The organism is Streptomyces sp. NPDC005574, from assembly GCF_040605435.1.
Classification (GTDB): domain Bacteria; phylum Actinomycetota; class Actinomycetes; order Streptomycetales; family Streptomycetaceae; genus Streptomyces.
Genome location: NZ_JBEXCW010000002.1, coordinates 56,192 through 112,252 on the forward strand (window position 1 = coordinate 56,192; position 56,061 = coordinate 112,252).

The following is a 56,061-nucleotide window of genomic DNA, read 5'->3' on the forward strand; positions in this document are numbered from 1 at the left end:
CAGGGACGGACAGCCGCTCATGCCCTGCCACCCCGCCCGCGCCCGAGAATTGCTGGACGGAGGAAGAGCCGTGGTCGCCCGGCAGGTGCCCTTCACGCTTCGGCTGAAGGGCCGCACACGCGCCGAGTCGGAGGTCGACGGCGTGCAGTTGCGCGTCGACCCCGGCTCCACGGGCACCGGCCTCGTCCTCACCGACGAGAGGAGGGAAACCGCTGGAGGCCGTGTCGTCACCGTCCGCCGGGGGCTCGTCTCGATCGAACTCCGACACCGGGGCGCGCAGATCCGGAACTCCATGATCCAGCGCGCCGGTTACCGCGGCAGACGCCGCTCGGCGAACCGCCGCTACCGCGCACCGCGCTCGAAGAACCGCACCCACCCGCAGCGATGGCTCCCGCCCTCCCTGCGTCACCGCGTCGACACCACCTTCTCGATCGCCCGCCGTCTGTCCCGCTGCGCACCCGTCACCGCGATCCACCTGGAGCGCGCCGGCTTCGACACCCACTCCCTGAGCGCGGGCAGGCCGCTGCGCGGTGCGGAGTACGCGCGGGGCCCCCTCGCCGGCACCACCGCACGCGCCTACCTGCGCGCCAAGTGGAACAGCGCCTGCGCCTACTGCGGCGCCACCGGCGTGCCCCTGAACAAGGAACATCTGATCCCCCGCAGCCGGGGAGGATCGAGTCGCGTCTCGAACCTCGCCCTCGCCTGCGTCCCGTGCAACAGGGCGAAGGGCACCTCGTCCGTCGAATCCTTCCTCGCCCGCCGACCCGGCCTGCTGGCCAGAATCCTCGAGCAGACCCGGGCACCGCTCCGTGACGCCGCCGCCATGAACGCGATCCAGCGGCTGCTCACGGAAGCGCTGGAGTCGCTCGGCATACCCGTGCACGCCTGGGCGGGCCACCTCACCAAGGCGAACCGCGACGCGATGGGCCTGCCCAAGACGCACACCCTGGACGCCCTGTCCGTCGGCCGCCTCGATCACGAGAACGGTGGCCTGATCGTCCGGTTCCCCGACCAGGTACTGCTCGTCACAGCCACCGGCCGCGGCTCCTACGCCCGCACCACTCCCGACCGGTACGGCTTCCCGCGTCTTCTGCGGCCCCGCCGGAAGCGGCACTTCGGCTACGCCACCGGGGATCTGGTACGCGCGGTCGTGCCCTTCGGCTCATGGGCCGGAACCTGGACGGGCCGGATCTCCGTCCGGGCGACGGGGCAGCACAGCCTCACCACGGCGGTGGGCCGGTTCAACGTCCGCCACCGGAACCTGCGCCTGGTGCAGCGAGGTGACGGATACGGCTACGCGGTCCGGGCGGAACCCGCGCCGCCGGAACTCCCGAAAATCACTTGAACGCCTCCAGCGCGCTGCCTAATGTGGCGTTCACATGAGAAGGGAGGTGATCGGGTACATGAGTGAAACCCGGACGCGTGAGGTGGCTGCGGGCTAGCGGTCCGCCATCCATCCACTGCGGTGCCGGACCAGCGTGCGCGCGTCGTACGCAGCCGGCCTAATCCAACGCAGTCACCCGACCCGCGAGCTCGCCGGTGAGTCCGGCCGGCGCCCCCGCCCCAGGCGGAGGATCCGAGCTCGCGGGTCGCCTGCGTTTCCCGGGTCAGCGGGAGATGTCCGCGTATCCCTCGATCTCCTGCGGGCCGCGTGACCCGGGGCCGACATAGCGGGCGGACGGCCGGACCAGGCGGCCCGTGCGCTTCTGCTCCAGGATGTGGGCCGACCAGCCTGCCGTGCGCGCGCAGCTGAACATCGACGTGAACATGTGCGCCGGCACCTCGGCGAAGTCCAGCATGATCGCGGCCCAGAACTCCACGTTGGTCGCCAGGACCCGGTCCGGGCGCCGGTTGTGGAGTTCCTCCAGTGCGGCCTTCTCCAGCGCCTCGGCGATCTCGAAGCGGGGCGCGCCCAGTTCGCGGGCCGTGCGGCGCAGGACGCGGGCGCGCGGGTCCTCGGCGCGGTAGACGCGGTGGCCGAAGCCCATGAGGCGCTCGCCGCGGTCCAGGGCCTGCTTGACGTACGCCTCGGCGTCGCCCGTGCGCTCGATCTCCTCGATCATGCCGAGGACGCGGGAGGGGGCGCCGCCGTGCAACGGCCCGGACATGGCGCCGACGGCGCCGGACAGGGCGGCCGCGACGTCCGCACCGGTGGAGGCGATCACCCGGGCGGTGAAGGTGGAGGCGTTCATGCCGTGTTCGGCGGCGGACGTCCAGTAGGCGTCGACGGCGGCCACGTGCTTGGGGTCGGGCTCGCCCCGCCAGCGGATCATGAAGCGTTCGACGACGGACTGGGCCTTGTCGATCTCGCTCTGGGGGACCATCGGCAGGCCCTGGCCGCGGGCGGACTGGGCGACGTAGGACAGGGCCATGACGGCGGCGCGGGCCAGGTCGTCGCGGGCCTGTTCGGCGTCGATGTCGAGGAGGGGTTTGAGTCCCCACACGGGCGCGAGCATGGCGAGCGCCGACTGGACGTCGACCCGGATGTCACCGGAGTGGACGGGGATCGGGAACGGCTCGGCGGGCGGCAGGCCGGGGTTGAAGGCCCCGTCGACGAGCAGCCCCCAGACGTTGCCGAAGGAGACGTGGCCGACCAGGTCCTCGATGTCGACGCCCCGGTATCGCAGGGCGCCGCCTTCCTTGTCCGGTTCGGCGATCTCCGTTTCGAACGCGACGACTCCTTCGAGTCCGGGTACGAAGTCGGACATCGGGCGGCTCCTCACGGTAGGTGCGGCAGTCGGTGCCACGGCTGCTCGGGGTGGGACCGATGGCGTGGGTGGACGCGGCGGACGGCGTGGGCGCTCGGTGGTTCCGCGGCCGTGCTGCGAACCCCTGATGTCCGAAGCCGCGCGGTCCTGAGCGGTCACCCGGGTGATGCCCGGTGCGCCCGGGGGTCACCCACCGGGATGGCACCAGCACCATATCTCCGGGTGCCACCTTTGGGGAGTGCCGCGGCACTGAGTGCCATCCGCGGACGGTGGGGTGCGCCGCGGCGGCGGTCGTGCGTACGGCAGGATGACCGGGTGACCGAACCGGACGCCGTCTCCCTCGATCCCGCCTCGATGCGCAAGCAGTACCGGGCCGAGGGCCTCGCCGAGGCCGATCTGGCCGCCTCTCCCGTGCAGCAGTTCGCGCGCTGGTTCCAGCAGGCCGCGACGGAGGGGCAGCTCTTCGAGCCCAACGCCATGATCGTCTCGACGGCGGACGCGGAGGGCAGGCCGACCTCGCGCACGGTGCTGCTGAAGCAGTTCGACGAGCGGGGCTTCGTGTTCTACACCAACTACGACTCCCGCAAGGCCCGCGACCTCGCCGAGAACCCGCACGTCTCGCTGCTGTTCCCGTGGCATCCGGTGGCCCGGCAGGTGATCGTCACGGGGGTGGCGCGCCGTACCGGGCGGGAGGAGACGGCGGCGTACTTCCGCTCCCGTCCGCACGGCTCGCAGCTGGGTGCCTGGGCCAGCGCGCAGTCCTCGGTGGTCGCCGGCCGCGCCGCTCTGGACGCCTCCTACGCGGAGCTGGCGGCGCGGTATCCGGAGGGCGAGCAGGTCCCGGTACCTCCGCACTGGGGCGGCTTCCGGGTGGCGCCGCGGGCGATGGAGTTCTGGCAGGGCCGCGAGAACCGGCTGCACGACCGGCTGCGGTACGTCGCGGAGGCGGACGGCGGCTGGCGCGTGGAGCGGCTCAGCCCCTGAGGGGCGGGCGGCTGTACCTGAGGGGCGGTCGTCCCTGAGGGCCGGATCAGGTCCCGAGGGTCCGATCAGTTCCCGAGGCGCGCTGGGTCCCCGACGGTGGGGGCCCGCTCAGGGCAGTACCTCGTCCAGGAGTGCGCCCCACTGGGCCACGACCCGCTCCCGGCGGCCCGCGTCGTCGGTGAGGAGGTTGGCGAGGCCGAGGCCGCGGGCCATGTCCAGGAGTCCCTGGACGGTCTCGCGCGTGCCGGGGCGGGTCTCGTCGGCGCCGAGGAGGTCGACGGCGATGCGGTGGGTCTCGCGGCCGACGCGCGCCTCCAGTTCGGTGACCCGGGAGCGGAGCTGTTCCTCGTAGGAGGCGGCGACCCACAGGTGCAGGGCGGCGCGGAAGAGCGGCCCGGTGTAGAGGTCGACGAGGGCGCCGACGACGGCGCGCCGGTCGTCGCCGGCGCCGTCGGGGAAGAGGGCGCGCAGGGCGGTGGAGCGTTCCTCGGCGACGTACTCGACGGCGGCGGTGAAGAGGTCCTCGCGGGTGGGGAAGTGGTGCTGGGCGGCGCCGCGGGAGACGCCGGCGCGTTCGGCGACGACGGAGACGGTGGAGCCCGCCCAGCCGTGCTCGGCGAGGCAGGCCACGGCGGCTTCGAGGAGTCTGCGGCGGGTGGCGCGGCTGCGGTCCTGCTTGGGGGCGCGGTCGCGTTCGGCTGTGCTCACACCACCCATGGGGGGTCCCGTCGTTCGAGGAAGGCCGTCATGCCCGCGCGGGCGTCGGCGGAGGCGAACAGCCTGGCGGAGAGGCCGGCCAGCGCTTCCGCGTCGCGGGCGAAGCTCTCCAGCACCTTAGCCGTGAGCAGTGCCTTCGTCTCGGCCAGGGCCTGGGGCGCGGACCGGCGCAGGCCGTCCAGGACGGGTTCGAGTACGGCGTCGACGTTGTCGCCGGCGAGGGTGAGCAGGCCGATGCGGGCGGCCTCGGCGGCGTCGAAGCGTTCGCCGGTGAGGTAGTAGCGGGCGAGGGCGCGGGGGTCGGTGCGGGGCAGGAGGGGCAGGGAGATCATGGCCGGGGCGACGCCGATGCGGACCTCGGTGAAGGCGAAGTCGGCCTCGGTGGAGGCGGCGGCGATGTCGCAGGCGCCGAGCAGGCCGAGGCCGCCCGCGCGGACGTGTCCGGTGACCCGGGCGACGACGGGTTTGGGCAGCTCGACGATCTGCCGGAGCAGGCCGGTCAGGGCGTCGGCGGGCGGCGGGTCGCGCAGGTCGGCGCCGGCGCAGAAGGTGTTGCCGGTGTGGGTGAGGACGATCGCGCGTACGGCGCTGTCCTTGGCTGCGTCGGTCAGCGCGTCGGCGAGTTCGCCGACGAGGGCGGCCGAGAGGGCGTTGCGGTTGGCCGGCGAGTCGAGGCTGAGGGTCGCGACGGCACGCGCGTGGGTGCGTCGAATCGACGTCATGAGTCCTCCCTGGGTTCCCTGAGCTGCCGGCGCAGGATCTTGCCGGAGGCGGCGCGTGGCACGCCGGCGACGAAGGTGACCTGCCGGACGCGTTTGTAGGGGGCGACGCGTTCGGCGACGTACATCATGACCTCTCCCTCGGAGAGGGCGGTGGCGGTGGGCTGGCGGACGACGTAGGCGTGCGGGACCTCGTTGCCCTGGTCGTTGTAGGTGCCGACGACGGCGGCGTCGGCTATGCCGGGGTGGGTGAGGAGGAGGGCCTCCAGTTCGGCGGGGGCGACCTGGAAGCCCTTGTACTTGATGAGTTCCTTGACGCGGTCCACGACGAACAGCCAGCCTCCGGCGTCGACGTGGCCGACGTCGCCGGTGTGCAGCCAGCCGTCGGGGTCGATCATCGCGGCGGTGGCGTCGGGCCGGCCGAGGTAGCCCTTCATGACCTGGGGGCCGCGGATGAGGATCTCGCCGGGTTCGCCGGTGCCGAGGTCCTTGGCGGGGTCGTCGAGGGAGACGATGCGCATCTCGGTGCCGGCGATGAGTTTGCCGACGGTGCCGGGGGGCGCGTCGTGCATGGCGTCGAGGGGGACGACGTGGGTGCCGGGCGAGAGTTCCGTCATCCCGTACGCCTGGCCGACCGGGGGCAGGCCGAGCCTTCGGGAACAGGCGGCGGCGAGTTCGGCGTCCAGGGGGGCGGCGGCGCTGACGACGTACTTCAGTGAGGACAGGTCGTACTGGGCGACCGCCGGGTGCTTGGCGAGGGCCAGGACGATCGGCGGGGCGACGTACAGGCCGGTGATGCGGTGGTTCTGGATGGCGGCGAGGAACGTCTCCAGTTCGAAGCGCGGCAGGACGACGACGGTGGCGCCCAGGCGCAGGGGTGCGTTCATCAGGGCGGTGAGGCCGTAGATGTGGGTCAGTGGTTCTAAAGGACACGCGAGCATCGGGCCCCCTCCGTGCGCTGATGTGCGACTTTCAGAGAGTGGCAGCGGGCACAGAAACAATCAAGCGTGCCTGCATGGTTCGTGCTCTAGCGGTCGGCCCACGGGTCGGGCTCCCACACGGGGTGGATCTCATATTCGCGACTGAGGGCCCATTTTGCGCCCTGGTCGCTCTTGGTGCTGGTGATTACGACACGTCGGATGAGCTGACGTAGAAACGCGTTCTTCTCGACGTTGCTGATGGTCTCCCACTCCGCAAGCAGGCCAACGACCAGTGGGCGGAAGTCGGCGCGGTCGGGCGTGGCCTCGTCGTCGGCAACGGCTTGCAGACCCTCGACCAACTCGCCTTTCCGGCTCAGCAGTTGGTCACGAACGCGCGCGAACGTGTCGGCTGGGTACTTGTCAGGATCGAGTACGTGATCGGTGGTGAGCCGGTCGAGCGCGGCATCGATCTTGGCGAGTTCGGCCTGTAGGCGGGCCCGCGTCTCGGCGGCCTGCCTCCGCGGGTCCGGCGGCGCGGTGCGCTGCGCGGGGACGGCCGGCGCGTTGTCAACGTCCTCGGCGACGTCGCGCGCGAGCCAGTCGCGGACTTCCTCCTCTACCTCGTCCCGGAGGACGTACAGGCCAGGCGGGCACGCGGACGTTCCCTTGTTCTTGTGGTTGAAGCACACGAACGTATGCCCTTGGATCCATCCGCCGCCCTTGGGGGCGCGGCCGGATCGGGCGACGGCGGAGCCGCGGCAGTGCCCGCACCGGCCGAGACCCGTAGTCGGGTATATGGCGTTGCGGGCGCGCGGGGGCGTCTTCTTCACGTCCTCGCGATGGTCCTGGTATTCCGCCCACTGGTCCGGCGTGATGAGTGCCGGTTGGGCGCCGGCTATGTAGATCATGCGGCCGGCCTTGCAGCCGGAAAAGTGGTCTCGGCCGAGGCCGCATGTGCACTCCGGATCATGAACGCGGAGCAGGCCGGCGCCGAACCCTGAGTCAAGGTAGCGCTGAACGGTGTTCACTCCCCATCGGTTCCCGCGTGTGGTTGGGGTGCCTAACTCGTCGTTGAGCCAGTGGGCGAGCGTGGCGAAGCCGTCGCGGGCGATCTTCCGTTCGTACAGCTCGGCGCCAATGGGTCCGAGGTCGGGGTGTCGTTCGTAGCGTTCCTCTTGCAGTCGGATGCCGCCGGGCGCCTGGGGGTCGGGCACGCGTCGCGGGTGCCAGATGTATCCGAAGCGCGGTCGGCCTGTGGCGGGAAGTTTGAGCTTGCGCCGGTGCTCGTGCGTCTCCTTCCACTGTTCGCCGGCGCGGTCCGACTCGAAAACGGCGAGGTCGAACAGGATGGCGCGGTTGAAGCGGCCCACAGCCGTACGTGCGTCTACCTCTTCAGTGGCCGAGGCGAGTTGGCCGCCGGCGTGTTCGAGTCGGGCGAGGTTGACGGCAATGCCGAGATCATTGCGCCCGAACCGGCTGAACTTCCAAACGGCGATGCCGACGGGTTCGCTGCGTTCAACCTGCTCGATGCCCTGCATGATCTTGCGCTTGAAGTTGCGGCCGGTGGCGTCGAGGTCGACCACCCAATCGACGATGCGGCGCCCCGTGCGCCTGGCCCATGCCGTGATGGCTGTCTCTTGCAGCTCGGGGCTGATCTTCTCTTCTTTCCACGTGCTCACGCGGATGTACCCGATCCAAGGCTCGCCGATGTTGGCCGGTGAGCCTTGGAACGTGAGCGGTACGTGCAGGTTCGTCACTGTGCCTTCCGTTCGCGTTGTGAGCCGCCCTCGGGCGGGCGCAGGTGGATAACGTTGTCTTTGGTGCTGGCCGCCCCCCGGGAGGGCGGCGTGTCCCCGTCGAATCGGCCGCTTGCGACGTCGGCGAGTGCTCTGCGGTAGCCGGTGTTTTCGGCGGTTGCGAGCTGGTCGTCACTGGCCTGGTGCGCGTGCAGGATCGTGCGGCGCACGGTTGCGAGGGCGCCGAGCGCCATTACGAGGGACCCGGCCCAGACGAGCCGTCGTTTGTTCAGGGCGAGACCGAGTGAGGCGCCGGTTATCCCGACGCTCAGGAGTAACGGGGCGACGGTGTCGGCGCGGTTTCTCATTCGGTCTCTCCCATCTGAGGGTCAGGTTCCGGCGGCGCGGTTGGCGCCTCCCGTCCTGGCCTGGTGTTGGTTTTGTAGTGCGTTGGTGCTGGCGATGAACACGGACCGTTCCGGTTCGACGCCCTCGGCGAATCCGAGGCCGTCGGCAGCTTGCTCGGCAGTTAGGTAGCGGCCGGTTGCCGCAGGCGGTGTAGGGCTTCGCACCGCCGCGAGTTCTTCCCAGGTGGTAATGCCGGCGCGCACGAGTACTTCCCCGTAGGGCACACCTAGGGCTTTCGCGATGGCCTTGAGTACTTCGGTGTCTGTGGCGCCCTTGCCGCCGAGGATGCGCCCGACCGTGGAGCGGCCGAGGCCGGCGTCTTCTGCGAAACGAGATTGACCCCCGCCACGTGGCGTGAGGACGTAGCCACGTTCTTCGAGACGGGCGTGTAGCCAGTCGCCGAATTCGCGTCTCGTCTGTTCTGGGTCGCGTTCAGAGTCTTGTTCCATGCGTGGAACATACCGCGCACGGGCGGTCCGTAGTTCCACAGCTCAATTTTCGGCCCATAGGCCGTCCAAAATATGCACATGGCATGTTCGCCCCCACATCGAACAGGTGAGCGAAACCTTACCCGAACCTTGCGTTCCGTGGCCAGAAATTGGCACCGCGTGATCGGAAGGCATCTTCCGACCTGCCCAGATGTGTATTTGGTGAGGGAAACGTAAGGATCTCCGTCACTTTCCGCCACCCATTTGATCTTGCGGCACCTGTCCACGCGTGTACTGTTCCACTCGTGGGCGGTACGTACCGCTCACGGGGAGGACAGTGACATGTACGACCGCTCAGCCCTGCACACCGCCGCTCAGACCCTCGGCGACCGCCGCCCCGTAGATCTACAGCACCGGTTGAAGGTTGCAAGAACCACGGCATGGCGTTTGTGGCACGGCCGTAACGCGCCGTCCGCCGCCCTCGCCGTCCGCGTCGAGGCGCACTACGGCGTGAACGCCGCCCAGCTCATCAAGACGACCGCGCCGGCCATCGGCGAGCAGGCCGCCATATGAACGCCGCCGTGATCCCCCGCGCGCAGGCCATCGCCAACGCACGCCGCGCCCTCGACCGTGCCCGCGCCCGCCGCGACGCCGACCGCGCCGCGGGCCGCCTCGCCCCCGAGGCCGAGCTGATCTTGCGGCGCCTCGAACGCCAGCAGGCCCCAGCCCCCGCGCACCGCGCCGCCGCCTGAAAAACGACGGGCCGCCCGGTTGCCCCCGGACGGCCCGCCCGACAGCACCAGAAAGGCACCATCGTGAACACCCCGCAGCGTACCCGCATGCCCCGCGCCATATCTGGCCTACAGGGCGCCCACCGCGCCCGCCGACAACTCACCCGCCGCGCCGTCATCGCGCGTCAGCTCGACCAGATCGCCCCCGGCACCGCCGCCGTACAGACACACGCCGGCGAGGACGGCCGCGCGAAGTGGGTTGTCCTCGCCGACGCCGACGGCCGCCCCGTGGGCGCCGACGCCGAGCAGCACCGCGCCGCGTATGGCCTGCTCCGCCGTCTGCTCCCTGATGTCGATTGGTCCGGCCCCCGCACGTACAGCGTGGCCACTGGCGCCGTCACCGAGACGGAGTCGGCCGCGTGATCACCCCTCAGCTCACGGTCGACGGGCAGGCCGTTCGCCTGCCTCTCGGCAGCCGCGTTGCTGCCCTGCTCGACGACCTCGCCCTGTCCTACGCAGCCGACCCGGACACCGTGGGCCGCCTGCTCACCGCGCACGCCGCGCGTGTGCTGCGCCTCGACTTCGCCGTGTGCTCCGAGTTCGTGTCCGACCACGTGCGCGCCATGCGCGCCGCCGAGGCCGACGGCACCCGCGAGGCCCTGCTCGACGAGTGCCCCAGTGCCGACCGCCTCGACGACGTGCTCACGCCCGACGACGCCATCACCCTCGGCACCCGCCTCACCAAGCACGCCGCCCACATCCGCCACCGCACGACCCGGAGCCCGCGCCCGTGACCGTCACCGCCCTGCCCCTGCCCCACGCCCCGGCCGCGCCGACGCCCACGGCACCGGTCCCGGCCCCGATCTACCAGCCGGCCCCCGCCGGAACTCCCGACGGCACCCCCCGCGTGTTCGCCGCCATCGCCGCCGTGATGCGCGACGTGATGCCCGTCGCGAAGGACAAGGAGAACCAGCAGCAGCGCTACAAGTTCCGCGGGGTCGACGACGCGATGAGCGCCATGGCCGGCCCGATGCGTGCGCACGGCCTGTTCATCCTGCCGAGCATCGCCGACCACCACGCCGAGCGGCGCGGCGAGAAGATGACGCACGTCAACATCACCATGCGGTACCACGTCTACGGGCCCGCGGGTGACTGCCTCACCGCCGAAGTACCCGGCGAGGCAAGCGACTTCGCCGACAAGGCCACCAACAAGGCCCAGTCCGCCGCGCTCAAGTACCTCTTGTTCACCCTGTTCATGATCCCCGTGGACGGCCGCAGCATCGACGACGGCGACCGTGATCACCCCGTCGAGCCGACCGCCGAGCACCGCGCCGAGCGCCAGCAGCAACGCGGACAGCGGCAACAGCGCGGGCAGCAGCCGCACCGATCGCAGCGCGCCGAACCCGGCCCGTGGGAGCAGTCCCCGGCCGAGCAGCAGGCCGGCCCGCGCACCAACTACCTCGCCCACGCCGAACGCGCTAACTCCCCCGCGCAGTTCGACAAGATCCGGGCCTCCGCCGTACGAGCCGGCGCCCCGGCCGACTACCTCGCCCAACTCGACACCATCGCCGCCCGCAAGCGCGGCACCGGCCAGGGACAACAGGCCCCGAAGCAGGGCGAGAAGCCGGCGCCACCGACCCCGGCCAAGAGCCCCGAGGCCGCCGAGAACGCGCTCAGGCTCGCCGCCTCGCGCGCGAACCTGCCCACGCTTGACGCCGATTTCGAGCGCGCCTACGGACTGCCCATCGAGCAGGCCACGGCCGCCCAACTCGACCAGTTCCGCGCCGTGATCGAGAACGGTGGGGGTGCCGCGTGACCGAGCAGCCTCAGACCAAGCCGACCGCACCGGACCCAGCCGCGATCCGCGACGCCGTCACCCGACAGGCCGTTCTCGGCGCCCTGCTCGACCAGGTCAAGGACGCGTACAAGGACGCCAAGACCGCCGCCGACGACCTGCTCGAACGGCAGTACAAGGCGGCCGGCACCACCAAGACGGACGCCACGTTGCCCGACGGAACGAAGATCGGTTCCGTCTCGCGGCAGGGAGGCGAGCGGGCCGCGCAGGTGATCGACGAGGACGCTTTCCGCGCGTGGGTGCGCGACCACTACCCCACCGAGCACACCGTCGAGTTCATGCCCGCCCAGGTGGTGACCAGCGTGCGCCCTGGCTTCTCCGGCAAGGTCCTCGCCGAGGCGACCGCGGCCGGCACCGCCCGGTACATCGACCCCGTCACGGCCGAAGTGCACGACGTGCCCGGCGTCGAGATACGACCGACCCGCGCAGCCTCGCACCGCCTCACCTACACCCGAGGCAGCAAGGAACAGCCGTCCGCCGGACGCGAATTGGTCGCCGCCGGGTGGCATTCCGGCGTCCTCACCGAGCATCTGCCCGCCCTCGCCCAAGCGCCGGCCGAGGGGGGCGAGCAGTGACCCGCGCAACCGCCGTCAGCCTCGACCGCATGCGCCGCCGCCTCGACGAGCCGCCGCCCGAGAACGTGCCTGGACAACTCGCCGTCGAGGTCGAGACGCCGGCCGTCAAGGACAAACCGCCGATCGTGTGCGACTACGGGCAACCCCCGATGCGGAGCCGTCCCCGTCCGCTTCTACGCGAACGGCTGGAAGTGCGACGAGCACCAGCCGGCCCACACCAGCCGCCGCACCGCCCACTGAACCGGCCGGCGGCGAGGACGAGCCCCCGCGCCCCTCGCCGCCGGCCGCACCACCCTGACAGGAGCGACCCCCGCCGTGACCCTCGACGCCATGGATTGGGTGTGGCAGCACTCCCGCACCCGCGGCAACCCGCGCATGGTCATGCTCGCGGTAGCCGACGCCGTCACCGGGCCCGAGGCGACCGCGCGTATCGGCACCGCGACCCTGGTGCGCCGCCTGAACGCCACCAAGGGCACCACCCTCGCCGCCGTCGCCTCGGCCATCGAGTCGGGCGAATTGGAGATCGAGCAGCCGGCCGCGGGCAGTCGCGCCGCCCTGTACCGCATCCCCGAGGCCGTCAACTACGACCGCCGTTGTGGTCGGGAATCCGGACCACAAGCCCAGCGGTCGGAAACTCGGACCACAAACCGTTTGCGGTCCGAGTCCCGGACCGCAACCGCGCCGGATAGCGGTCCGGAATCCGGTCCGCAAGGTGAAGCGGCCCAAGACGGTTTCTGGTCGGGATTCCAGACCGCTAGTGGTCCGGAATCCGTACCCCATCACTCACCCATAGAGGGAGTGAGTGAAGGAGTGAGGGAGCGCGGGCCCGCGCGCGTCGCTCCGATCCCGGAGTTCGCCCGCCCCCTGGTCGACGCGATTACCGCCGCCGGCGTCATCGTCCGGTGGGACCTGACCACCACCGAGTGGTTCACCCTCGACGCCCTGATGAAGCGGTCCGGCGCCGACATGCTCGCCTCGGCCGCCGTCCGGGCCGCCGCCCGCCGCGACGTCTCCCACGCCCGCTACTTCCTGCGCGCGTGGAACGGACTCCCGCCCGCCCCGGCCGCCGGCACTGCACCGGCCGCCCCCGCCGCGGGCCCCGGAGCCGACGTGATCCCGCTGAACCGTCCCCGCACCGCCGGCACCGGCCGCGCCGCACAGGCCGCTGACTGGTACGCCGACCTGCTCGCCGAGGAGAAGTAACCCGATGGATCGCCGCGAGGTCGCCGCCCTGCTCGCTTACGCCGACCGCCTCGACCCTGACCGGGCGCCCAAGACCCGCGAGGCCGCCGGCGAACGGCTCGACCAGTGGGCCGACTTGCTGTCGGACGTCGCCCCGACCGCGCCGCACCCCGAGGGCCGTCACTGGGACGCGTCCCAGGTTGTTCGCCGGCACATCGCCACCAGTCCGTACCCGATCCGCCCCTCGGACGTGTCCCGGCCGTGGCACACCTTCAAGGCCGACGTGATCGGCCGCCATCACGACCCCGTGCCGGCCGTCGACCCGGACAACTCCGTTGCGTACGTGCGAGCCCTGTATGCGGGCCGGCAGGCCGTCGCCGTCGGAGCCGTCACCCCCACGTCGTACCGCGAACTCACGTACGGCGCCGCCGCCGCGCTCACACCCGGGGAGCGTGACAGGGCCGAGGCCCGCCGCGCCGCCCTCGGCGCGTACATGCCGCGCAGCGTCGCCGACGCCCTCGCCGAGCACCGGCCCCGCCGAGCAGCGCGAGAACGGGCCGCCGCCGAGGACCGGCCCGACGCCCTCGACGTGGCGTGCCCGTACGAGCACTGCCTCGCCGACGCCGGCGACCCCTGCCGCAATGGCCGCCGCGTCCCCCGCGCCACCGCTCACCCGTCCCGCCTCGACCTCGCCACCGTCCGCCACACCGCCCAGGAGAGCGCCCGATGAGCCCGACCCCGAAGCAGGCCCGCCAGCACCGCCGCAAGGCCAAGGCGACCGACCGCACGCATAACGTCAACTCATTCCGCGTGGAGGGGAGTTGGAACGACCGGCCCAACAAGCCGGCCGCGACCAAGACGCCCGACAAGCGCAAGGCGTACCGCATCGCCCGCACGTGGGCCGCCGATGGGGCGTACGTGATCGTTCAGGAACACACGGGGTGGGACACGTGGCGCACCCTCGACGAGTTCGACGGCCCGACCCTGCTCGCTGAGCAGCGCAGGGCGCAGCGTGCCGCCGTCGAGGAGGCCCGCCGGCGTGCCGAGGAGTCCGAGCGGCGCCTCGCCAAGGCCGAGGCCCGCGACCTCGAACAGGCCGCCCTCGAACGGCTCATGATGTGCCCGCCCGTCTCTCGCGAGGCCACCGGCCGCGTCACCGCCCGCCACACCGCAGGAGCCCGCCCGTGACAACTCCCCACGCTGCAACCGCTGTTGTTCGCGCTGCGCTTGAAGACGCCACCGTGCGCGAGTTGCTAAACCGGCCCGGTATGACCGCGTGGCGCATCATCCGCGCCCTTGAGGCCGACGGGTGGGCGATCACCTCGGCCCCCGCCGAGAACGGCCCGGAAACGGCCGCACACAGCCCCCGCTAGCAGGTCACCCCCGGGGATTCTCGGAGTCCTGCGCATTCCCACACCTGCTATCGTCCAGCCTTGGGCGGTACTTACCACCCAAGAGCCACGCATCTACTCGGTGGAGGTACACGCATGGCGCCCATAGCCCGGACCGTGCCGCCCCCGGCCGAACGCTTCAACACGAAGACGAAGCGCGGCCCCTGGTCACTCCGCCGAGACTGCCCCGGCACCTGCCGACTGTGGGACGGAGCGATCAACGAGGACGGTTACGGGCACTTCTGGCTCGACGGCCGGACCGTCAAGGCACATCGCGCCGCCGTCGCCCTCGCCGACGGAGCGCCCGTTCCCGCACACCTCGACGTCGACCATCGGTGCCGGCGCCGCGCATGCGTGAACCGCGCCCACCTCGAACCGGTCACCCACCGCGAAAACGTGCTGCGCAGCTCAAACCACGTCGCCGCCCGCGCCGCCGTCACGCACTGCCCGGCCCGCCACGCCTACGACGACGCGAACACCATCCGCGCGAAGAACGGGACGAGGAAGTGCCGCGCGTGCAAGAACGCCGCCGCCCGCACCCGTCGCGCGGAGGCCAGCGAGCAGCAGGCCGCCCCCGTCATGCCCCTGCACGTCCACCGCACGCCCGAAAGGACCGCCGCGTAATGGCTGGAGAAACCGTCATCACCGTCATCGGAAATCTGGTCGACGACCCCGAGCTGGAGTTCACCCCGTCCGGCCACGCCGTGGCGAAGTTCCGCGTGGCCTCGACACCCCGCACGTTCGACCGGCAGACCAACGAATGGAAGGACGACGAAAGCCTGTTCCTGACGTGCTCCGTATGGCGACAGACCGCCGAAAACGTCGCCGCCTCCCTCGCCCGCGGAACCCGCGTCATCGTTCAGGGCCGGCTGAAACAGCGTTCGTACGAGGACCGCGAGGGCGTCAAACGCACCGTGTACGAACTCGACGTCGAGGAGGTCGGGCCGAGCCTGCGCAACGCCACCGCCGCCGTCACCAAGGCCAACGGCCGCCAGAGCAGCACCTCGAACAGCTACGGCCAGCAGGCCCAGGGCGACCCATGGGCGACGAACAACACCGCCGGACGCTACGGCAACGAGCCTCAGTTTTGACCGATCCCGCGCGCGCCCGCGACCGGTCGCCGGCCGCCCCGCGCGCGCACGAGCCCACCCGTTCCGCCTCGCCCCATGGAGCCCCGCCCGTGCCCAACCGCCCCACCTCCGCCGAGGTTGTCGACCTCGACCAGCACCGCGCCCCGCTCACGCCCGAGGCGCAGCACGGCCGTTGTGGTCGCGCCCTCGCCACCGGCGCACCGTGCCCCGATCACCCCGCGTCGTCCTCGGCCGCCTTGCTCGCCGCCTCGGCCGGCGCCACCAAAGCCTTCACCCGCGCCATCGCGACCATCGGACCGAACGGCCGCCGCGCCATCGAGGAGACACAGCAGTCCCTCGCTTTTAACGCGAGCAGCAGCTCACCCGCGCTGCACGCCCTCGCCGCCGCCCTGCTCGACCCACAGCAGCGCACCGCCGATGCCGCGTACGCCACCGCCCGAACCCTGCTCGCCGCGCACACCCGCGAGTGCGCCCGCCTCGCCCGCACCCGGCACGAGGAGACCCGCGAGCGATGGGGCGTGAACCGCGGCACCCGCGCCCTACTCACCGGCATGGACAGCATCCGCAAGACCCTCGACGCGCACGCCGCCGACCTCGACCCGGCCGAGGCGCAGCAGTGACCACACAGAGCCTCGCCGCCGATGTGCTGGTCGCTACGGCAACCGTGATCGTTGCTGGCGCTCCCTTCGGCTGGTGGGCCGGCCGCCGTGACCCCGCCCCCCTCGGTGGCCGGCACCGTGCCGGCCGTCGCGACCGTCGCCGCGCCCAGGATGACCGCGACCTGTTGCGCCTCGCCCGCCACCATGACCGCCGCAGACCGAGGGACCCGCACCCGTGACGACGTGCCGACGCTGCGGCCGGCCCCTACGCCGGGCCGCCGTCGACCGCCTCGGCCCCGTATGCCGCCGTCGCGACCGCGCCGCCGAGCACGCCCCCGCCGGCCGACGTGCCGCCCGCGGCGCCCGACAGCCCACCCTCGGCCAACTCGCCTTTCCCGAGCAGGAGTTCACCCCGTGACACAGCGCAAGCGCGCCCCCAAGGGCCGCAACCGCGACCGCACCGACCGGCGGGCCGTCCTCGACGTCCTACTCGGTCGCGCCGACCGCGGCGCCCTGTCCAGCGCCGAGGCCGCCCTGTTGCGCGAGCACGTCACCGAAGAGGTACGCCTCGCCGACGAGAACCGCCGCGCCATGGCCGGCACCACGCAGGCACTCGAACGCCACCGGGGCGCAGCCGACGCCGCCATACGGGAGTTGGAACAGCGGGCCGTCGACGCCGAGGAACAGCTCACGGCGTACCGAGCCGTCACGGAACAGCGCTCCCAGTGGCAGGCCCGCGCCCAGCAGGCCGAGGCCACCCTCGCCCGCGTGCGTGCCGCCGCCACCCTCGGCGCCGTCGCCGAACACGACGGACTGTCGCCCGAGCAGGTCGCCATACACACCGCGTTCGCCACGGCCGCTGACAGCACCGAGTCCCGCCTCGCCGAGCAAGCCCGCGCCTACGCAATCGAGTTGGCCACCGTCCGCCGCACAGCCGTGCAGCAGCTCGACGGCCTCGGCGCCGCCCTTACCGCCGTGCAGGCCCGCGCTATCCGGTACCGAACGGCATGGTTCGCCGCCCGTCGCGACCGCCGCGCCGACCGCGCCGCCATGGCCGCCGAGTTGCCCGACGTCATCGCCGGCCGGCAGGCCCGCGCCGCCGGCCTCACCACGACCGAAGCCACCGACCGCATCCGCCCGTACGGCGCCGCCGGCATCCCGGCCGCCCAGTTCGTCACCACCACGGAGCAGCCCCGATGAGCACCCCGACCCGTACCGCACCCGTCACCTCGCCGGCCGCCGGCCGCCGTGCCGCCGTCGACCTCGCCGCCGTTCGCGAGCAGTGGGGCGACCTGCTCGCCGCCATCGAGCAGCCCCCGGCCGCCGAGTGGCCGCCGCGTGAGTGCGCCGGTTTCCTCGACCAGCTCGCCGCCGCGCAGGCCGCCGACGACCCCATGCCGTCCGAACCGACCATCGGGCGCATGCCGTTGGTGCTGCGGGAGCACCCCGCCCCACTCAACCTCACCGCCCTCGACGCCGCCCTATCCGTCGAGCGCGACCTGTTCGACCTCGCCGACGCCGTGGCCGAGCAAGTACAGCGCCCCGCCGTCGACGAGGACGACCGCAGCAACCTCGCCCGATGGAACCTGCCCACCTCCCGCGACATAGGCCCGGCCGCCGTCGCCTCGGCCGGATCCCGCGCGTACGGGCTGCATTGGGCCGCCGTATGGCTGGAAGGCCGCGCTCTGGACGAGCCGCACGGCGACCTGTTCCGGCCCCTGCCCGCCCTGCTCGCCGATCACGTTGCCGCCGTGGCCGGCCGCGCGCGGCGGACCATCGAGCGGGCCCTGAACCGCGACAGCAGGTGGTCGACGCTCGATCACCTGTGCCCATGGTGCCGCGGCCCGCTCACCGGCGTCACACAGGCCGGCAACGTACCGGCCGTGTTGTGCGCACGTGGCGAGCGTTGCCCGGCGCCGGCCGTCCTGGACCACCGCCGCCGCGTGTGGCAGGGCGCCGAGTTGGCCGACCTGTGGGCTGCAATGTCAGCGGCCAAGGAGAGAGCGAGGAAGAGCGGGTCCGAGACGACGGGGGGTGCACCTCGGACCCACGGGGGTGATTACTGATCACCCATGGAAGTGATGGCCAACGAGCCTTTCAATCAACGCCCAGAGAGCACGTGCCCCCAGGGCGACAGCAAGCCGGCCCGTAACCTCGCGGATCTTCCCATTCTGCTCGGAAGGTTGCGACGTTTCCGTCACTTCACACCTCATCTCCGGGGCGTGCGTCCCTACACCTTGCGTGGAGGGCCGCCCCCCTCTTCCTGAGATGAGCCGCCTTGACTCTACCGCCGCAGGCACTCAGCGTCTGGCGAATCGCGAGGCAAACAGGCGTGACAACTTGCGATAGGTGGCGGGCAGTTGGGCACTGCTCTTCCACCCAAACCGCTTGTGTATTCGGTTCAGAACTCAGTACAGTGGGCCGCCGGACGTTACCCGACACGCCACCAGCCACGGGAGCAACCCCCATGCGCGTCGCCATCCCCGGCGCCCTCGCCGACCACCTCGCCCGCACCGACCTCACCATCGGCCCGGCCGCCGCCGACCCTGCCGCGCCTGCCGCACGCGCCACCCTCGACGCCGGACGCCGCGGACGTGGCCGCACACTCGTGATCACCCCGCGCTCGACCGCCGCACTCCAGTTCATCAGCGCGTTCGCCGAGGCCATCCTGACGAACCGCCACCTTCACACCCCGGCCGAGACCCGCGCCGCGCGCACGTGGCTCGACCGAGCAGGCCGCGCCACCTCGACGCTAGGCGCCGACCTCGCCGCCGCTCAGAATCAAGCCCGCCACGACGCAGCCCCAGTCACCGAGGCCGCCGCCAACACATGGCGCGGCGAGTGGATCGGCACACCCGCCCTGTTCCCCCTCGACCGCGAACAGGGCGCCCTGTTCGCGTGAACGATCCGGCCCGCCCTCATCCGAGGGCGGGCCCCGCCCAAACAGGAGCACCGCAGATGACCGAGCCGTTCCGCCCTGAGCAGATCGAAGAGAAGGCAACCGAGGTCTACATCACGGAGCTACTTGCCCTCGCGGACAAGATCAAGCTCGTACGCGAAGTCGTACGAAAGGATGCCGACTCCCTCGACCGCCGAATGCTCCGGGCCGGCTACGTGCGGAAACTTTGGAAGCAGACCGAGGAAACCCTACCGGCGCTCATCCGCGAGGCCCGCGCCGCCGACAAGAGCGTTGCCGACGTCGCTGCCACGCTCGGCGTAACCGAGTCCTATGTCTACCGGGTCTTGCGTCAAGGCGACGAACAGTAACCCCGCACACAGGTGCGGCCCGCACACGGTGACGTCACCACCGGACGGGCCGACTAACCACGATGGGAGCTAAACCCCACCATGACCACCGCAAAGCCTACTCAGCGACGTGCCCGGCCGATCGCCGGCACCCGACCCACCGTCCGCCTCGACGAGCAGTTTGCCCGAGACCTCGCCGTTCTCATGCAGACCGGCGACGATCTGACGACCGCCATGCGGACGGCCGTCGGCATCGTTGCCGACATGTACCGGACCGCGTGGCATCACCAGTCGGTACCCGTCGGCACCGCGCCGACGCTCAAGGCGTACAAGTTCGTCGAGGCGCCGTCCGTGCCCGGCCCGCCGTCCCTCCCATGGGTCACGCACGACGGCCCCGCGTGGACGCCCAGCAACAGGCAGATCAGCCCTGATGACGCCCGTCGGACGCAGCAGCCGACACGGCCACCGCACCGTCAGCAGAACGGCCGCCCGTCCGCCCGCCCGTAGCCGACACCCCACCCGCCCCGCCCGCCGACCGTCGGCAGGGCGGGGCGCGCCGTCCGACAGGAGCCGACACCTTGACCGACGACCGCACCGCCCGCGCCGACGAACTCGACCAGCTCGCCGACCACCTCGAATCCCTGCTCGCCTACGAGGATCCGTTCACCGCCGGCCGGGCCGGCCCGTTCCTCGCCAACAGCGACACCGAGCACCCCGGATACGAGGCCGTCGCCCGATACGCCCGCGAGCGCGCCGAGTTCCTGCGAAGCGCCTAGCCGGCGACCGGACGCGCACCGGTCCGCGCCCCCCACTCACCCGCCATCCCGCCCCTTGCGCCACTCCTCACGCACGCGCCGAAGGGAACGCATAGCCCGCACGGCTTTGTTGGACAGGTCAGGGATCTGATTAACCTCGCGCTTTCATGAAGCGGGCTGTCCGGCAGGCGGTCAGGAAAGCAGAAAGTGCCCCTGACCAGCAAGAATGAGGATTGTCGAGGTCCTTGTTCCTGCCACCGCCGGAGGCACTTCCCAGGTGAAGCACTCTATCGGGTCCTACCCCCGTGTCCGTGTCCAGGACGACGGCCGCCAGGTCGTCTCCCAGGCCGGGTCGGTCCTGCTCGTCGAAACGGTCCGCAAGACCGGTCTCGACCAGGCCATATCCCAGGCTCTCGCTCCGTGGCGCAAACCGCGGGCCGTCCACGATCCCGGAAAGGCCCTCCTGGATGTCGCCCTGGCGGTCGCACTGGGCGGGGACTGCCTCGCGGACGTCGCGATGCTGCGGTGTGAGCCGACCGTCTTCGGCCCGGTCGCCTCCGACCCGACCATCTCCCGCCTGATCGACACCCTCGCCGCCTCCGGCGAGAAAGCCCTGCAGGCCATCCGGTCCGCACGCTCCGAAGTCCGCCATCGTGCCTGGTCATTGGCCGGCGGGAACGCCCCGGACGCCGATGGTCAGGTCGTCATCGATCTCGACGGCGTCCTCGTGATCGCCCACTCCGACAAGGAGGAAGCGGCCGCGACCTGGAAGAAGACCTACGGGCATCACCCGCTGACGGCCTTCCTCGACCACGGACCGGGCGGAACCGGTGAGCCCCTCGCCGCCCTCCTCCGCCCGGGAAACGCGGGCTCCAACACCGCAGCCGACCACATCACCACCGCTCAACTCGCCCTGGCCCAACTGCCCAAGCACTACCGGCGAGGGCGGCAGACCCTCATCCGCACGGACTCCGCCGGCGGCACCCACGACTTCGTGTCCTGGCTCGCCAGGCGAGGACGATGGCTGTCCTACTCGGTCGGCATGACCGTCACCGAAGCGATCCACGAACACGTACTGAAGGCCCCCAGCTCAGCCTGGACCCCGGCCGTCGAGACCAATGGTGAGGCCCGAGACGGGGCCTGGGTCGCCGAGCTCACCGGCAAGCTCCTGGACGGCTGGCCCAAGGGCATGCGACTGATCGTCCGAAAGGAACGACCCCACCCTGGCGCCCAGTTGAGGATCACGGACGCGGACGGCATGCGGATCACGTGCTTCGCGACCAACACCCCTGACCGGCCGATCGCCGCTCTCGAGCTCCGTCACCGGCTGCGGGCCCGGGCCGAGGACCGGATCCGGGCCGCCCGAGCCACCGGCCTGCGCAACTTGCCCCTCCACACAACAGCACAGAACAAGGTCTGGCTCGAGATCGTCCAGATAGCCCTCGACCTGCTGGCCTGGATGCCCATGCTCGCCCTGACCGGCAAGGCCCGACTCTGGGAACCCCGCCGCCTGCGATTCCGACTGTTCTCCGCAGCCGCCCAACTCGTCACCACCGGCCGACGCCGGATTCTCCGCCTCACCCAGCACTGGCCCTGGACCCGCGAGATCACTGCCGCCCTCGAACGGCTCGCACTCCTGCCCAACCCCGGCTGACCAGCAACCTCCACCGTCCCAACGACAACATCACCCGCCCCTGGCAGTGGAACCCGGCGCCCACCCGACGCGACAGTTGGGCCGCTGACCTGCCCACCATCAGCCCCGGAAAGCGAAAGGGCCCACCGACTCCGTCGGCGGACCCTCGCGAAAGATCGAGGTTAAGGGCGTAGCGGACGCCCAACACCACACCGCCGAGCACGGCCATTCCAGTCGTGAAGTGACTCATCGTCTCCATCCGGAACGACTCACCCTCTCTATCGGGATGGTCGTTCCGGCGACTGGGCACACTCGGATCGACCATCTAGTTTGATGATCAAGCCGAGCAAAGCCCGTCACGCCGTAACTCGCGGTCTGAAGTTGTCGATCCCGAGGGACCTTCGGGGCAGCACAACGTGCGCGCCCGTTGGGAAACCTCGAATCCAGTGTGACGGCCGGTTATCGAGGGGCCCGCGCCTAGCTTCAAAGAGAGCACTGCCCCCCGCTACCCGATCAGTTGCGCCGTTATCGATCTGTGACCTATTGTTGGAGCCGTCTCCGGCGTGCCCGCACACGGGCCGCACGTATGCAGACCGAACGCCCCCGTCCCCCCGCGGGGGCGTTTCGCATTCTGTGCAACCTTCACGCATCCCTCACGCGTCACAGACTGCGCACCAGTCGCTACGTGGGGGGAATCCACCGTGAAGTACCGCACCGCCGCCGTCGCCGTTCTGCTCGCCGCCACCGCAGCGCTAACCGCATGCAGCAGCAGCGACGACAGCAGCGACAGCAAGGCCGCCGCCAAGGTCCCGTCGTACGCGATCACCAAGCAGGACACCAGCGGAAATCAGCGCACCGTCACTGTTGAGGTGAAGTCAACCGAGGGACTGCGCACCGTATTCGACGACGTGGCCGGCAAACTCACCGAGGACGCCGGTTACTTCGTAGAGATCAACTGTGCGACCGGCGGCACGGGCACGTCTGACAACCGACTCGCGAACGGCAAGAAGGCCGTCGGCAACATCGGCGCAGCCTCGACCGGCCTCGACGACGGTAAGACCGAGTACGAGGCCCAAACCGGCGCCACCTGTACCGCATAACGACCGGCACGCGAACGCCCCACCGTCCCGCCGCGGTGGGGCGTTCCGCATGTCCACAGGGGGTGAGCCGTGGGCCGCCCCATCGACGACGACGACCGCCGCCGCGTGCGCGAGCTGCACGCCGCGGGCAAGTCCCGCAACGACATCGCCCGCGAGATTCGCCGCTCGCCCTCGACCGTCAGCAAGATTGCCGCCGCGTTCGAGCCGCCCCTCACGTTCGACCGCGCCGCCGAGGTGGCCGCCGCGACCGCCGTGCGCACCGCAGACCTCGCCGACCGCCGCGCCGCCCTTGCCCTTGCGCTGCACAACGACGCCGAGAGGCTACGCGCGCAGCTCTGGCAACCGACCGTCTACGGCGAGTTCGCCGGCAAAGACGGGAAGTGGCAACAGGTCCACCTCGACCAACCGCGTTTTGCCGACCAGCGCCAGATCATCGGCGCCACCGCGACCGCCATTCAGCAGTCCCTACGCCTCGCCCCCGTCGAGGGCGGCGAGGGATCCGAGCAGGTGCGTTCGATGTTGGGCGCCCTCGGCGACGCACTGGCGCAGGCCGCCGGCGACCCCGACGCCACGGGGGCCGCGGACGGGGGGTGAGCTATGTTGCTCGCCCTCGACCGCCTGCCCCTGTCCCGCAAACAGCTCACGTCCATCGGACAGGCCACGGCCCGTATCAACCTCTGGCATGGGTCGGTCCGGTCCGGCAAGACGATCGCCTCGCTACTGGCGTTCGTCATCGCCATTGCCACGGCCGGCCCGTCGGGACTGATCATCGTCTGTGGGCGCAGCCTCCAGACGATCGAACGCAACGTCTTCGAACCCCTGCAAGATCGCGCCCTGTTCGGCCCCCTCGCCCGGCACGTCGTGCACACCCGAGGCGCCACCACGGCCGTCATCCTCGGCCGCACCGTCCACCTGATCGGCGCCGCCGACGCGCGCGCCGAGGGCCGGCTACGTGGCCTCACCGCGCAACTCGCCTACGTCGACGAGGCGACCCTGTTGCCCGAGGGTTTTTGGACGCAGCTACTCGCCCGCCTGTCCGTGCCCGGCGCCCGCCTGTTCGCCACGACGAACCCCGACTCACCGCGGCACTGGCTCAAGACCGGATACATCGACCGCGTCGGCGAACTGAACTTGCGCGCGTGGCACTTCCGCCTCGCCGACAACCCGTCGTTGTCGCCCGAGTACGTCGCCGACCTCACCGCCGAGTACGTCGGACTGTGGCGTCGACGGATGATCGATGGCGCGTGGGTGGTCGCCGAGGGCGCCGTCTACGACATGTGGGACGAGGCCCGGCACGTCGTCGCCGAGTTGCCCGCCATGCGCCGTTACTGGTGCGGCATCGACTACGGCACCACCAACCCGTTCGCCGCCATCCTGCTCGGCGAGGGCGTCGACGGCCGGCTGTACGTCACCAACGAGTGGCGCCACGACTCCCGTACTGCGCGCCGCAGCATGACCGATGCGCAGTACAGCGGCGCCGTCCGGTCATGGCTCGCCAACCTCGCCGTCACCCCCGAGTGGACGTTCATCGACCCGAGCGCCGCATCGTTCACCACGCAGATGTGGCAGGACGGGCACCCCGGCCTCGCCCGCGCCCGGAACGACGTGGTGGAAGGCATCCGCAACGTGGCCGCCCTGCTCGCCGCCGGCCGGCTCCTGGTGCACGAGTCCTGTACCGGCCTGCTCGCCGAGTTGCCCGGCTACTCGTGGGACCCCAAGGCCACCGAGCGCGGCGACGACGCCCCGATCAAGTCGGACGACCACAGCGCCGACGCACTGCGCTACGCCGTGCACTCCACCGCCCACGAGTGGCGCCACCTGCTCACCCTCGCCGCCTAGGAGGTCACCGATGCCGCTCCCCGCGGACAACACCCCATGGCCGCCGCCGCAGTGGGCCCGCCACTACCGCGAGATGGCCATAGACGATGCCTGGTACTCCGGTGACCGCAACCGCCTGTCCAACCTCTACCGCCACCACGCCACCCGCGAGCGAAAGTGGCGCCTGTGGGGACGCCGCCGCAACGGCGACACCCGCCCGGACCACCGCCTACACGTCCCCCTCGCCGGCGACATCGCCGCCACCTCCGCCGATCTCCTGTTCGCCGACATGCCGAAGATCACCGCCACCGATACCGCGACTCAGGGCCGCCTCGACGACCTCGCCGACCGCGGCCGGCTGCAATCCATGTGCCTCGGCGCCGCCGAGCAGGCCGCTGCCCTGTCTGGCGTTTACCTGCGGACCACGTGGGACCGCGATGTCGCCGACTACCCGATGATCACAGCCATGCAACCCGACCAGGCCGTACCCGAGTTCAGGTTCGGCATGCTCCGGTCGGTCCAGTTCTGGCGAGAGTTGCCCGGTCCCGCCGGCGACCGCGAGGTATGGCGTCACATCGAGGCGCACGAGCCGGGCTACGTCCGTCACACCCTGTACCAGGGCACCCGCGACAACCTCGGCCGCACCATGTCGCTCGCCGACCACCCCGACACCCGCACCCTGGTCGACAGCCTCGACAGCGAGGGCGACGGGCAGACCATCAGCACCGGCATACCCCAGCTCACCGCGAGCTACGTGCCGAACATGCTCCCCAACCGGCTGCACCGCACCGCGCCAATCGGGCGCAGCGACTACGCCGCCCCGATTCACGACCTACTCGACAGCCTCGACACCACATGGACGAGTTGGATGCGAGACATCCGCCTCGCCCGCGCGCGCCTCATAGTCCCGGACGGCTACCTACGCGACAACGGCCCCGGACAGGGCGCCACGTTCGACGAGGAAGCCGAGGTATGGGCCGGCCTCAAGATCCCGCCAACCGAGGGCGGGAACGGCATCACCCTCGCCCAGTTCGGGATCAGGGTGGACGAGCACCGGACGACCGCCGAGAGTTTGGTGAAGCAGGCAGCACAAGCCGCCGGCTACTCGCCCAGTTCGTTCGGCCTCAACGCCGACGGGCAACCCGCGACCGCCACCGAGGTTGACGCCCGCACGCAACGCAGCATGATCACCCGGACGAAGAAGGCCGGACATTGGCGGCACGCCCTCACCGAACAGCTACAGGTACAGCTCTTGCTCGACCGGACGATTTTCGGCAGCAGTGTCACGCCCGAACGCCCCACCGTCGAGTTCGGATCGGGCGTGGCCGAGTCGATGCAGTCCCTCGGGACAACCCTCGACCTGCTCGCCCGAGCCGGCGCCGTCAGTACCGCGACGAAGGTCAAGGTGTTACACCCGGAATGGGACGACACCGCCGTCATGGCCGAGGTTGCACTCATCCTCTCCGAGACTGGTGCTGCCGCACCCGACCCGGTCGGCAGCTTCCCCCTTTGAATATCATGCAGCTTGGCGCAGCGGATCCAGGAATTCATGCACGACGCCGCCATACCAATCGCGATTTTGATCCCAGAAGTCCCGGAACGCATCGCTACGACTCATCAGATCAGAAAAGTAAGCCCTCCAGTACGAGGTGAACTCATCTGGCATGTAATTTCGATGCCCGAGGAAACATTCAACGAAGTCAATGAGCATCTCCGCAGCAGCTTGGGTCTCTTGTTCTCTGTGGTCTACCTGCCCCGCGCCAGCCTTTCCGTCAGGTCGACCATAGAACTGGGCACGTAGGGAGGGGCGTTCAAGGAAGACCCGATCTATCTCGATCATCATTTGTGCCATGGTGATATGCACGGAAGCATTTACGGCATCAGAAGTTGCCTTTGCGGCTTCAACGCTTGCCGCTGCTTGCTTAGCGAACTCGGCAGTATGGCGATTCAGGAAGAAGAGTTGCGTACAGGCGGCGAGTAGGCCAGCCAACGCTATCCATGCGACCGCAGTCATGGGATCTCCCCGTGGCTCTCACTATGTTTTGGCCCTTACTCCAGTACGTCGCAGTTCTGCTATTTCTGCAACTGGGAGAACTCACAATGAGGGTTGAGGGGAGAGCCACGGTGCCGATCCACTCGGGCATAGTGGAAGACCTCGCCACGGGCACCCGTGACCTCTACGCGCAGGCCGAGGAACGCCTACTCGGGATCATCGCCCGGCAACTCACCGCCGGCCTCGACGCCCCGGGGTGGGCCGAGCGCAAGCTGTCTGCCGTGCAGGCCCTACGCACTGCCTCACAGGCCGTTGTCGACGAGGTGGGCAAGGCCGTCACCCTCGACGTGTTCGACGCCGTAGCCGAGGCGTACAACACCGGTCACCGGGCCGCCGTCGCCGAGTTGGGCGCCCTGTCCGATGACGCGCGCCGACTGGTCGACGACGTCACCCCGAACGCGCAGGCCGTCGACCGCCTCGCCGAGCAGACCGTCACCCTGTTGACCGACCGGCACGCGTCGATTCTGCGGACCGTCGAGGACGGCTACCGCGCCGTTGTCGCCGAGGTCACCGCAACGCCCTTGCTCGGTACCGGCACCCGCCGGCAGGCCACGCAGGACGCCATGCGTGCATGGGCCGACCGCGGCATCACGTCGTTCACGGACCGCGCCGGCCGCCGATGGCAGCTCACCTCTTACGCCGAGATGGCCGTACGGACGTCCGTCGGGCGAGCCGCGACCGAGGCGCACGCGCACACTCTCACCGACGCCGGAATCGATCTTGTCATCGTGTCCGACGCCCCGCGCGAGTGCCCACTGTGTCGACGGTGGGAGGGCAAGGTGTTGTCCCTGTCCGGGGATGCCGGCGCGCGCACGGTCGAGGTCGAGCACGCCATCGAGGACGGCCGCATGGTCACCGTGGACGTCGCCGGATCCCTCGACGAGGCCCGACAGGCAGGGTTGCAGCACCCCAACTGCCGTCATTCGACGTCCGCTTACACCCCCGGCATCACGCAACTCGACGAGCCGAACAGCGACCCCGACGGGTACGAGGCCGGACAACGACAGCGCGAGATCGAGCGGCACATCAGGAAGTACAAGAACCGCGCCGCCGCCGCGGTCGACCCCGAGGCCAAGCGCCAGGCGAACGCCAAGGTGAGGCAGTGGCAGGGCGCCATGCGTGGCCACCTCGACGCGCACCCCGACCTACGCCGGTTGCGCCACCGCGAGCAGCCCGGCGCCTCGAACATCCCCGAGCGGCGCACGCCGGCGACGCCCGAGCAGGTCGACGCCGCCCGCGTGTGGTCCGGCGACGAGCGCAGCGTGCGCGGGATGACTGACGACCAGCTCGCCGCCGCGGAACGGTCCGGCCTGCTCGACCAGCGCGCCCGCGAGCGGATCCGCGCCGAGGCCGACCGCCGCGACCTCGACGACCTGCTCGACCGCGCGGCCCCCGGCGGACGCCTCGCCGACGACCTCACCGGGTTGTCGGACACCGAGTTGGGCCGCCTGCTCAGACACGTCGACACATCCGAAGCGCTCCGCATCGCCGGCGAGATGGACCGCCGCGACCTCGCCGCCCATCTGCCGGACGTCCGCACCGACCTTGTGCACCTGTCGGACGACCAGTTGGCCGCGCGTGTGCGCGAGGCGATTGAGCACGGCATCGACGACGTGTCCAGCCTCGCCGCCGAGGCGCACCGCCGCGACCTGCTCGCCGCGTACTTCCCGAACGGCACCCTTGCCGCCGATCTCTCGGCCGTGGGGGACGACGCGTTGGCGTGGTGCATGCAGTACGCCAACGACGACGAGCTACTACGGATCGCCGCCGAGATGGACAGCCGCGACGCCGTGCCCCTGCCCGCGCCGGTCGCGACCGGCGACGCCGTGGCCGACCTGCTCGCCGACCGCGACGCCCTCGCCGAGTCCATGGGCAACGCCCCCGACCCCGAGGGGTGGGGCGCCCTCGCCGATGACGCAGCGTGGGCTGATGAGTTGGCAACCACCATCGCCGCCGACGCCGCCCGAGGCGTCACCGAGGAGACCGCGCGCATCGTCACCCGGGCCGAGGCCCGCGCCATGTACGACGAGTACGTGTATCAGCAAATGCTCGCCGCCGAGGACGCCACGAACGGCTATCTCCTCAACAAGAAGGCACAGGCCGCCGGACACAACCCCATCACCCTGTTCAGCGGGCCGGCCCGCATCGCGTACGCGCGCGCGTCGGACGAGCTGAAAGAGTGGTGGGCGGAACACGGCCGGCTCACACAGGCCGAGTTCATCGAGAAAGCCACCGGCAAGGCCCAACGGGGGGCCACCGACGCCCGTAAGAACGAGTCCGACCACCAGAACAAGAGGTGAGCCGTGGGGACCCGCGAGGACATCGTGCGCGCCCTGTTGGCCGGCGCCGAGGCCGGACGCAACGGCGACGAGCCGACCACGTGCCCGTACCCCGCAACCTCCCTGCTCCGTACGGCATGGATCAAGGGCTATGCCCGCTCCCGCCCGGTCGACGACCAGGGCGAGGACGACGCCGGCACGTAGCGCTCACCCGATCACAGCACCCCCAGGGGCCCGCCGCCGCGGGCCCCTTTTGCATGCCCGCACCCCCAGGAAGGGACCCCCCGATGCCCGAGCCGACCCCCTCGACCGCCCCCACCGCCCCGACTACCCCCGCGGCCCCGACCGGGCCCACCACGCCGGCCGCGCCCTCGGCCCCCACCGCGCCAACCCCGACCCCGGTCCCTGCCGCGCCGCAGGCCCCCGCCGCCCCGACTACCCCCGCGGCCCCGGCCGCGCCTGCAACACAGGACGTTGCGAGCCTGCCCCAGTGGGCCCAGGACATGATCAAGGGCGCCCAGCAGCCCGCCCCGGTCCCGCAGGTGCCCACCGCTCCGGCTGTGCCCGTCTCGCAGGCGCCGGCCGTTGAGGGCAACGTGACGAGCCTGCCGAGGTGGGCGCAGCAGGCCGTGACCGGTGGGCAGGACGCCGCCCGGCAGCTCGCTACGCAGTCCGCCGTGATCGCCGCGGCGCCGACCGCGGGCGCCGACGTGTCCCGCCTGCTCGACTCCCGGGCGTTCATGGACGCCATGGGCCAGGTGAACGCCGCCGACCCGAGCGCCGTCAGCGCCGCCATTACGGCCGCCGTGCAGGCGAACCCTCACCTCGGCCTCATCGTCGGTCCGGCCCGTGGTGGCGCCGCGTTCGACGCGAACCCGGCCGGCGACACCAAGCCCGCCACGCTCGACCAGGCCATCGCGGCGCGTCTCGCCGCCAACGGCTGATCACCACTCCCCAGCCCGATCGGGCCCGTAGACAGGAGCATCATCCATGCCCGCCGTTTCTCTGGCCGAGGCCAAGAACAACGCAACCGATGACCTCGACGTCCAGGTCATCGACGAGTTCCGCAAGTCGTCCGCGGTCCTCGATTCCCTCCAGTTCGACCAGGCCGTCAACCCGGCCGGCGGGGGCGCGACCCTCACCTACGGGTACCGGCGCCTGATCACCCAGCCCACCGCCGGTTTCCGTGCGCTCAACAGCGAGTACACCGACAGCAACGTCACCACCCAGAAGTACAGCGTTGACCTCGCTGTCCTGGGTGGCTCGTTCTCGGTCGACCGCGTGATCGCACAGATCGGCCCGGCCGCGTCGGGTTCCGTCGCGCTGAACATGGCGCAGAAGATCAAGGCGACCTCGACCCAGTTCCAGGATGCCGTGGTCAACGGTGACGTCGCGGTCGACGCGAACGGGTTCGACGGCCTCGACAAGGCGCTCACCGGCACCGACACCGAGTACCGCGCCGCCCAGGTCACCGACTGGTCGAACTTCGACACGAACCCGGCCACCGTGCACCAGGCACTCGACGCCCTCGACGAGTTCCTGTCACTCCTCGACGGCGCCCCGTCGATCGTCCTCGGCAACGCCAAGGCACTTGCCCGCGTGCGCGCCGCCGCCCGCCGCGCCGGCATGTACACCCGCAACCCCGTCGACGGCCTGCTCGGCGCCGACGGCCGGCCGATCGAGCGCGAGCAGTACGGCAACATCGTGTTCGCCGACCCGGGCGCCAAGGCCGGCACCAACAACCCGATCATCCCCGTGGAGAACCGGACTGTGGGCGGCACCGCCGCGACCAACCTCACGGACCTCTACGCCTACCGGGCCGGCCTCGACGGATTCCACGCCGTGGCCACCGCCGGCGGACAGATCGTGGCCAGCTACCTTCCCGACTTCACCACCGCCGGCGCCGTCAAGCGCGGCGAGGTCGAAATGGGGCCGGTCGCCGTCGCGCTCAAGGCGACCAAGGCCGCCGCCGTGTTCCGCAACATCAAGGTGGCCTGACCATGGCGACCATCACCGCGCCCGTAGAGGGCTACAGCGGGGCCGGCGTCGGTGGCCTCATGTTCGAGGACGGCTGCGCCGAGACCGACAACCCCGCCGTCATCTCCTACGCCAGACGCCACGGGTACACCGTCGAGGGCGACGAGGACGGGCCGCAGGACACCAAGCCTCCGGCCCGTTCCGCGTCCAAGGCCGAATGGGTCGCCTACGCCCTCACCCAGGGCGCCGAGCAGGCCGCCGCCGAGCGGCTCACAAAGGAGCAGCTCGCCGAGCAGTACGGGGGGTGAGCGATGGCCCGCGTCTACGCCACTCCCGAGCAACTGGCGGCATGGACCGGGCAACCGGCCCCGTCGGACGCCGGCCGTCTCCTCGCCCGCGCGTCCGAGGACGTCGACGACGCCCTACTCACCGCCCTCTACTGCACCGACACCGCCGGCATGCCGACCAACCCGAAGATCGTGCAGGCCCTCGCCGACGCGACCTGTGCGCAGGTCGAATACCAGTTGGCGACCGGCGATGACGGCACCGGAGCGGCTGGCCGTTGGGGCAGCGTCTCAATCGGCCCGGTATCGCTGTCCGATCGCCGCGACAGCACACCGACCGCGAACGAGGTCGACCTCGCCCCCCGCGCGTTCCGCGCCCTGAAACGGGCCGGACTACTGCCGGGGGTGATCCGGTGAACGTGCCCCGTTGGCTACTCCGCCACCGGATCATCATCGAGCCGTACCTCGGCACCAGCGCGTACGGACCGAAGTACGGCCCGCCCACCAAGGACGTGCCCGCCCTGGTCGCCGAAGCGATCAAGCGCGTACGCGACGCAACCGGCGCCGAAGTCGTCTCGACCGCGCAGATATACGCCGGCCCAGACCTCAACTGCCCCACCGGATCACGCGTCACCCTGCCCACCGGCCGCACCACCACCGTGATCAACGTCGCCCACCACACCGCGCCCGGCCTGCCCGTGCCCGCGTCCACGGAGGTGATGTGCGAGTGACCCAGCGCGCCCGGATCAGATGGAACGGGAACACCGCCCTTGCCGCGATGCGTCAAGGCGCCGTGCGCGGAGTGCGGTTGGGCGCGGAACACCTGTTGGAAGTCTCCCGACAGCGCGTGCCGATCGAAGAAGGCACGTTGGAACGCTCCGGCGTCGTCTCCGTCGACGACCAGTCCATCACGGCCGCCGTCTCCTACGACACCCCGTACGCCGTGCGTCAGCACGAGGAGCTGACCTACCGCCACGACCAGGGCCGTACGGCGAAGTACTTGGAAGGGCCGTTGCACGAGGAGAACGGCACGATTACGGAGATCATCGCCGCGCAGGTCCGGCGGGCACTTCGCTAGAGCGGCTCGGCCGCAATCATGCGCTTGATCAAGTCTATTCCCTTACGCGTCAACAACACGGCACCGTTAGGGCGCGGAGTAGGTTCAGCGCCCCGTTCAGTGGGTTGCTTGTGCACTTCAACAATGCCGTCATCCAGCAGGTTCGACACAAGCCACACCATGTCTCGATGGATCGCTATATCACCGAACCCGAACGTGCCGGCCGCCCCTACTGAGTCGCGCATGAGAGTGAGCAAGGACCCTCCATCAGGCATTTCCCGTTCCACCTCCCCTAAAATCCGGGCATAGATCTTCAGTATCTGACGCTCCACATCGGTGTAGCGGCCGTTCAATACCTCAAGGTTCTGTTTGTACTGGAGCATCGACCTACGGTCCATTTCGCCGCGATCAAACCGCGTATGACACGTAGGACACAGCGCAATCAGGTTGTCGAACGTGTGCTCCTTGACCTTTGACCACGGGGCGATGTGCGCCAGCTCCACAGGGGTCTGTCGACATGTGGGGATAGCGCATCTATGCCCCGCCTCAACAAGAACAGCCCTTTTCAAGGCTGTTGGAATTTCCGGTCGGTCCTGAGTCATACCGAGACCCTACGCAGCACCTAGGACAACGACCAGATGAGTTTCCTTACCGAAATCGTCGACGGCCTCGCGCACCTGCTCGATACCGCCGGCATCGCCACCTACCGGCCCGACGGTGTGTACGAGACGGGCGAGACAGCGATCACGGACACCGTGATGCCGGACAGTCCGAACCGCGCCGTCGTGCTCACCGCCTACGACACGGCCAACTCGCAGAACCTCACCGACACCACCGTGTTCGTGCAGGCCCGGACCCGCGCCGGACCCGATCCGCGCGAGGTGGCCGCCCTCGACGATGCCGTGTTCGAGGTGCTGCACAACTCCGGCCCGTTCCTGTTCGGCACGGCCCGCGTCGTGCTGATCACCCGTCAGTCCGCCGCGCCGCTCGGCGCCGACAGCCTCGGCAGGTTCGAGCGAACCAGTAACTACACCGTGCGCGCCCACCGGCCGCACCCCCGACTTGAGTAGGAGGACTGTCCCTTGTCCACCCCCGTACAGCCGGCCGAGACTGAGACCGCACTCGCGCGCCGCTACCGCCTCGAACTCGACACGAGTGCGACGGCTACGCCGTCATGGGTGATCGTGCCCGGCATCCAGGAGTTCGACCCGGCGGTCGACCCCACGCAGCAGGATTCCACCACCTACGAAGACGGCGGTTGGGCCGACAGCACCGTCACGCAACTCGCGTGGTCCGTCGAACTGACGATGCTGCACCGCTACCACCCGACCACGAAGGCGTTCAACGCGGCGCAGGAAAAGCTGAGGCTCGCGGCCGAGAGCTTCGGCAGCGGCGCGACCATCCACGTGCGGTGGTACGACCGCGAGGGCCGCGCCGACGCGTACGAGGGGCGTGCCCTGGTCACGTGGGACGCGGACGGCGGAGCAACCGACGACCTCGACTCCGTCGGGGTCACCCTCACCGGCAAGGGCGCGAAGACCGCGATCACCAACCCGCTCGCGGGGAGTGGTTCGTAATGGCCTTCAACGAACTGGGGAACCTGCTCGACGACTCCCTGCCCTTGCCCATCAAGGGCAAGGTGTACCGGGTTCCCGCGCCGTCCGCGGCGACCGGTCTCCGGGTGCAGGCCATCATGCAGGCCGCGGCCACGGCCGCCGACGGCGGACAGGCCGACCGCGAAGTACTCGCGGACGCGGCCGAGCGGGACATGTACGCCGACGTCCTCGGCGCCTCGCACGCCGAGATGGTCGCCGACGGGGTCGAGTGGCCGATGCTCAAGCACGCCGCCGTGACCGCCATGGTGTGGATCATCCAGAGCAAGGACCGCGCAGAGGCGTACTGGAACACGGGCGGCGACCCTTCTCAACTGGCCCCGAACCGGGAGCAGCGCCGCAGTACATCGGGTGCGGCGAACAAGACCCGGTCTCGGGGCTCTTCGAGTGGTACGAGGCACCGCCCGGCCAACCGGCGCGGAGGAAAGGGCAGCAGCGGCGCAGCCCACAAGTGACGTGGGCCCAACTCCTCGACGAGTGGCCGCTCGTCGAGGCCGACCTACACGAGTTCTACGGCGTCGACGTGGGCGCGCCCGGCCTGCTGGACGAGCGGTCGTGGCGATGGCTGCGCGTGCGCATCTTCGGCCTGCTCTCCGCCGACTCCCGCATACAGCGCCTGTTCAACACACCCCCGGAGCCGAAGAAGCCCCGGCGTAACTGAGTACCGCGCCCCGCGTGCGCGGCCCCCTTGAGAGGAGGCCCGCGCATGGCGCTCACTGTCGGCGAACTCGCCGCGACGATCACCGTCGACGACGGCGAGGCCGAGCACGGCCTCGACAGCTTCCAAAACCGCCTACAGGCCACCCTCGCCCGCATCACCCAGCGCGCCCGCGCCGGCGGCGAGGACGCCGGCAGCGCGCTTGGCGACGGCCTCGACGAAGCCGCCGGCGACGGCGCCGAGGACGCCGGCGACACCCTGACGGGCAAGCTCAAGGGGCTTGCCATGGGCGTGATCGGGGGCGCGCTCGGCGCCGCCCTCATGACCGGCCTGTCCGAGGCCATCGGCCAAGGGCAGATCACGGCCAAGCTCGGCGCGCAGCTCGGCGCGACACCGGCCGAGGCGAAGCGGTACGGCGAGGCCGCCGGCGAGTTGTACTCAAACGCGGTCACGGAGGATTTCCAGGGCGCCGCCGAAGCGATCAAGGCGACCATGGGCGCCGGCCTTCTCCCGCCGGACGCGACGAACGCGCAGATCGAATCGATCTCGACGAAGGTCGCCGACCTCTCCAACACCTTCGACCAGGACCTCGGCGGGGTCACGAACGCGGTCTCGCAGATGCTGCGGACCGGTCTCGTCTCCTCCGCCGACGAGGCGTTCGACGTCCTCACCAAGGGATTCCAGTCGTCCGCGAATAAAGCCGACGATCTTGTCGATACGTTCAACGAATACGGGACGCAATTTCGTAAAGCGGGATTGGACGGAGCCACGGCCGTTGGTCTGATGAACCAGGCCATTCAGGCAGGTGCCCGAGATTCCGATATCGCCGCGGACGCCATCAAGGAATTCAGTATCCGGGCCGTTGACGGCTCGACGACCACAGCGGCAGGTTTTCAGGCTCTCGGCCTGAATGCCGAAGACATGGCCGCCAAGTTCAGCGAGGGCGGAAAGTCGGCCTCGGCCGCACTCGACACTACGCTCGATCGTCTTCGTGCGATAAAGGACCCGATCAAGCAGTCGCAAGCGGCGACCGCACTTTTTGGAACTCAGGCCGAAGATCTCGGAAAAGCGCTTTATGCGATGGACCCGAGTACCGCCGCGAAGGGTCTCGGCGAGGTCAGCGGAGCAGCCGACAAGCTCGGCAACAACCTGCGCGACAATGCCGGGGCACAGCTGACCGCTTTCAAGAATTCGATGCAACAGAACCTTGTCGAATTCCTCGGCGAAAACGTCGTCCCGGTCCTTACCACGTTCTTCGGATTCGTCGGCAAGCACCGAGCCGAGTTCACCGTCGCCGCCGTAGTCATCGGTGCAGCGTTCGCCGCGATCGGTGTCGCGGCGACGATCGCCGGCGCGGAGATGGCCGCCGCCTGGATCGCGGGTCTCGGCCCAGTCGGTTGGGTGGGAATGGCTATCGCCGCCCTGGTCGTGCTCGTCATCACGTACTGGGACGAGATCAAGGGGTGGACGCTCGCCGTCTGGGACTGGATCGTCGAGAAACTGATCTGGGCGAAAGACATGATGGTTCAGGCATTCCTGAACTTCACCCTGATCGGTCTACTCATAAGCCACTGGTCCTCGATCCGGGATGCCACCGTGTCATGGTGGAACGGAATCGTGGGTTGGCTCAAGGGAATCCCCGGACGCCTGTACAACCTGTTCCTTAACTGGACACTGCTCGGCCTGATCGTCAAAAACTGGACCGCTATCAAAAACGCGACCGTCGGCAAGGCAACCGAAATGGTCGACTGGATTAGCGGACTCCCCGGGCGCCTCTCCTCCGCGATCGGCAACAACCTGTCCGGGCTGCTCGTCGGCAAGGGCAAGAACATCGTTCAGGGCCTGTGGAACGGCATCGTATCCATGGGCAGTTGGCTCAAAAATAAAATCACGGGTTGGGCCAAGGAAGTCATTCCGGGGCCGGTCGCGAAAGCGTTGGGAATCGCGTCGCCGTCCAAGGTCATGGCGCGTGAGGTCGGTCGGTGGATTCCCGCCGGCGTCGTCGACGGCATCGAATCCGGCTCCGGCGCGGTCGACCGGGCCATGTCCAATCTCGTGTCCGTACCCACAGCCGGACAGGCCACCGCGGCAAACGTCGCCGCACAGACCACAAGCGCCACAAGCGGCGGGGGCACACAGCCGGTTGTCACGTTCACCTCGGACGGCTCCCGGGTCGGGGACTTCCTGCTCTCGGTCTTCCGGGACGCCGTCAACGTCCGCGGCGGCAACGTCCAATTCGCCGTCACTGGAAGGAGTGCGTAACCGTGGCCTTCCCCGACCAGCCGCTCGGCCTCAAGGGCGAGTTGCGCATGGGTTCCGCGTGGCAGGACATCACCGGCGACCTGTACACGCGCGATCCGATCACCCACACCCGCGGGCGCCCCTACAAGTCGAACGCCGCCGACCCCGCGGCGTGCGCGGCCACCATCCGCAACCTCGACGGCACGTACACCCCCCGCAACCCCGAGGGCCGCTACTACGGGCTGTTCAACCGCAACACCCCCTTCCGCTACACGCTGCCCGGCGGCCCCGTCCGCCTGGAAATGCCCGGCACCGCCGACCGCGCCACCACACCCGACACGGCGGCCCTCGACATCACCGGGGACCTTGATATCCGGTGGGAGGGAGAGACGAACTGGTTCTCCTCCGCCACTCAGTTCCTGATCGGCAAGTGGGGCGCGGCCGGCAACCGCTCGTACTACCTGCTCGTGCGAGCAGGGGTGTTGTACCTGAACACCACCAGCGGCGGAACGACTGTCGACGGGGGCGGGTTCGCAACACTGCCCGCAGCTCTGCCGCGCCATGCCGCGGTACGCGGCACGCTCGACGTCGACAACGGGGCCGGCGGGTTCACGCTGCGCCTGTACTGGGCGCCGACCCTCGCCGGCCCGTGGACGCAGTTCAGCGGCGACCTGACCAGTTCGGCCCCGGTCACCATCTTCAGCGGCACGGCGCCGCTCTCGATCGCGCCGGAACAGACCGACGTCACCCCGCCCCGCCGCGCGGTCACCGGCACGGTCTACAAGGCGGAGGTTCGCAGCGGCATCGACGGCACAGTCGTTGCCGCGCCAGACTTCACCGCGCAGCCGATCGGCACCACCTCGTTCACGGACTCGGCCGGCCGCGCGTGGACGCTCGCCGCGGACTCTGCGATCACGGACCGCATCGTGCGGTTCGAGGGCGAGGTGCCCGAGTGGCCGCCGAAGTGGTCCACCTCGGAAAAGGACGCGTGGACGCCGATCACGGCCGCGGGCATCCTGCGCCGCCTCGGGCAGGGCGCAAAGCCCCTCGCGTCCGCACTGCGCCGCCGCATCCCCTCCTACAAACCGCTCGCGTACTGGCCGATGGAGGAAGGCGCGAGTTCGGCTCAGGCGTCCTCGCCGATCGCCGGCGTTGGCCCGCTGCGCCTGTCCAATGTGACGTGGGCGCAGGCCAACACCCTTGCCTCGTCAGACCCGTTGCCGGTCCTCGCTTCCAGCGCCGGACAGTTGTCGGCGATGATGGGCCGCGTTCCGGCGCCCTCGACGTCCCTCACGTCGTGGTCGGTGCAGTGGATGTACCGGCTCGACACGCTGCCCACCACCCGGTGGACGTTCATGCGGGTACTGAGCACCGGCACCGTGCGCGAGTGGTTGATCCAGTTTGGTTCGACAACCAACGGGCTCAGTAGCCGGATCATCGCCAAGGACGACGACGGCAACACCCTGTCCACGCAGGACATTGCCACCGGGGCCGACATCTTCAACCGGTGGCAGCGCGTCAACTTCACCGTTGCCCAGCAGGGCGGCAACGTGAAGTTCGGCATCGTGTGGACCGACGTCGGCGGCGACCCCGGCGGCATCTACTTCACGACGCCCGGCACCATCGGCCGGCCGACCGCCGTCGCCTCCCCCGCGGACGGCTACGCCTCGGCCCTGAACGGCCTCGCCCTCGGTCACCTTTCGGTCTGGCCCACCGACTCAACAGCCGCGTACGTCAACGCGGTTGACGCGTGGTCCGGCGAGAGCGCCGGCGCCCGCATGCGCCGCCTGGCCCAAGAGGAAGACGTCTTGCTCACCATCGTCGGTGACCCGGACGACACGGTGCCCGTGGGGGCGCAGAGTCCGGCCCCGCTGCTCGACCTGCTGCGCGAGTGCGCCGAGGCAGACGGCGGGATCTTCGGCGAGACCATGGCCGGACGCGAACTGAAGTACCGCACCCGCGCCGCCCTCTTCAACCAACAGCCGGCCCTCGTCCTCGACTACGCCGCCGGCCACCTCGCGCCGCCGTTCGAGCCGATCGAGGACGACACGGTACGCAACGAATGGGTTGTGCAGCGCAAGGGCGGCTCTACCGGTACCGCGGTCCTCGACGACGGCCCGCTGTCCGTCCAGGACCCGCCGGACGGTATCGGCCTGGTCGACGATTCCAAGACGCTGAACCTGGCTTCGGACGAGCAGACCGACCCGGTAGCGAACTGGCTTCTCCACCTGTCCACCTGGGACGAGAACCGGTACCCGTCGGTCACGCTGCTGTTGCACAAGTTCCCCGAACTCATCCCGGCCGTCCTCGCCCTCAGTGAGGGCGACAAGATCCGCATCGTCAACCTGCCCAAAAGGTTCACCGGCTCGGGCGTCGTCGAGCTGCTGGTCGACGGCTGGACGGAAACCGTCCTCCCCCGCACATGGACGATTACGTTCAACTGCTCGCCCGCCGGCCCCTGGTCGGTGGGCGTGGTCGACGAGATCCCGCTCAGGTGGTGCGACACCAGCGGCGCCCAGCTCGCCACCGCGGCGACGGACACCGCGACCACGGTGAACGTGCTCACCACTACCGGCCAGACCTGGACGAGCAACGCCTACGACTACCCATGGGACGTGCGGGTCAGCGGCGAGGTGATGACCGTCGCCGCACCGGGCCAACTGCTGAACGGCAACCCGTTCTTCGAGACGGACGCAAGCGGCTGGAGCGGGCAGGCCGCCACCGTCGCCCGCGCGACCGCGGTCCTGCACCCGCAGGCCGCCGGCTCCCTGCTGATCACCCCCGACGGGGTCGGCACGTCCGGCGGCGCGGTCGCTGCCCGCAGCAATGTGGGCGCGATCGTGCCGGGCGCGACGTACGTCGCCTCGATGTGGGCGTACTCCCCCAAGGGGTGGAGCGACGTCCGGCCGGTCATCGACTGGTACGACGCCACGAACACGTTCCTCAGCACGGGACTTGGCAGCGCGGTCGCCGTGCCCGCCGGGCAATGGACGTTCCTACAGCAGTCGCTCACGGCTCCCGCCAACGCCTCGCGCGCGAGCGTCCGCGCCCGCCACGGAGCAACCCCGACCGCCGGCGACGTCTGGTACGTGTGGGGCGTCCGCCTCACCCAGCCCAAGGCATCGTTTCTGCTGGACAGCTTCGGCCGTACGGTCAACGGGAGTTGGGGCGCGTCCGATTCCGGCCCGTCCTGGTCCACGGTCGGAGGCGGGCCGGCGTCGGACTACTCGGTTGGTTCCGGCTACGGGGTGCACACTCTGTCGACGACCGAGACGTCACGGCGCACGTCCGTGGTCGCGGTGCATGCCGACTTTGACGTCTACGCCGACATCACGACGTCGGCACTGGCTACGGGCGACAGCCTGTACGGCGCGGTCACAGCCCGGATGCTGGACTCCTCGAACATGTACATGGTTCGAGTCCAGTTCAGCGCAACCAACACGGTCGTCCTGTCCCTGCGCAAACTCATCGCTGACGTGAGCGCGGAACTCGGCGCCTACACCGTGCCGATCACGCACGTTGCCGGGCAGTTCGTCAGGGTGCGGTTCCAGGGCCGCGGAACGACGCTCCGCGTTAAAGGATGGCTCGCGTCGAGCGCGGAGCCGAGCGACTGGCGTATCGAGGCCACCGACGCGGCACTCATCTCAGCGAGCCAGATCGGTACCCGCTCGATCCGCACCGCCAGCAACACCAACGCGGCCACCGTACAGATCCGGTACGACAACGTCGACGTCATCAACCCGCAGGTCTTCACCGTCATCCGCAGCCGAAACAACATCGTCAAGACACAGGCCGCGGGCGCCGACGTGCGGCTCGCGTACCCCGCCATCGTCGCCCTGTAAGGAGGCATCCCCTCGTGACCCTGTGGCAGCCCGGAATGCGGATCACCGACGACCGGCTCAACGACGGCCCGCCCACTCTCACCACTGCAACGGGACTTGTGCCCGCGACCGGGTTCACGGTCAGCGACTTCCGCGGCTACCGCACCGGCCACAATGTCGAGTTGAACATGTACCTGTTCCGGTCCGGGGCGACGATCATCGTCTCGGGCGCCGGCAATCTCGCCGACACAGCGTGCTGCACCATCCCCACCGGGTGGCGTCCCACCAGCGGCACTATCAACGGGAACTGGGACGACGGCACCGCCGAGGGCGGGTTCGTCGTCGGCACCGACGGCATCTGCACCCTGCGCACCACCAACGGTGAGCCGATCGTCGGCGAAGCAACCACCGCCGGCAGCGGCCGAAATCTGCGCCTACACATCACGTTCATTCAGGACTAGCCCCGCCGCGCAACTCACACACCACGTACGCCCGCGCACCGCGCCGGGCGTTTTTTCATGTCGGGAGACAGCCACCATGACGAGCACTTCATACGGCATCGACGTGTCCGCCTACCAGGGCACGCAGGATTGGGCCGCCCACAAGCGGGCCGGTATCTCCTTCGCGTTCGCCAAGGCGAGCGAGGGGCAGAAGACGCACGACGCCAAGTTCGCAACCCATATCAAGGGCATTAAGGCCGCCGGCCTCACCCCGGGCGCGTATCACTTCGCGTGGCCGAACCAGTCCGCCGCGGTCGAGGCCGCCAACTACATCAGCGCCGTCAAGGCGTACGCCGGTCCCGGATTCCTGCACTTCCTCGACCTCGAACGCTACTCTGACGGCCGCAACTACACCGGGAAGTCCGCCGCCCAGATCAAGACGTTCGCCACCGCGTGGATAGCCGCCGTGCAGAAGGCTTTCCCCGGGCAGCGCGTCGGCATCTACACCAGCGCCTCGGACATCGCCGCCGGCCGCGTTCCGACCGCTGTCCCGCTCTGGTACCCCGCTTACCCGGGCGCGAGCGTCGACACCTACACCGAGGCCAACAAGCACGCCCGGCCCGCGCCGTCCGGCCGTACCGTGACGTTCTGGCAGTTCACTTCCACCCCGCTCGACCGGTCCGTCTGCTACATGTCCCCGAGCGCGCTCAAGACGTGGGCCCAGGGCGACGCCGGTGACGGCAAGACGTACACCCCGCCCCCGTTCCCGGTCGGCCTCGCCCCGAACAAGGCCAAGCCGTCCGCCGTGACGCTTCAGCGCGCGCTCAAGGCCGCCGGCTACATGCCCAAGTCCGTGCCCGAGTCGCCGCACTACGGCCCGCAGACGCAGGCCGGCGTGATCAAGTTCCACAACGCGCACCCCACGTACCGCGCCGCGGGCAAAACCTACGACCCCGCCATCGGTCCGAAGGGGTGGGCCGCCCTGCACCGCCTCGCCTACGACAAGTAGGCCCCGCCGCGGCCCGCGTGCCGTCGCAAAACATCGCACCCCGCCCGCCCCGTCGGCACCGCGCCGCGGGGCGGGCCCCACACGAGCAGGAGCACCCCCATGCAGCCGAAGAACACGCGCGCCGTCCGTACCGCGCTCCAGACGTTCGCCGCCGTCGTCGCGGTCGTGCCCGCGCTCGCCGCGGTCGTCGCCGATTCCGGCGACCTCGCCGTCGCCGCCCCGTGGCTGGTCGGCGCCGCCGCCACGGCCGCCGCGGTCGCCGCGGTCGCCGGCGTCATCGCTCGCGCCATGGCCTCGCCCGTCGTCGAGGCCCTGCTCGACCGGTTCGGTCTCGGCCTGGTCGACGACGCCAAGGAGCCCACCGCGCCGTGACGACCCAGCCCTCGCCGTCCGATCCGGCCGCGGTCGCGCTGGAACTCGAACGCATCCGAAGGACGATCGAGGTCGGGTTCACCCGCACCGACGGCGCCCTCGCCCTGCTCGTTCAACGCCACGACCAGACCGACGAAGCGATCAAGGAACACGCCCGCCGCCTCGACAGCCACGACGCCCGCCTCGACACGGTCGAGCGCGGCGAAACCGAGCGCCAGAAACGCAATGACGCACGGCTCGACGCCCTCGAACGGGCCCGCTGGCCGCTCCCGTCCGTGGCCGCCCTGGTCGCCCTGGTCGGCCTCGCCCTGTCCCTCTGGACGTTCGCCACCCGCTCATGAGTAACGCCCCCGCACGGCCGTGCGGGGGCGTTCTGTCGTTTCCACGGCAGAAGAGACGAGCACCCCAAGTCATGGGTACCGTTCTGAGGAGAGCCCGAACGGATGGAGCCCCGCGCATGCTTGAAGAAGCAGAGGAGATCGGCCGCCGTGTTCGCCGCGCGCGCCTGCGTCTAGGCATGCCACAGGCAGACCTCGCCACCGCCCTAGGCAAGTCGCAGGGGTGGGTGTCGAAGATGGAACGCGGCCAAATCGAGATAGACCGAGTGGGCCTGCTCAATGCCATCGCCGCAGAATTGCACGTGCACCCCAACGACCTCATCGGCCGGCCGTACAACAGCTCACCCACCGAGAACCAATGGCAGGTGGCCGCGTCGTCCATCCTTCGCGAGTTGCGACGGTACGACCTCGCGCCAGTCTTCGAGGGCACTCCCCGCTCGTCCAACCAACTGTGGCAAGAGGCGACCCGACTACACCGCCTACGCGATGCCGCGGCCAACGTAGCGATCATGCAGGTTCTACCCGACCTGTTCCGGGAAACCCGCGCACTGGCCGAAGTGTCCACCGGCCACGAGCGCGAGGAAGCGTTCGCTATCTACGCTGTGTGCTGCAAGTTCGCGCACACCGCCGCACACGCCCTGGGCCACCCCGAGCTAATCGCCATGGCATGCGAACGGGCAGCATGGTCCGCCGCTCTGTCCGGCGACTCCGTGATGCCAGCCGTAGCCGACTGGATGCGCGTTTGGGACATGTGGGCAACCGCCGATTGGGCCGACGCAATCAGCCTGTCAGACAAGGCCATTCACACCGTTCAGCGCGACTACGACCGCGGCGACCCGCTCGCCGTTCGCGCATGGGGATCGCTGCAACTGCGCGCGGCAGTGTCCGCAGCACGGGGCGGAAGCAAGGCAGAAGCCAAAGAACGCATCGGTCACGCAAAGGCCGCAGCGAAGCGCATCGCCCAACAAACGGGCGCCCCTACGTATGATCGGCATTCCCTGACGTTCTCACCGGGCAACGTACACATCCACGCGATCAGCGTCGCCCTTGAGTTGGGACAGCAGGGGGAGGCACTGATCATAAACCGCCGCACTGACCCCGAGGTGATCGAGGCTCTGCCGAAGTCCCGACAGGGACACCACCACATGGATCTAGCCCGAGCGTGGCTGTGGGACGGCAACCGAGACAAGGCACTGTCCGAGCTGGAGACAGCCGAACGCATCGCCCCTCAGCTGATTCGCAACCATCCGATCGCCCGCTCGACGCTGCGCAGCATCGTCTACGCCGAGCGCACAGCAACGCGCGAGAAACTGCGCCGCATGTCCAACCGTTTCCACCTCGACGGATGAGCACGATATTCCTCTGATTCATATTGGGCACCTGACGCCCCCTTAGCTTCAGGGCCATGAGTCGACGAGGAACCCCCCATCTGCCTTCGCAAGGCGGCGAGTTGGGCACTGCCGCTCCCTTCTACCCACGACTCGGCGACCTCGCTCGGGATACATCGAGGGGCGGGGAAATCGGCGTCGTCATCGCGTTACCGGCCGACGGCAGGAACACGTACCACCTCTGCCCGGCCGGCGGTGGCGACAAGTGGTCGGCGCCCAACGACGGCACCACCCTGCGCCCCGTACAACCCCACGTCACGCACATCACGCCGCTGAAACGCGACGTGACGTACGACGCCCGCGCCCAGCACGGCGGCCTGCCGGTCACCGTCCACTACGACGACGGCGGCACCGCCGAGTCCCTGCTCACGCTCGATCCGTCCCAACTGGAGCTGTACCACTACCAGGTTGGGCGCATCCTTGCGCTACGTGACAAGGACCGCGGGGGCAAGCTGTGAGCGGACGTCACGTCGCAGGCCGCAGACCTGGGCCGTTACGCGCATCCTCCTATGCCCCGACCGCGCCCCGTTCTGTCGGCTACCGGTGCGAAGCTCTCGCAACGACTCTCAACGACAAGCGCGCGGTCGTCCTCGCCGCTCACAACGCCAGTTCGCCCCGCCTCGCCGCACGATGGCTCAAAGGCCAGGCCGAGCGACTCGCCCAGCGTCTTGACCCGGATCCGTTCGCCCCCTGGCTGCACGCCGCTCCGCTCGTCTTCACAGGTGACACACACGCCGCCGACATCCTGCGTACGTGGGTCAGAGACCCCGCCAAGTACGCGGACGCACTTCAGAAGCTCGCCGCGCGCGTCTCGTACCACCTCACCGTCACAGACAGCGATGCACGGTACTCCCTGATCGCGGCCCCCGTACCCGTACGACGCCCCCCAAAGTTCCCGCCCCCCGCCGGGTGTCTCCCCTCCCCGGCGGGGGTCGGGTGCCAGCCCGTGGCCGCATACGCGGCGCTGTAGATCACCGCCCTGCGCGGAAACAGACTCCCCGCCCGTCCGGACGATGCACGTCCCTTCCGGGCGGGCGGGGGACTCCACCGCGGTCGAGGTTGCCGAACGGGGGCCCGCCGCGATGTGCACCACCACGTTCGAAGCACCACCCAACATAAGGAGGCACGGAACGTGACCACCGCACAGAAGCGCATCCCGACCGATGCGCGCAGCCTGATCAGCACCGAAATGCGCGAAACCCTGGTCGACAACATGCGCGCCAAGTTCCCCCAACTGACCGAGGAGAAGGCAGACCGCGGCGTCGGCCAGATGCTCGCCTTCCTGGCCGCGTGCGACTACGCCGACCGGCCGCTCAGCCCCTCGCCGCTCGTCGATGACTTCTGGCACGCCTTCCTGCTCCACACCAAGGCGTACGCCGAGTTCTGCGAGCAGCGGTTCGGCCGTTTCCTGCACCACCAGCCCGGATTCCTCGACAAGGAGGAGCACGGCGGCGGCAAGGCCCTGCGCGCGCTGACCGTCGACTCGATCACCCTCGCCGGGTACGAGATCGACATGGAGTTCTGGCCCGAGCTGGACCTCGCCGACTGCTCGCAGTGCCACGCGAACTGTTCGGACAGCCCGAACCACCCGAAGTAGTTCCCCCCTGTCGGTCCTCGGTCTGTGCCACGCTGTGGCCAGGCCGGGGGCCGACCCCGTTTTCGCTCGACAAACGCAGGAGACCGCGGGTGAACCGCATCGAATGGCACGACCTGCCGGCACCGACCCGGGCCGCCGTCGAGCGGCACACAGGCCCCGTCGAGACGGCCGAGACCGCGCCGCACGGCGTGATGTCCCGACTCGCCTGCACCGTCCACACACCAGCGGGGCGAGCGTTCGTCAAGGGCACTCGGCACGACGACCCGCAGGCATGGGTGTATCGCCACGAGTCGCGGGTCACCCAATGCGCACCCCTCGCGCCCCGCGTGCTGTGGGAGGCCGACGCCGGCGGGTGGACGCTCTACGGGTACGAGTACATCGAGGGTCGGCACCCTGACCTGACTCCGGGGTCCGACGATCTCGCCCCCCTGCTGCGCACGCTTACCGTCGTCTCCCAGACGGCATGGCCCGAGGAACTGAACAAGAGGCCGCTTCACACACGGTGGACTGAGTTCCTGCCCGAGGACGTACCGCCCGGATTGCAGGGCCGAGGACTCGCCCACACGGATATGTCCCCGCACAACATGCTGATGACCCAGAGCGGCGAGCTACTGCTACTGGACTGGGCCCTTTCCTGCCCTGCGCCGGCGTGGGCCGACACGGCGCTCACGGTGCCCCGGCTGATCTCCGCCGGCCACACACCCAAAGAGGCCGAGACGATCGCCCGGCAGGTTCCCGCGTACCGTGCGGCCGACCCCGTCACCGTCACCACGTTCGCGCGCACCGTCTACGCCGCGTGGGAAGACTGGGAACGCACGCGCCCAATGCCCCATAGGGCCGCTCTCACCGCCGCCGCAGGGACATGGGCCACGCACCGCGAGAAAGGGCACCCGACGGGCACGCACGCCCTTTCTCCTTGATCGGCCGCGCCGCCCCTGATCCCCCGCGGGGGCGGCGCGGTCCCCTGAGAGAACGGCTCCGGTACCTACCGTGAGGTACCGGGGCCGTTCTCTGTCCGCATGACCTGCGGGTTCCTTGCTGTCCTTTAGAGCCACTGTCGTGGAAGAAGGGCAGGACGGCGAGGATGCGGTCGCCGGGGCCCGCGGACATGATCTGTTCGAGCTGGGCGAGGTTGGTGGCGATCTGCCGGTGGGTGAGCATGACGCCCTTGGCGGTGCCGGTGGTGCCCGAGGAGTACGGGAGGGCGGCCACGTCCTCGGCGGGGTCGACGGCGACCTGTGGTTCGGGGGCCGTCGAGGCCAGCATGTCGATGAGGGAGCGGTGTCCGGGGGCGCTGTCGCAGACGAAGATCTCCTGGACGCCGCCGGCCAGTTCGGCGGCCCGGCGCGCGGTCTCCAGGAGCGGGGAGACGGTGACGATCCAGCGGGCCGCGGAGTCGTGGAGTTGTTTGGCGAACTCCTCGGCGGTGGCGAGCGGATGCACGGTGGTGACGGAGGCGCCGGCGCGGGTGGCGGCGTAGAACGCGGGCGGGAAGGCGACCGTGTTGGGGCTGTGCAGGGCGAGGACGTCCCCCTTGCGGACGCCCGCTTCGGCGAGTGCCGCCGCGATCCGGCGGTGGAAGCGGTCGAGTTGGTCGTAGGTGAGGGTGGTTCCGTCGGTGCCGTCGATGAGGGCGGGCGCGTCACCGAACTCGGCGGCCCGGCCGAGTACCGCTTCGTGGATGGGCAGGTCGACGGGGGTGACGTCTGCGTACTCGCTGCGGAACACGGTTCCTCCTGGCGCGACTGGCACGGCGGTGTGCTGATCAGTACGACTTGGGCAGGCCCAGGGTCTGGTGGGAGACGTAGTTGAGAATCATCTCCCGGCTGACCGGTGCGATACGAGCCACTCGGGAGGCCGTTATCAGGGAGGCGAGTCCGTACTCGCGGGTGAGTCCGTTTCCGCCGAGGGTGTGCACGGACTGGTCGACGGCCTTCACACAGGCCTCTCCGGCGGCGTACTTGGCCATGTTGGCGGCCTCGCCGGCGCCCGCGTCGTCGCCGGCGTCGTAGAGGTGGGCGGCCTTCTGCGTCATCAGGCGGGCGAGTTCGAGGTCGATGTGGGCCTGGGCGAGCGGGTGGGCGATGGCCTGGTGGGAGCCGATGGGGGCGTTCCAGACAGTGCGTTCGCGGGCGTAGCGGACGGCGCGGGAGAGCGCGTAGCGTCCCATGCCGATCGCGAACGCGGCGGTCATGACGCGTTCGGGGTTGAGGCCGGCGAAGAGCTGCAGGAGGCCGGCGTCCTCGTCGCCGACGAGGGCGTCTGCGGGCAGCCGTACGTCGTCGAGGGTCAGCTCGAACTGCTTCTCGGCGCCGTGCAGTTCCATGTCGATGGGGCGCCGGAGGAATCCGTCGGCGTCGCGCGGGACGATGAACAGGCAGGGCTTGAGGCGGCCGGTGCGGGCGTCCTCGGTGCGGCCGACGATGAGGGTCGCGTCGGCGATGTCGACGCCGGAGATGTACACCTTGCGGCCGGTGAGCAGCCAGTCCCCGCTGTCCGGGTCGCGGCGGGCGGTGGTGGTGATGCGGTGGCTGTTGGAGCCGGCGTCGGGTTCGGTGATGCCGAAGGCCATGGTGCGGGTGCCGTCGGCGAGGCCGGGGAGCCAGGCGCGTTTTTGTGCCTCGGTGCCGAAGCGGGCGATGACGGTGCCGCAGATGGCGGGTGAGACGACCAGCATCAGCAGGGGGCAGCCGGCCGCGCCGAGTTCCTCCAGGACGATGGACAGTTCGGCGATGCCGCCGCCGCCACCGCCGTACTCCTCGGGGAGGTTGACGCCGAGGTAGCCGAGCTTGGCCGCCTCCGACCAGAGTTCGTCGGGGTGGCGGCCGTCGGCGATGACCTTGGCCATGTAGTCGCGGCCGTAACGGTTGCCGAGGGCGGACACGGCGGCGCGCAGGGCCTTGTGCTCTTCGGTTTCGACGAGGGTGGTCATGGGGCTCCTCGGGGGGAGGGTCGGGACGTCCGGGGTGTGCGGGTGCGTCGCGGCCGGCCGCGCAAGTCCGTTTGTTTCTACGTGGCTTGTACGACCGCCAGCAGCATGCCGACCTCGACCTGTTGGCCGGGGGCGGCGTGCAGGGCGCTCAGGGTGCCGGTGGCGGGGGCGGTGATCCGGTGTTCCATCTTCATCGCCTCCAGCCAGATCAGGGGGTCCCCGGCCTGTACGGCGGCTCCCGCGGCCAGGCCGTCGGCGATCCTGACGACCGTGCCGGGCATGGGGGCCAGCAGGGAGCCGGGGGCGTGCTGGGCGGCCGGGTCGGGGAAGCGGGGCAGGGCGGTGAGGGCGGTGGCGTTGACGTACACCTGGTCGTCGCCGTACCGCGCCACCTCGAACCCGCGTTGCACGCCGTCCACTTCGAGGACGACCAGACGGGCGTCGGCGTGCACGACCCGGGCCCCGTCGACGCTCAGGCCGGCGCGGGTGTGGCGGTAGCGGACCTCGTGTTCCTCGCCGGCCATGACGTAGCGCCTGGTCTGCGGGGCGGACGGCAGGTTGCGCCAGCCGCCGAACCGGGAGCGGCCGTGGGCGTCGGCGAGCGCGGCGGCGGTCGGGGCGTACGGGTCGGGGGCGGGGGCGGTCAGCTCCGCGAGGTGGCGGTCGTAGAAGCCGGTGTCCATGCGGGCGGTGGTGAACTCCTCGTGCCGCAGGGAGCGGACGAGGAGGTCGCGGTTGGTGGGCGGGCCGTGCACGGCGGCCCGTTCGAGGGCGGTCGCGAGCCTGCGCAGGGCCTCCGCGCGGGTGGGGGCGTGGGCGACGGCCTTGGCGAGCATCGGGTCGTAGTGGACGCCGATGGTGTCGCCGTCCGTGTAGCCGGTGTCGAGGCGGACGTCCGGGACGGCGAGCCGGTGCAGGGTGCCGGTCTGCGGGGTCCACGCGTTCGCGGGGTCCTCGGCGTAGAGGCGGGCCTCGACGGCGTGGCCCCGGGCGGGCGGTGGTTCGCTGTCCAGGGCGTGGCCCTCGGCGACCCGGATCTGGGCGGCGACCAGGTCGATGCCGAACACGGCTTCCGTGACGGGGTGTTCGACCTGGAGGCGGGTGTTCATCTCCAGGAAGTGGGCCCTGCCGTCGGCGGAGACGAGGAACTCGACGGTGCCGGCGCCCTCGTAGGCGACGGCGCTCGCGGCCCGTACGGCCATCGCGTGGAGTTCCTCGGTGAGTTCGGGTGTCAGGCCGGGTGCGGGAGCCTCCTCGATCACCTTCTGGTGGCGTCGCTGGAGGGAGCAGTCGCGGGTGCCGAGGGCCCAGACCGTGCCGTGCGTGTCGGCGAGGATCTGCACCTCGACGTGGCGGCCGTCCTCCAGGTAGGGCTCGACGAAGACCTCCCCGTCGCCGAAGGCGCTCGTCGCCTCGGCGCGCGCGGCGGCCAGTTCGCCGTCCAGGGCGGCGAGTTCGCGGACGACCCGCATGCCGCGTCCGCCGCCGCCCGCGGCCGCCTTCACCAGGACCGGCAGGTCGGCCTCGGTGACCTCGGTGAGGGGGGCCAGGCCCATCAGTTCCTTGGCGCGTGTCTTGGACGCCATCGCCTCGATGGCCTTGGGCGGCGGCCCGATCCACACGAGGCCGGCGTCCGTGACGGCGCGCGCGAAGCCGGCGTTCTCGGACAGGAAGCCGTAGCCGGGGTGGACCGCGTCCGCGCCGGCGGCGACGGCCGCCTTCACGATGAGGTCGGCGCGCAGGTACGTCTCGGCGGGCGACGCTCCCGGCAGTCGTACGGCCGCGTCCGCCTCCCGCGTGTGCAGCGCGTTCTCGTCGGCGTCGGAGTGCACGGCGACGGTACGGATGCCCAGTTCGCGGCAGGTGCGGAAGATCCGGCAGGCGATCTCGCCCCGGTTGGCGACGAGGACGGTGGTGATCAACGTGAGTCCCTCACATCCGGAAGACGCCGAAGCCACCGCGCGCACCCTCGTAGGGCGCCGTGTGGATGGCGGACAGGCACAGGCCGAGGACGGTACGGGTGTCGCGCGGGTCGATGACGCCGTCGTCGTACAGCCGCCCGGACAGGAACATCGGCAGGGACTCGGACTCGATCTGCTGCTCCACCATGGCGCGCAGGGCGGCGTCCGCGTCCTCGTCGTAGGGGCGGCCCTTCGCGGACGCCGACTGCCGGGCGACGATCGAGAGGACGCCGGCGAGCTGCTGCGGGCCCATGACGGCGGACTTGGCGCTCGGCCAGGCGAACAGGAAGCGGGGGTCGTAGGCGCGGCCGCACATGCCGTAGTGCCCGGCGCCGTAGGAGGCGCCCAGGAGGACGGACAGGTGCGGGACGCGGCTGTTGCTCACCGCGTTGATCATCATCGCGCCGTGTTTGATGATGCCGCCCTGCTCGTACTCCTTGCCGACCATGTAGCCGGTGGTGTTGTGCAGGAACAGCAGGGGGATGTCGCGCTGGTTGGCGAGCTGGATGAACTGTGCGGCCTTCTGCGACTCCTGGCTGAACAGGACGCCCTGGGCGTTGGCGAGGATGCCGACCGGATAGCCGTGGAGGGTGGCCCAGCCGGTGGCGAGGCTTGCGCCGTACAGCGGCTTGAACTCGTCGAAGTCGGAGGCGTCGACGATCCGGGCGATCACCTCGCGCGGGTCGAAGGGCGTCCTCAGGTCCCCGGGGACGATGCCGAGCAGTTCCTCCGCGTCGTACTTCGGGGGCGCCGCCGGGCCCGGATCGGGGTACGCCTTGCGGTGGTTGAGGCGGGCGACCACCCGCCGGGCCTGGCGCAGGGCGTCCGCCTCGTCCACGGCGAAGTGGTCCGCGAGGCCGGACACGCGCGCGTGCATCTCGGCGCCGCCGAGCGACTCGTCGTCGCTCTCCTCACCGGTGGCCATCTTCACCAGCGGCGGCCCGCCGAGGAACACCTTCGCCCGCTCCCTGACCATGATCACGTGGTCGGACATGCCGGGGACGTAGGCGCCGCCCGCGGTGGAGTTCCCGAAGACGACGGCGACGGTCGGGATGCCGGCGGCGGACAGCCGGGTCAGGTCGCGGAAGACGGCGCCGCCCGGGATGAAGATCTCCTTCTGCGAGGGCAGGTCGGCCCCGCCGGACTCGACGAGGCTGATGCAGGGCAGCCGGTTGGCGAGCGCGATGTCGTTGGCCCGCAGCGCCTTCTTCAGGCTCCACGGGTTGCTGGCGCCGCCGCGCACGGTCGGGTCGTTGGCGGTGATCAGGCACTCCACGCCCTCGACGACCCCGATGCCGGTGACGAGGGAGGCGCCCACCGCGTAGTCGCTGCCCCAGGCCGCCAGCGGGGACAGCTCCAGGAACGGCGTGTCGGGGTCGAGGAGGAGTTCGATGCGCTCGCGGACGAGGAGCTTGCCGCGCGCGCGGTGGCGCTCGACGTACTTCTCGCCGCCGCCCGCGAGGGCCTTGGCGTGTTCGGTGTCGAGGTCGGCGAGCCGGGCGAGCATGGTGTCGCGGTTCGCGCGGTGGTCGGGGCCGCCGATGTCGAGGGCGGACGCGATGACCGTCACAGGAGAGCCTCCGGAATGTCCAGGTGGCGGGAGCGCAGCCATTCGCCGAGGGCCTTGGCCTGCGGATCGAAACGGTGCTGGGCGGCGACGCCCTCGCCGAGGATGCCCTCGACGACGAAGTTCAGGGCGCGGAGGTTCGGCAGGACGTGCCGGGTGACCGGCAACTCGGCTGTCTCCGGCAGGAGTTCGCGGAGCACGTCGACGGTCAGGGTGTGGGCGAGCCACCGCCAGGCGTCGTCCGCGGGGGCCCACACCCCGACGTTGGCGTTGCCGCCCTTGTCGCCGCTGCGGGCACCGGCGACCCGGCCGAGCGGGGCCCTGCGGGTCGCCGTCGCCGGCGCGGGCGGCTCGGGCAGGGGTGGCTGCGGCGCTTGTTCCAGTACGAGGGTGTCCTGGGCCGGGGACACGGGGACCCGGCGTCCGTCGTGGAGGACGGCCACATGGTCGACGGCCCCATGGGGGACGTACACATCCTCGAAGACTCCATAGGGTGCGCCCTTTCCAGGTGGCGCCAGCACATGGAAGCCGGGGTAGCTGGCCAGCGCGAGTTCCACGGCGGCCCCGGTGAACGTCCGTCCCACCGCTTCCGGGTCCCGGTCCCGCACGACGAGCCGCAGCAGGGCGCTCGCGGTCTCCTCGGTCGGGGCGTCGGGCCGGTCGGTGCGCACGAGGTCCCACCGCGCCCGCGCGGGCGGCGACGTGGCGAGCGCGTCCGTCATCTGGGCCCGGACGAGCGCGGCCTTCGCCTCGATGTCGAGGCCGGTCAGCACGAAGGTGACCTCGTTGCGGAAGCCGCCGAGCCGGTTGCGGCCGACCTTGAGCTCCGGCGGCGGGGCCTCTCCCCGTACGCCCTCGATCCGCACCCGGTCGGGGCCGTCCTGGGTGAGGCGCACGGTGTCGAGGCGGGCGGTGACGTCGGGGCCGGCGTACCGGGCGCCCCCGGTCTCGTACAGCAGCTGCGCCGTCACCGTGCCGACGTCGACCAGGCCGCCCGTGCCGGGGTGCTTGGTGATGACGGCGGTGCCGTCCTCGTGGAGTTCGGCGAGCGGGAAGCCGGGGCGCTTCAGGCGCCCTGGTTGCTGGCCGGCGAAGAACGCGTAGTTGCCGCCCGTCGCCTGTGCCCCGCACTCCAGGACGTGCCCGGCGACGACGGCGCCCGCGAGCCGGTCGTACGCGTCGGGCCGCCAGCCGAAGTGGGCCGCCGCCGGGCCGCTGACCAGGGCGGCGTCCGTGACCCGCCCGGTGATCACCACCTCGGCGCCCGCCCTCAGACAGGCCGCGATGCCGTGGCCGCCGAGGTAGGCGTGCGCGGCGAGGCTGCCGGGGTGGGCGCCGGTCAGGTCGTCGCCCTCGACGTGCGCGACCCGGACGGGGATGCCGAGCCGGGCGGCCAGCTCCCGTACGGCGCCGGCGAGTCCGGCGGGGTTGAGACCGCCGGCGTTGGTGACGATCCGTACGCCCCGCTCGTGCGCCAGGCCAAGGCACTCCTCCAGCTGCCGCAGGAAGGTGCGGGCGTATCCGGCGCCGGGGTCCTTCAGGCGGTCGCGGCCCAGGATGAGCATGGTCAGCTCGGCGAGGTAGTCGCCGGTCAGGACGTCCAGCTCGCCGCCGGTCAGCATCTCGCGCATCGCGTCGAAGCGGTCGCCGTAGAAGCCGGAGGCGTTGCCTATGCGGAGGGTCACCGGCCGGCCTCCTTCGGCGGGCGGCCCGCGCCGGGCGGGCCCGCGAAGGCCTGAGCGATGTCCAGCCAGTGATCGGCGTCGGCGCCGACGGCGCGCAGGGCGAGGTCGGCGCGGTGGGCCCGCTGGGTGGCCAGGAGACAGAAGTCGACGGCGGAGCCGGTGACACGCTGGGCGGCGCCCTCGGGGCCGTACGCCCACACGTCCCCCGAGGGACCGGTGAGTTCGACGCGGAACTCCTCGGCCGGCGCGGTGAGCCCGTGCACGAGGAAGGCGAAGTCCCGGGCCCGCACCCCGATGCGGACCACATGCCGGAGACGGTCCGTAGGGGCGCGGACCACGTGCAGTGTGTCCGCCACGTCCTGACCGTGGGCCCAGGTCTCCATGAGACGGCCCGTGGCCATGGAGGCGGCCGACATGGGCGGCCCGTACCAGGGGAAGCGGGCGCCGGGTGGGACCGCGCGCAGGGCCTGGTCCAGGGCGTTACGGCCGGCCCGCCAGCGCACCAGCAGCTCCGCGGGCGACAGCCGGGCGCCCTCCTCGGCCCCCTCGTCGACGAACGAGTCCGGGGCGGCGAGCGCCTTCTCGACCATCCCGCGGAACCCGTCCTCGTCGGTGACGGCGAGCAGCGCGGAACGGTCGGTCCAGACGAGATGGGCGATCTGGTGGGCGATGCTCCAGCCGGGCGCGGGGGTGGCGAGGGACCACTGCTCGGAACTCAGCCCGGCCACGAGCCGGTCCAGTCCCTCGCTCTCCTCGCGCAGATCGTCGAACACGGGCGTCGGATCGGACACGGTGCGCTCCCTCGGGGCACGGCGGTGTGCGGGGCGATGGGGGGAGCATGGCAGCGGCGGAGGAAACAATCAAGCGTGCTTGCATGAATTTCGGGCCGGGTCGTCGCGGCGATCCTCCGCACCGGCGCACCCGCACGTCGGCGGGCTCCGCGTCAGTGGTCCGGTTGCGTCGGCGGTCCGATCGGTCAGCCGTCCGGTGCGTCGGTGGTCCGGTTGCGTCGACGGTCCGGTCGGTCAGCGGTCCGGTGCGTCAGCCGTCCGGTGTGTCGGTGGTCCGGTTGCGTCGGCGATCCGGTCGGTCAGCCGTCCGGTCGGTCAGCGGTCCGTCGGTCAGCCGTCCGGTGCGTCGGTGGTCCGGTTGCGTCGGCGATCCGGTCGGTCAGCGGTCCGGTCGGTCAGCGGTCCGTCGGTCAGCCGTCCGGTGCGTCACTGGTCCGGTTGCGTCGGCGATCCGGTCGGTCAGCGGTCCGGTCGGTCAGCGGTCCGGTGCGTCAGCCGTCCGGTGCGTCAGTGGTCCGCCAGGTCCGTCAGGCTTTCCGTCGCCTTCGCCCGCCTCCGCCCCACCTGGGTGCGGACCGCGCCCATGCTGGCGGTGATGACCAGGGCGATCGCCAGGGACTGGAGGGTGGTGAGGGACTGGTCCAGGATGAGGAAGCCGGCGGTCGCGGCGATCGCCGGTTCCAGGCTCATGAGGATGGCGAAGGTGGAGGCGGGGAGCCGGCGCAGGGCGAGGAGTTCCAGCGTGTAGGGCAGGACGGACGACAGCACCGCCACCGCCGAGCCCAGCGCGAGCGTCGTCGGGTCGAACAGCCTGGAGCCCGACTCCACCAGGCCCAGCGGCAGGAAGAGCAGGGCCGCCACCGCCATGGCCAGCGCGAGTCCGTCGGCCTGCGGGAAGCGGCGGCCCGTGCGCGCACTGAAGACGATGTACGTCGCCCACATGGCGCCGGCGCCCAGGGCGAAGGCGACACCTATGGGGTCGAGGTCGCTGAAGCCTCCGCCGCCGAGAAGGAAGACACCGGCGAGCGCCAGTCCGGCCCACACCGCGTTGACCGCGCGCCGGGAGGCCAGAACCGAGAGCGCCAGCGGGCCGAGCACCTCCAGGGTGACGGCGGCGCCGAGCGGGATGCGGGCGATGGACTGGTAGAACAGGCCGTTCATCGCGGCCATCGTGGCGCCGAAGACGACGACGGTCGCCCAGTCGGCGCGGGCGTGGCCGCGCAGCCGGGGCCGGCAGACCACCATCAGCACGATCGCGGCGGCCAGCAGGCGCAGGGTCACCACGCCCAGCGCACCGGTCCGTGGCATCAGGGTCACGGCGAGCGCGCCGCCGAACTGCACGGAGACCCCGCCGGCGAGCACCAGTCCCACCGGTCCGAGGGCACCCCGGCGCCGTGGGGCT

General features: G+C 70.4%; 62 protein-coding genes and 2 pseudogenes (2 of these 64 only partly in view). 47 read left to right on the forward strand and 17 right to left on the reverse strand.

Annotated features, from left to right (window positions below; genetic code table 11):
- Positions 1 to 1,345: the 3' portion of an RNA-guided endonuclease IscB gene (gene iscB / locus ABZT03_RS01870; RefSeq protein ID WP_356032102.1), read on the forward strand. 311 nt of this gene lie to the left of the window's left edge; 1,345 of the gene's 1,656 nt are visible here — the last part of the coding sequence; its start codon lies beyond the left edge, outside the window; it ends in the stop codon at positions 1,343 to 1,345.
- Positions 1,346 to 1,607: 262 nt separating this feature from the next.
- Here the strand turns inward: iscB and ABZT03_RS01875 are convergent, their stop codons facing one another.
- Positions 1,608 to 2,708: a citrate synthase 2 gene (locus tag ABZT03_RS01875; protein ID WP_356032104.1), complete on the reverse strand. Its 1,101-nt coding sequence runs from the start codon at positions 2,706 to 2,708 to the stop codon at positions 1,608 to 1,610.
- 315 nt (positions 2,709 to 3,023) lie between these two features.
- Between ABZT03_RS01875 and pdxH the strand changes: the two genes are divergently transcribed.
- Entirely contained in the window at positions 3,024 to 3,692 is a 669-nt protein-coding gene (gene pdxH / locus ABZT03_RS01880) for a pyridoxamine 5'-phosphate oxidase (RefSeq protein ID WP_356032107.1), read from the forward strand.
- A gap of 108 nt (positions 3,693 to 3,800) precedes the next feature.
- On the opposite strand, the gene ABZT03_RS01885 is transcribed toward pdxH, so the two are convergent.
- From ABZT03_RS01885 to ABZT03_RS01910, 6 genes and pseudogenes are all read right to left on the reverse strand, one after another.
- Positions 3,801 to 4,409 carry a TetR/AcrR family transcriptional regulator gene (locus ABZT03_RS01885; RefSeq protein WP_356032110.1) on the reverse strand — a complete coding sequence of 203 codons (609 nt, stop codon included), beginning with the start codon at positions 4,407 to 4,409 and terminating at the stop codon, positions 3,801 to 3,803.
- Complete coding sequence (locus ABZT03_RS01890) at positions 4,397 to 5,131, reverse strand: enoyl-CoA hydratase family protein (RefSeq protein ID WP_356032113.1); 735 nt, start codon at positions 5,129 to 5,131, stop codon at positions 4,397 to 4,399. Before ABZT03_RS01890 ends, ABZT03_RS01885 begins: the two co-directional genes overlap by 13 nt.
- Positions 5,128 to 6,039: pseudogene (locus ABZT03_RS01895) on the reverse strand (AMP-binding protein); the annotation flags it as partial. The pseudogene ABZT03_RS01895 and the gene ABZT03_RS01890, both read right to left, overlap by 4 nt.
- A gap of 116 nt (positions 6,040 to 6,155) precedes the next feature.
- Positions 6,156 to 7,805, reverse strand: coding sequence for a recombinase family protein (locus ABZT03_RS01900; RefSeq protein WP_356032115.1), 1,650 nt, complete (start codon positions 7,803 to 7,805; stop codon positions 6,156 to 6,158).
- A complete protein-coding gene (locus tag ABZT03_RS01905) occupies positions 7,802 to 8,152 on the reverse strand; it encodes a hypothetical protein (protein WP_356032118.1) in 351 nt (116 codons plus the stop codon). Before ABZT03_RS01905 ends, ABZT03_RS01900 begins: the two co-directional genes overlap by 4 nt.
- A gap of 21 nt (positions 8,153 to 8,173) precedes the next feature.
- Complete coding sequence (locus ABZT03_RS01910) at positions 8,174 to 8,641, reverse strand: helix-turn-helix transcriptional regulator (RefSeq protein WP_356032120.1); 468 nt, start codon at positions 8,639 to 8,641, stop codon at positions 8,174 to 8,176.
- A gap of 321 nt (positions 8,642 to 8,962) precedes the next feature.
- On the opposite strand from ABZT03_RS01910, the gene ABZT03_RS01915 reads away from it, so the two are divergent.
- The 12 genes from ABZT03_RS01915 to ABZT03_RS01970 all read left to right on the forward strand — a co-directional run bounded on the left by ABZT03_RS01915 (position 8,963) and on the right by ABZT03_RS01970 (position 16,065).
- Positions 8,963 to 9,193, forward strand: coding sequence for an XRE family transcriptional regulator (locus ABZT03_RS01915; RefSeq protein WP_356032123.1), 231 nt, complete (start codon positions 8,963 to 8,965; stop codon positions 9,191 to 9,193).
- Positions 9,190 to 9,372: a hypothetical protein gene (locus tag ABZT03_RS01920; RefSeq protein WP_356032125.1), complete on the forward strand. Its 183-nt coding sequence runs from the start codon at positions 9,190 to 9,192 to the stop codon at positions 9,370 to 9,372. The genes ABZT03_RS01915 and ABZT03_RS01920 overlap by 4 nt, the downstream gene beginning before the upstream one ends.
- Positions 9,373 to 9,459: 87 nt before the next feature.
- Complete coding sequence (locus ABZT03_RS01925) at positions 9,460 to 9,774, forward strand: hypothetical protein (protein ID WP_356032128.1); 315 nt, start codon at positions 9,460 to 9,462, stop codon at positions 9,772 to 9,774.
- Entirely contained in the window at positions 9,771 to 10,145 is a 375-nt protein-coding gene (locus ABZT03_RS01930; RefSeq protein WP_356032131.1) for a hypothetical protein, read from the forward strand. The genes ABZT03_RS01925 and ABZT03_RS01930 overlap by 4 nt, the downstream gene beginning before the upstream one ends.
- Positions 10,142 to 11,167 (forward strand): ERF family protein, encoded by a 1,026-nt coding sequence (locus ABZT03_RS01935; protein ID WP_356032134.1) that lies wholly within the window; start codon positions 10,142 to 10,144, stop codon positions 11,165 to 11,167. The genes ABZT03_RS01930 and ABZT03_RS01935 overlap by 4 nt, the downstream gene beginning before the upstream one ends.
- Positions 11,164 to 11,781, forward strand: coding sequence for a hypothetical protein (locus tag ABZT03_RS01940; RefSeq protein WP_356032136.1), 618 nt, complete (start codon positions 11,164 to 11,166; stop codon positions 11,779 to 11,781). Before ABZT03_RS01935 ends, ABZT03_RS01940 begins: the two co-directional genes overlap by 4 nt.
- A 315-nt stretch (positions 11,782 to 12,096) precedes the next feature.
- A complete protein-coding gene (locus tag ABZT03_RS01945) occupies positions 12,097 to 12,984 on the forward strand; it encodes a hypothetical protein (protein WP_356032139.1) in 888 nt (295 codons plus the stop codon).
- Positions 12,985 to 12,988: 4 nt separating this feature from the next.
- On the forward strand, positions 12,989 to 13,693 hold the full coding sequence (locus ABZT03_RS01950; RefSeq protein ID WP_356032141.1) for a cell surface glycoprotein: 705 nt from the start codon (positions 12,989 to 12,991) through the stop codon (positions 13,691 to 13,693).
- On the forward strand, positions 13,690 to 14,151 hold the full coding sequence (locus tag ABZT03_RS01955) for a hypothetical protein (protein WP_356032144.1): 462 nt from the start codon (positions 13,690 to 13,692) through the stop codon (positions 14,149 to 14,151). Before ABZT03_RS01950 ends, ABZT03_RS01955 begins: the two co-directional genes overlap by 4 nt.
- Positions 14,152 to 14,450: 299 nt before the next feature.
- On the forward strand, positions 14,451 to 14,978 hold the full coding sequence (locus tag ABZT03_RS01960) for an HNH endonuclease (protein ID WP_356032147.1): 528 nt from the start codon (positions 14,451 to 14,453) through the stop codon (positions 14,976 to 14,978).
- Positions 14,978 to 15,445, forward strand: coding sequence for a single-stranded DNA-binding protein (locus ABZT03_RS01965; protein ID WP_356032151.1), 468 nt, complete (start codon positions 14,978 to 14,980; stop codon positions 15,443 to 15,445). Before ABZT03_RS01960 ends, ABZT03_RS01965 begins: the two co-directional genes overlap by 1 nt.
- An 89-nt stretch (positions 15,446 to 15,534) precedes the next feature.
- Positions 15,535 to 16,065, forward strand: a complete 531-nt coding sequence (locus ABZT03_RS01970) for a hypothetical protein (protein ID WP_356032153.1) — start codon at positions 15,535 to 15,537, stop codon at positions 16,063 to 16,065.
- A 244-nt stretch (positions 16,066 to 16,309) separates the two neighbouring features.
- On the opposite strand, the gene ABZT03_RS01975 is transcribed toward ABZT03_RS01970, so the two are convergent.
- Positions 16,310 to 16,465, reverse strand: coding sequence for a hypothetical protein (locus ABZT03_RS01975; protein ID WP_356032156.1), 156 nt, complete (start codon positions 16,463 to 16,465; stop codon positions 16,310 to 16,312).
- Between ABZT03_RS01975 and ABZT03_RS01980 the strand changes: the two genes are divergently transcribed.
- The 11 genes from ABZT03_RS01980 (at position 16,459) to ABZT03_RS02030 (ending at position 26,109) form a co-directional block, all read left to right on the forward strand.
- On the forward strand, positions 16,459 to 17,244 hold the full coding sequence (locus ABZT03_RS01980; RefSeq protein WP_356032159.1) for a hypothetical protein: 786 nt from the start codon (positions 16,459 to 16,461) through the stop codon (positions 17,242 to 17,244). The two genes, ABZT03_RS01975 and ABZT03_RS01980, sit on opposite strands and share 7 nt — an antisense overlap.
- Positions 17,241 to 18,110: a hypothetical protein gene (locus ABZT03_RS01985; protein ID WP_356032161.1), complete on the forward strand. Its 870-nt coding sequence runs from the start codon at positions 17,241 to 17,243 to the stop codon at positions 18,108 to 18,110. The genes ABZT03_RS01980 and ABZT03_RS01985 overlap by 4 nt, the downstream gene beginning before the upstream one ends.
- A 401-nt stretch (positions 18,111 to 18,511) precedes the next feature.
- Positions 18,512 to 18,946: a hypothetical protein gene (locus tag ABZT03_RS01990; RefSeq protein ID WP_356032164.1), complete on the forward strand. Its 435-nt coding sequence runs from the start codon at positions 18,512 to 18,514 to the stop codon at positions 18,944 to 18,946.
- Positions 18,947 to 19,002: 56 nt separating this feature from the next.
- Positions 19,003 to 19,311 (forward strand): hypothetical protein, encoded by a 309-nt coding sequence (locus tag ABZT03_RS01995; protein ID WP_356032167.1) that lies wholly within the window; start codon positions 19,003 to 19,005, stop codon positions 19,309 to 19,311.
- Positions 19,312 to 19,392: 81 nt separating this feature from the next.
- Entirely contained in the window at positions 19,393 to 19,797 is a 405-nt protein-coding gene (locus ABZT03_RS02000) for a hypothetical protein (protein ID WP_356032169.1), read from the forward strand.
- 71 nt (positions 19,798 to 19,868) lie between these two features.
- Positions 19,869 to 20,066: a hypothetical protein gene (locus tag ABZT03_RS02005; protein ID WP_356032172.1), complete on the forward strand. Its 198-nt coding sequence runs from the start codon at positions 19,869 to 19,871 to the stop codon at positions 20,064 to 20,066.
- Positions 20,067 to 20,322: 256 nt separating this feature from the next.
- Entirely contained in the window at positions 20,323 to 21,699 is a 1,377-nt protein-coding gene (locus ABZT03_RS02010; protein ID WP_356032175.1) for an IS1380 family transposase, read from the forward strand.
- A gap of 680 nt (positions 21,700 to 22,379) precedes the next feature.
- A complete protein-coding gene (locus tag ABZT03_RS02015) occupies positions 22,380 to 22,778 on the forward strand; it encodes a hypothetical protein (RefSeq protein WP_356032177.1) in 399 nt (132 codons plus the stop codon).
- 69 nt (positions 22,779 to 22,847) lie between these two features.
- Entirely contained in the window at positions 22,848 to 23,372 is a 525-nt protein-coding gene (locus ABZT03_RS02020; RefSeq protein WP_356032180.1) for a helix-turn-helix domain-containing protein, read from the forward strand.
- Positions 23,373 to 23,375: 3 nt separating this feature from the next.
- Positions 23,376 to 24,617: a PBSX family phage terminase large subunit gene (locus tag ABZT03_RS02025; RefSeq protein WP_356032182.1), complete on the forward strand. Its 1,242-nt coding sequence runs from the start codon at positions 23,376 to 23,378 to the stop codon at positions 24,615 to 24,617.
- Positions 24,618 to 24,627: 10 nt separating this feature from the next.
- On the forward strand, positions 24,628 to 26,109 hold the full coding sequence (locus ABZT03_RS02030) for a phage portal protein (protein WP_356032185.1): 1,482 nt from the start codon (positions 24,628 to 24,630) through the stop codon (positions 26,107 to 26,109).
- 3 nt (positions 26,110 to 26,112) lie between these two features.
- Here ABZT03_RS02030 and ABZT03_RS02035 read toward each other — a convergent pair whose 3' ends face one another.
- Entirely contained in the window at positions 26,113 to 26,610 is a 498-nt protein-coding gene (locus tag ABZT03_RS02035) for a hypothetical protein (RefSeq protein ID WP_356032187.1), read from the reverse strand.
- Positions 26,611 to 26,720: 110 nt separating this feature from the next.
- Between ABZT03_RS02035 and ABZT03_RS02040 the strand changes: the two genes are divergently transcribed.
- The 8 genes from ABZT03_RS02040 (at position 26,721) to ABZT03_RS02075 (ending at position 32,267) form a co-directional block, all read left to right on the forward strand.
- Entirely contained in the window at positions 26,721 to 28,949 is a 2,229-nt protein-coding gene (locus ABZT03_RS02040) for a phage minor capsid protein (protein WP_356032190.1), read from the forward strand.
- A 3-nt stretch (positions 28,950 to 28,952) separates the two neighbouring features.
- Positions 28,953 to 29,132, forward strand: coding sequence for an Rmf/CrpP fold protein (locus ABZT03_RS02045; protein WP_356032193.1), 180 nt, complete (start codon positions 28,953 to 28,955; stop codon positions 29,130 to 29,132).
- A 299-nt stretch (positions 29,133 to 29,431) separates the two neighbouring features.
- Positions 29,432 to 29,872, forward strand: a complete 441-nt coding sequence (locus ABZT03_RS02050; RefSeq protein ID WP_356032195.1) for a hypothetical protein — start codon at positions 29,432 to 29,434, stop codon at positions 29,870 to 29,872.
- Between the two features lie 46 nt (positions 29,873 to 29,918).
- On the forward strand, positions 29,919 to 30,926 hold the full coding sequence (locus ABZT03_RS02055; protein WP_356032198.1) for a major capsid protein: 1,008 nt from the start codon (positions 29,919 to 29,921) through the stop codon (positions 30,924 to 30,926).
- A gap of 2 nt (positions 30,927 to 30,928) precedes the next feature.
- Positions 30,929 to 31,213, forward strand: a complete 285-nt coding sequence (locus tag ABZT03_RS02060; protein WP_356032201.1) for a hypothetical protein — start codon at positions 30,929 to 30,931, stop codon at positions 31,211 to 31,213.
- A gap of 3 nt (positions 31,214 to 31,216) precedes the next feature.
- A complete protein-coding gene (locus ABZT03_RS02065; protein ID WP_356032203.1) occupies positions 31,217 to 31,606 on the forward strand; it encodes a hypothetical protein in 390 nt (129 codons plus the stop codon).
- On the forward strand, positions 31,603 to 31,920 hold the full coding sequence (locus ABZT03_RS02070) for a hypothetical protein (RefSeq protein WP_356032206.1): 318 nt from the start codon (positions 31,603 to 31,605) through the stop codon (positions 31,918 to 31,920). The genes ABZT03_RS02065 and ABZT03_RS02070 overlap by 4 nt, the downstream gene beginning before the upstream one ends.
- A complete protein-coding gene (locus ABZT03_RS02075; protein WP_356032208.1) occupies positions 31,917 to 32,267 on the forward strand; it encodes a hypothetical protein in 351 nt (116 codons plus the stop codon). The genes ABZT03_RS02070 and ABZT03_RS02075 overlap by 4 nt, the downstream gene beginning before the upstream one ends.
- On the opposite strand, the gene ABZT03_RS02080 is transcribed toward ABZT03_RS02075, so the two are convergent.
- The gene (locus ABZT03_RS02080; protein WP_356032211.1) at positions 32,264 to 32,848 is read right to left on the reverse strand and encodes an HNH endonuclease signature motif containing protein; all 585 of its coding nucleotides are present in this window, start codon (positions 32,846 to 32,848) and stop codon (positions 32,264 to 32,266) included. The two genes, ABZT03_RS02075 and ABZT03_RS02080, sit on opposite strands and share 4 nt — an antisense overlap.
- A gap of 36 nt (positions 32,849 to 32,884) precedes the next feature.
- Between ABZT03_RS02080 and ABZT03_RS02085 the strand changes: the two genes are divergently transcribed.
- The 14 genes from ABZT03_RS02085 to ABZT03_RS02150 all read left to right on the forward strand — a co-directional run bounded on the left by ABZT03_RS02085 (position 32,885) and on the right by ABZT03_RS02150 (position 46,643).
- The gene (locus ABZT03_RS02085; RefSeq protein WP_356032214.1) at positions 32,885 to 33,316 is read left to right on the forward strand and encodes a minor capsid protein; all 432 of its coding nucleotides are present in this window, start codon (positions 32,885 to 32,887) and stop codon (positions 33,314 to 33,316) included.
- Between the two features lie 12 nt (positions 33,317 to 33,328).
- Positions 33,329 to 33,823 (forward strand): hypothetical protein, encoded by a 495-nt coding sequence (locus ABZT03_RS02090; RefSeq protein ID WP_356032216.1) that lies wholly within the window; start codon positions 33,329 to 33,331, stop codon positions 33,821 to 33,823.
- Entirely contained in the window at positions 33,823 to 34,314 is a 492-nt protein-coding gene (locus ABZT03_RS02095; protein ID WP_356032219.1) for a hypothetical protein, read from the forward strand. The genes ABZT03_RS02090 and ABZT03_RS02095 overlap by 1 nt, the downstream gene beginning before the upstream one ends.
- A complete protein-coding gene (locus ABZT03_RS02100; protein ID WP_356032222.1) occupies positions 34,311 to 34,520 on the forward strand; it encodes a hypothetical protein in 210 nt (69 codons plus the stop codon). Before ABZT03_RS02095 ends, ABZT03_RS02100 begins: the two co-directional genes overlap by 4 nt.
- 45 nt (positions 34,521 to 34,565) lie before the next feature.
- Positions 34,566 to 36,779 (forward strand): phage tail tape measure protein, encoded by a 2,214-nt coding sequence (locus ABZT03_RS02105; protein ID WP_356032225.1) that lies wholly within the window; start codon positions 34,566 to 34,568, stop codon positions 36,777 to 36,779.
- A gap of 2 nt (positions 36,780 to 36,781) precedes the next feature.
- A complete protein-coding gene (locus ABZT03_RS02110; RefSeq protein WP_356032227.1) occupies positions 36,782 to 40,600 on the forward strand; it encodes a hypothetical protein in 3,819 nt (1,272 codons plus the stop codon).
- Positions 40,601 to 40,614: 14 nt separating this feature from the next.
- Entirely contained in the window at positions 40,615 to 41,040 is a 426-nt protein-coding gene (locus ABZT03_RS02115; RefSeq protein ID WP_356032230.1) for a hypothetical protein, read from the forward strand.
- A 76-nt stretch (positions 41,041 to 41,116) separates the two neighbouring features.
- Positions 41,117 to 42,028, forward strand: a complete 912-nt coding sequence (locus ABZT03_RS02120; protein WP_356032233.1) for a glycoside hydrolase family 25 protein — start codon at positions 41,117 to 41,119, stop codon at positions 42,026 to 42,028.
- A 99-nt stretch (positions 42,029 to 42,127) separates the two neighbouring features.
- Complete coding sequence (locus ABZT03_RS02125; RefSeq protein WP_356032235.1) at positions 42,128 to 42,400, forward strand: hypothetical protein; 273 nt, start codon at positions 42,128 to 42,130, stop codon at positions 42,398 to 42,400.
- Positions 42,397 to 42,741 carry a hypothetical protein gene (locus ABZT03_RS02130; RefSeq protein WP_356032238.1) on the forward strand — a complete coding sequence of 115 codons (345 nt, stop codon included), beginning with the start codon at positions 42,397 to 42,399 and terminating at the stop codon, positions 42,739 to 42,741. Before ABZT03_RS02125 ends, ABZT03_RS02130 begins: the two co-directional genes overlap by 4 nt.
- 116 nt (positions 42,742 to 42,857) lie before the next feature.
- Positions 42,858 to 44,087 carry a helix-turn-helix transcriptional regulator gene (locus ABZT03_RS02135; protein WP_356032241.1) on the forward strand — a complete coding sequence of 410 codons (1,230 nt, stop codon included), beginning with the start codon at positions 42,858 to 42,860 and terminating at the stop codon, positions 44,085 to 44,087.
- A 56-nt stretch (positions 44,088 to 44,143) separates the two neighbouring features.
- The gene (locus tag ABZT03_RS02140; RefSeq protein ID WP_356032244.1) at positions 44,144 to 44,584 is read left to right on the forward strand and encodes a hypothetical protein; all 441 of its coding nucleotides are present in this window, start codon (positions 44,144 to 44,146) and stop codon (positions 44,582 to 44,584) included.
- Between the two features lie 674 nt (positions 44,585 to 45,258).
- A complete protein-coding gene (locus tag ABZT03_RS02145; protein WP_356032246.1) occupies positions 45,259 to 45,723 on the forward strand; it encodes a hypothetical protein in 465 nt (154 codons plus the stop codon).
- 89 nt (positions 45,724 to 45,812) lie between these two features.
- Complete coding sequence (locus ABZT03_RS02150; RefSeq protein ID WP_356032248.1) at positions 45,813 to 46,643, forward strand: phosphotransferase; 831 nt, start codon at positions 45,813 to 45,815, stop codon at positions 46,641 to 46,643.
- 139 nt (positions 46,644 to 46,782) lie between these two features.
- Here ABZT03_RS02150 and ABZT03_RS02155 read toward each other — a convergent pair.
- From ABZT03_RS02155 to ABZT03_RS02185, 7 genes and pseudogenes are all read right to left on the reverse strand, one after another.
- Positions 46,783 to 47,451, reverse strand: a pseudogene (locus tag ABZT03_RS02155) (AMP-binding protein); the annotation flags it as partial.
- A 37-nt stretch (positions 47,452 to 47,488) separates the two neighbouring features.
- Positions 47,489 to 48,655 (reverse strand): acyl-CoA dehydrogenase family protein, encoded by a 1,167-nt coding sequence (locus tag ABZT03_RS02160; protein WP_356032251.1) that lies wholly within the window; start codon positions 48,653 to 48,655, stop codon positions 47,489 to 47,491.
- A 77-nt stretch (positions 48,656 to 48,732) separates the two neighbouring features.
- Complete coding sequence (locus ABZT03_RS02165) at positions 48,733 to 50,577, reverse strand: biotin carboxylase N-terminal domain-containing protein (RefSeq protein ID WP_356032253.1); 1,845 nt, start codon at positions 50,575 to 50,577, stop codon at positions 48,733 to 48,735.
- Between the two features lie 10 nt (positions 50,578 to 50,587).
- Positions 50,588 to 52,186 carry a carboxyl transferase domain-containing protein gene (locus ABZT03_RS02170; protein ID WP_356032256.1) on the reverse strand — a complete coding sequence of 533 codons (1,599 nt, stop codon included), beginning with the start codon at positions 52,184 to 52,186 and terminating at the stop codon, positions 50,588 to 50,590.
- Positions 52,183 to 53,868: an acyclic terpene utilization AtuA family protein gene (locus ABZT03_RS02175; protein WP_356032259.1), complete on the reverse strand. Its 1,686-nt coding sequence runs from the start codon at positions 53,866 to 53,868 to the stop codon at positions 52,183 to 52,185. The genes ABZT03_RS02170 and ABZT03_RS02175 overlap by 4 nt, the downstream gene beginning before the upstream one ends.
- On the reverse strand, positions 53,865 to 54,659 hold the full coding sequence (locus ABZT03_RS02180; RefSeq protein ID WP_356032262.1) for a TIGR03084 family metal-binding protein: 795 nt from the start codon (positions 54,657 to 54,659) through the stop codon (positions 53,865 to 53,867). Before ABZT03_RS02180 ends, ABZT03_RS02175 begins: the two co-directional genes overlap by 4 nt.
- A gap of 507 nt (positions 54,660 to 55,166) precedes the next feature.
- On the reverse strand, positions 55,167 to 56,061 hold the 3' portion of the coding sequence (locus ABZT03_RS02185; RefSeq protein WP_356032265.1) for an EamA family transporter. The gene runs 53 nt beyond the window's last position; only the last 895 of its 948 coding nucleotides appear in the window; its start codon lies beyond the right edge, outside the window — the gene reads right to left on this strand; it ends in the stop codon at positions 55,167 to 55,169.

What these genes read in the sequence shown, in the direction of transcription:
- ABZT03_RS01875 (WP_356032104.1), bottom strand. Translation starts at nt 2,708, where the DNA reads ATGTCCGACTTCGTACCCGGACTCGAAGGAGTCGTCGCGTTCGAAACG.
- ABZT03_RS01885 (WP_356032110.1), bottom strand. Translation starts at nt 4,409, where the DNA reads ATGGGTGGTGTGAGCACAGCCGAACGCGACCGCGCCCCCAAGCAGGAC.
- ABZT03_RS01890 (WP_356032113.1), bottom strand. Translation starts at nt 5,131, where the DNA reads ATGACGTCGATTCGACGCACCCACGCGCGTGCCGTCGCGACCCTCAGC.
- ABZT03_RS01905 (WP_356032118.1), bottom strand. Translation starts at nt 8,152, where the DNA reads ATGAGAAACCGCGCCGACACCGTCGCCCCGTTACTCCTGAGCGTCGGG.
- ABZT03_RS01910 (WP_356032120.1), bottom strand. Translation starts at nt 8,641, where the DNA reads ATGGAACAAGACTCTGAACGCGACCCAGAACAGACGAGACGCGAATTC.
- ABZT03_RS01915 (WP_356032123.1), top strand. Translation starts at nt 8,963, where the DNA reads ATGTACGACCGCTCAGCCCTGCACACCGCCGCTCAGACCCTCGGCGAC.
- ABZT03_RS01920 (WP_356032125.1), top strand. Translation starts at nt 9,190, where the DNA reads ATGAACGCCGCCGTGATCCCCCGCGCGCAGGCCATCGCCAACGCACGC.
- ABZT03_RS01925 (WP_356032128.1), top strand. Translation starts at nt 9,460, where the DNA reads ATGCCCCGCGCCATATCTGGCCTACAGGGCGCCCACCGCGCCCGCCGA.
- ABZT03_RS01950 (WP_356032141.1), top strand. Translation starts at nt 12,989, where the DNA reads ATGGATCGCCGCGAGGTCGCCGCCCTGCTCGCTTACGCCGACCGCCTC.
- ABZT03_RS01955 (WP_356032144.1), top strand. Translation starts at nt 13,690, where the DNA reads ATGAGCCCGACCCCGAAGCAGGCCCGCCAGCACCGCCGCAAGGCCAAG.
- ABZT03_RS01960 (WP_356032147.1), top strand. Translation starts at nt 14,451, where the DNA reads ATGGCGCCCATAGCCCGGACCGTGCCGCCCCCGGCCGAACGCTTCAAC.
- ABZT03_RS01965 (WP_356032151.1), top strand. Translation starts at nt 14,978, where the DNA reads ATGGCTGGAGAAACCGTCATCACCGTCATCGGAAATCTGGTCGACGAC.
- ABZT03_RS01985 (WP_356032161.1), top strand. Translation starts at nt 17,241, where the DNA reads ATGAGCACCCCGACCCGTACCGCACCCGTCACCTCGCCGGCCGCCGGC.
- ABZT03_RS01990 (WP_356032164.1), top strand. Translation starts at nt 18,512, where the DNA reads ATGCGCGTCGCCATCCCCGGCGCCCTCGCCGACCACCTCGCCCGCACC.
- ABZT03_RS01995 (WP_356032167.1), top strand. Translation starts at nt 19,003, where the DNA reads ATGACCGAGCCGTTCCGCCCTGAGCAGATCGAAGAGAAGGCAACCGAG.
- ABZT03_RS02000 (WP_356032169.1), top strand. Translation starts at nt 19,393, where the DNA reads ATGACCACCGCAAAGCCTACTCAGCGACGTGCCCGGCCGATCGCCGGC.
- ABZT03_RS02025 (WP_356032182.1), top strand. Translation starts at nt 23,376, where the DNA reads ATGTTGCTCGCCCTCGACCGCCTGCCCCTGTCCCGCAAACAGCTCACG.
- ABZT03_RS02030 (WP_356032185.1), top strand. Translation starts at nt 24,628, where the DNA reads ATGCCGCTCCCCGCGGACAACACCCCATGGCCGCCGCCGCAGTGGGCC.
- ABZT03_RS02035 (WP_356032187.1), bottom strand. Translation starts at nt 26,610, where the DNA reads ATGACTGCGGTCGCATGGATAGCGTTGGCTGGCCTACTCGCCGCCTGT.
- ABZT03_RS02050 (WP_356032195.1), top strand. Translation starts at nt 29,432, where the DNA reads ATGATCAAGGGCGCCCAGCAGCCCGCCCCGGTCCCGCAGGTGCCCACC.
- ABZT03_RS02055 (WP_356032198.1), top strand. Translation starts at nt 29,919, where the DNA reads ATGCCCGCCGTTTCTCTGGCCGAGGCCAAGAACAACGCAACCGATGAC.
- ABZT03_RS02060 (WP_356032201.1), top strand. Translation starts at nt 30,929, where the DNA reads ATGGCGACCATCACCGCGCCCGTAGAGGGCTACAGCGGGGCCGGCGTC.
- ABZT03_RS02065 (WP_356032203.1), top strand. Translation starts at nt 31,217, where the DNA reads ATGGCCCGCGTCTACGCCACTCCCGAGCAACTGGCGGCATGGACCGGG.
- ABZT03_RS02080 (WP_356032211.1), bottom strand. Translation starts at nt 32,848, where the DNA reads ATGACTCAGGACCGACCGGAAATTCCAACAGCCTTGAAAAGGGCTGTT.
- ABZT03_RS02085 (WP_356032214.1), top strand. Translation starts at nt 32,885, where the DNA reads ATGAGTTTCCTTACCGAAATCGTCGACGGCCTCGCGCACCTGCTCGAT.
- ABZT03_RS02095 (WP_356032219.1), top strand. Translation starts at nt 33,823, where the DNA reads ATGGCCTTCAACGAACTGGGGAACCTGCTCGACGACTCCCTGCCCTTG.
- ABZT03_RS02105 (WP_356032225.1), top strand. Translation starts at nt 34,566, where the DNA reads ATGGCGCTCACTGTCGGCGAACTCGCCGCGACGATCACCGTCGACGAC.
- ABZT03_RS02120 (WP_356032233.1), top strand. Translation starts at nt 41,117, where the DNA reads ATGACGAGCACTTCATACGGCATCGACGTGTCCGCCTACCAGGGCACG.
- ABZT03_RS02125 (WP_356032235.1), top strand. Translation starts at nt 42,128, where the DNA reads ATGCAGCCGAAGAACACGCGCGCCGTCCGTACCGCGCTCCAGACGTTC.
- ABZT03_RS02135 (WP_356032241.1), top strand. Translation starts at nt 42,858, where the DNA reads ATGCTTGAAGAAGCAGAGGAGATCGGCCGCCGTGTTCGCCGCGCGCGC.
- ABZT03_RS02140 (WP_356032244.1), top strand. Translation starts at nt 44,144, where the DNA reads ATGAGTCGACGAGGAACCCCCCATCTGCCTTCGCAAGGCGGCGAGTTG.
- ABZT03_RS02160 (WP_356032251.1), bottom strand. Translation starts at nt 48,655, where the DNA reads ATGACCACCCTCGTCGAAACCGAAGAGCACAAGGCCCTGCGCGCCGCC.